The sequence below is a fragment of the Novosphingobium aeonii genome (assembly GCF_052279045.1).
Lineage (GTDB): Bacteria > Pseudomonadota > Alphaproteobacteria > Sphingomonadales > Sphingomonadaceae > Novosphingobium.
In genome coordinates, this window is sequence record NZ_CP176832.1 from 1,209,402 (window position 1) to 1,263,734 (window position 54,333).

Sequence of the window (54,333 nt, forward strand, 5' to 3'; positions counted from 1 at the left end):
ACCTTCTCGACCTTCTCGGCATCGACCAGCGCGCCGCGCTGGAATCCGGGGAAGGGCTCTACACCGTGGCGGAAGTGAACATCCGCTACCTTTCGCCCGCGCGCCTGGGCGACGGGGTGGTGATCGATACCCATGCGCTGCAGGTCGGCCGGGTGAGCTGCACCCTTCGCCAGGTGGCCCGGCGCGGAGAAATCCGCCTTGCCGAGGCCACGGTAAAGGTCGGGTTCATCAGCCCTGAAGGACGACCGCGCAGACAGCCCGCCGACTGGCAACATGCTTTCGCCTCGCTCCTGGGTGAGCATCCGAAAGGACAAGAATGACGTTTGAAATGCTCGCCGCCGCCGTAACCATCGGCAGCGATTCCGATCACCTCAACCCGGTAAAGCTGTTCCTGCACGCCGATATCGTCGTGCAGGCGATCATGGCCGGGCTGATCCTGGCGAGCGTCTGGGTCTGGGCCATCATCATCAGCTTCATGCTGCGCATCGGCAGCCTCAACCGCAAGTGCGCGGATTACGAGGAAGGCTTCTGGGAGGCCCAGAACTTCGAGGCCTACCAGAAGGAACGCCGCCGCGGCGACGTGCCGATGGGCAAGGTCGCGGGCGCCGGTCTTGCCGAATGGCGCCGCAATGCCGCGATGCCCAAGTTCGATCCCGAAGGCGCGCGCGAGCGTATTGCCTTGGCCATGACCTCTTCGGTCGGCGAGGAAAGCGACATCATCTCGAACCGTTTGAACTTCCTGGCCACGGTGGGCTCGGTCGCGCCGTTCGTGGGCCTGTTCGGCACCGTCTGGGGCATCATGAACAGCTTCTTCCAGATCGGCCAGCAGCAGAATTCCTCGCTCGCGGTGGTTGCTCCCGGCATTTCGGAAGCCCTGTTCGCCACGGCCATCGGCCTGTTCGCGGCCATCCCGGCGGTCATCGCCTACAACCGCTTCTCGCACCGCGTGAACCTGTTCGAATCGCGCCTCCAGCGCTTTGCCGACCGTCTGCACTCCGCGCTCACCCGTGAGCTGGAGCAGCGCTGATGGGCATGGGCGTTTCCGGCGGCGGCAGGCGAGGTAGCCGGCGCAGCGGCGGGGGACGTACCCCCATGGCCGAAATCAACGTGACGCCGCTGGTCGACGTCATGCTGGTGCTGCTGATCATCTTCATGGTCACCGCGCCGCTGCTCAAGGCCGCGGTGCCGATCGAGCTGCCTGACAGCCGGGCCAAGGCGATGAGCGAGGAGCAGGACCAGATCACGATCACGGTCCAGCGCGACGGCACCGTCTACTACGAGGAAGCGGCGCTGGCGCCGGGCGAACTGGCAGAGCGTCTTGCATCGGTCCCCGCAGGCGCCGACGGCCGCAAGCCGCAAGTGACGCTGCGCGCCGACAAGGCGCTGGACTACGGCCGCGTCATGGACGTCATGGGCGAACTCAATCACGCCGGGTTCACGTCGATCTCGCTGGTGACGGGTGTCAGCAGCGGTTCAGGCGGCTGAGTTAGGCTGGCACGATGGCAATGCTGGGATTGCGCAAGGACGAGGGGCTGGGCCTCACCGTGGCGGTCGCGCTGCACCTCGGGGTGCTGGCGGTGATCATGCTGCGTCCGGCGCAGAACGAGGTGGTGAAGCCGCCCGAGCGTATCGAAGTGACGATCAGCGACGAAGTGGGGCTCACCTCGACCTCGCCCGATCCGAACAGCCAGGCCGCGCCCGACATCGCGCCCGAACTGGGCGAGGCCGCTCCGCCGCCGGCACCCGAGCCGGCGCCTGCCCCGGAACCCGCCCCGATCCAGCCCGCGCCGCTGCCGCCCCGGCCCCAACCGCCGAAGCCGCAGCCTGCTCCGGTGCCGCAACCCGCTCCGAGGCCCGCTCCGAGGCCCGCGCCGCCAAAGCCGGCCGAGAGGCCGAAGCCCGCGCCGAAGCCGGCTCCCAAGCCTGCGCCCGCTCCCGCGAAGCCCAAACCCGCGCCGGCAAAGCCTGCGCCTGCAAAGTCGGCGCCGTCCAAGGGCAGCGCTATCGACCGGATTGTCAGCAAGCCGGGCGCGGCGGACAGCAAGGCCACCACCCCGCCCAAGAAGGCGGGCGGCAGCCGCGTGGGAGCGGACTTCCTCGCCGGCGTTTCCGGCGCCACGGCCACGCAGGGCAAGGGCACTCCGGCCGCGGCGCTTGGCCCCGAGGTGAAGTCTGCGCTGTCCGGTGCGATCACCCGCCAGCTCAAGCCGCACTGGCAGGCGCCGCAGGGACCGGACGCCGAGGAACTGGTGACTTACCTTGCCTTCACGCTGAACAAGGATGGCAGCCTTGCCGGCAAGCCGACCGTTGTGCGCCAGACCGGCATAACCGACACCAACCGCAACCAGGCCGCCCGCCATGCGGAGCAGGCGATCCGCGCGGTGCAGCTTGCGGCGCCGTTCAACCTTCCCGATGAATACTTCGATGCGTGGAAGCGCGTATCGTCGTTCAAGTTCGACAAGAGGCTATCACAATGACCCACCGGACCTTTTCGACACGACTGCTTCCGCTGGCTCTCGTCTTCGCGCTGGCGGGCGCACCGCTTGCCGCGCAGAATGCGACGCCGGTCGCCATTCCCGGACCGCCCGCAGGGGCCGACATGGGTGTGCAGCCCGATGACGGCGGCCTGACCGGCTCGGTTTCCGACGAGAACGAGTGGCAGGATCTCGGCATCGCCATCACCACGTTCGCCACGGACGCCGACGTGCCGACCCGCACCAATGCCGGGTCCACCGCCGCGCTCGGCCGCGCGCTGTCGCAAGTGGTCGCCGCCGATCTCAAGAACAACGGCCTGTTCAAGCCCTCCGGCCCGGACGGTCTGCCGCAGCCCGCTTTCGGCCAGATCCAGTCGCCCGACTTCCCCACCTGGTCTGCCCGCAGCGCGGACATGCTGGTGCAGGGCTTCGTGCGCGCCAATCCCGACGGCGACCTGACCGTCGGCTGCTATCTCTACGATGTCGCCCTGAAGCAGCAACTCACCAAAGGCGGCTGGAAGGTGGGCGCCGGGGACTGGCGCCGCGCCGCGCACAAGTGCGCCGACATGGTCTATTCGCGCCTCTCGGGCGAAAGCCCGTTCTTCGATTCCAAGATCGCCTATATCGCCGAGACCGGTCCGAAGGACCACCGCATGAAGCGGCTGGCGATCATGGATTCGGACGGCGCCAACCACCGCTACCTAACCAGCGGCCAGTCGACCGCGCTCACCCCGCGCTATTCGCCGGACTATTCGAAGATCCTCTACCTGTCCTATCTCAACGGACAGCCGAGCATCTATGTCTACGATCTGGCCAGCAACACCCAGAAGCTGATCGCGCGCACCGGCAACCCGACGATGGCGCCGCGCTGGTCGCCGGACGGCAAGTGGGTGCTCTACTCGATGGCCTCGGGCGGCAACACCGACATCTACCGCATCTCCTCGGCCGGCGGCGGCACCCCGCAGCGCCTGACCAACACGCCGGGCATCTCGATCGGCGGGTCCTACTCGCCTGACGGCAACCAGATCGTGTTCGAAAGCGACCGCTCGGGCAACCAGCAGATCTACGTGATGAACGCGGACGGTTCGAACCAGCGCCGCATCAGCTTCTTCGGCGGCCGCTCCGCAACGCCCGAATGGAGTCCGCGCGGAGACCAGATCGCCTTCACGCACGTTGCCGGAAACTTGCGCATCGCGGTGATGAACCCGAACGGCGGCGGCATGCGCCACCTCACGGATTCGTGGCAGGACGAAGCGCCCACCTGGTCTCCGAACGGCCGCATCATCCAGTTCTTCCGCACCGCCAAGACGGCGGGAACGGCGTCGATCTGGCAGGTCGATCTTACCGGCCGCAACGAGCGCAGGCTGCCGACCCCGGTGGGCGCCTCGGACCCGGCCTGGGGCCCCGTTCGCCCCTGAGGCCAGCGATTATTGCAGCCTGAAGGAACGTCCCTGAAAAGGGGCGTTCGTTCAGGTTGACAGCATTTGAAATTATACGGAACTTCAACAATCGCAGGCCATTCATAATTGGCTGCGCACTTTAGGAGATTGCCTCATGCCTGCCCTCATGTCCCCCCGCCATGTGAAGACCGGATCGACAATGCTCCTCCTCGCCGGCGCGCTCGCCATGTCGGCGTGCGCATCGAAGGCGCCGAAGGAACTGCCGCCCGAGCCGGGCCCGGCAACCACCACCACTGGCCCCACCCAACCGAGCGGCCCGCAGGCCGGCAGCCAGGCGGACTTCCTCGCCCGCATGATGGGTTCGGACACCATCTATTTCCAGCTGAACGAGGACACCATCGATTCGGCCGACCAGGCAGCGCTTTCGAAGCAGGCCCAGTGGCTGCTTCAGTACCCCAACAAGCGCGCCACCATCGAAGGCCATGCCGACGAACGCGGCACCCGCGAATACAACCTCGCGCTGGGTGAGCGCCGCGCCAATGCGGCCAAGAACTACCTCATCAGTCTGGGCGTCGATGCCTCGCGCCTGAATACCGTGAGCTACGGCAAGGAGCGCCCGATCGCGCTCGGTTCGGACGAAGCGTCGTGGGCGCAGAACCGCCGCGCGGTTACCGTCACGATCGACTGATCGGGCGCGCTCCGGCGCAGCAAATCGGCCCGGTTCGCGTCAGCGAGCCGGGCTTTTTTGCATGCGGGGCAAGCCATACGCACTTGCATTGGCTTCGAGTCGGCAGGTATCGGCGTTCGAATGAGTCGCGCAGGTCGATCACAGGACTGGGGTTTCCCGCGCTGGCGCGGCTATGGCAGCTCGCACGAGGCTGCCCAGGTGCGCCTGTGCGATCGCCACGGCTGCACCGATCCGGGCAACTGCCCCGCGCCCAAGAGCCCCAACAGCCCCGACCGCTGGTACTTCTGCCAGAAGCATGCCGCCGAATACAACGCCGGGTGGGACTATTTCGCCGGTCTCGACGCCGAAGAAGCCGCCCGGCGCGAGCAGGACGAGCAGGCGCAGACATCGGGCTACAAGGAATCCTCGCACTACGGCTGGGCCGGTTCGGGCGACGGTTCGCGCAGCGGCGACGAACTGCGCGCGCTCGAAGCGCTGGGTCTCGACCCGGATGCCGAGTTCGATGCCGTGCGCAGGGCCTGGCGCGCCAAGGCCAAGGAAGTCCACCCCGACGTGCGCCCCAACGATCCCGAGGCGGCCAAGGCGTTCCAGACCTATCAGCTTGCCTACGAAGTCCTGCGCGCGGCGGAAGAACGCCGCGAGTGGAAGGGATGACGGGCGCCGCCCGCCCGGATTGACCGGGGCGCGGCGGCTGTTTCGCGGATCGATGCGATATTGCGGCCATGGCAGCCGCGCGGGTGGACATGCCCGGAGAACGGCTCCAAGAAGCTGCCACCCCCCGACCGCGCCCCAGGTCGTCCACCGAGAGTCGTGATGATATCCAGCCGCCTGTTGCCTCGCCGTGTCCGCGTCGTCCTGCGCCGCCACGGTCCCGAAGCGCTGGTCTGGCGGAGAAGGGTGGCGATCGTCGGCGGCGCCGTGCTGGTCGGGCTGGTGGCCCTGGTGTTCGCCGAAATGGCCGACCGGGCGAATGCGCTGTTCCATATCCTCGCGCGGGACTGGTGGTGGGCGCCGCTGCTGGCCACGCCCGCCGGATTTGCCGCCATCGCCTGGCTGACCCAGCGCTTCGCACCGCTGGCCAGAGGTTCGGGAATTCCGCAGGTCATGGCGGCCACGAAGAATCCCGAAGCGGCGATGTCGACGCTGGTTTCCGCGCGGGCCGCCATCGCCAAGTTCTTTCTGACCGTGGGCGGGCTGCTGGTCGGCGCTTCGGTCGGCCGCGAAGGGCCCACCGTCCAGATCGCCGCCGCCATCATGGGCCGCATGCACCGCATCTTGCGGGTGCCGCTGCGTTCGTCGGTCTATATCGCGGGCGGAGCGGCCGGCGTGGCGGCGGCGTTCAACACGCCGCTGGCGGGCGTCGCCTTTGCGATCGAGGAACTGGCCGCCGCTTACGAGCAGCGCATGACGCTGCTGGTCATGGCCGCAGTGCTCATCGCCGGCATGGTCAGCCTGGGCATCGCAGGCGATTACATCTACTTCGGCGCCATGCGGCAGACCCTTGGGTTCCAGCAGGCGCTTGTCGTGACGCCGGTTGCCGGAATCCTCGGCGGGATGGCGGGCGGCGGTTTCTCGCGGTTGATGCTGGCCTCGGGCACGAGCGCGATGCGCCCGATGGTCTGGCTGCGCGCGCGTCCGGTGCTGTTCGCTGCGGGCTGCGGTATCGTCGTCGCGGTCCTTGGCGTCTCGACCGGGCTGACCTGGGGGACCGGGTACGATACCGCCCATGGAATCATCGCCGGTCAGGACGTGCCCCTCTGGTTCGGCGCGGCGAAGTTCGCGACCACTCTGGCGACGGCGGTTTCCGGCATTCCCGGCGGCATTTTCGCCCCGTCGCTGTCCATCGGCGCCGGGATCGGTGACCTGCTGCGCGGCATCTTTCCCGACTATCCCCCCGGCGCGATCGTGCTTCTGGGCATGGTGGCCTATTTCACCGGCGTGGTCCGCGCGCCGTTGACGGCGGTCATCATCATCTCGGAGACGACGGCCAGTCGCGGGCTGATGATGCCCTTGCTGGCCGCCGCGCTGATCGGAGACTTTGCCGCACAGCTCGTGAGCAAGGAGAAGCTCTACCACGGGCTGTCGCAGCGCTTCCTGCAAAAGGGCGCCTGATCGCGGACCGCCCCGCGCCGCCGCCCGTCTCGCGGGCGGCCGTCCACACCGCATGACGGCCGCACAAACACAAAGGGCGCGCCTTGCGGCGCGCCCTTTGCGGTTTGCACCGGCCGAAGCCGATGCCTGAAGCCGATGCTTACTTGGGCGAAAGCACCATGAGCATCTGGCGGCCTTCCATGCGCGGATAAGCCTCGATCTTCGCGACGTCCGCGACATCTTCCTGCACGCGGCGCAGCAGGTTCATGCCGAGCTGCTGGTGCGAAAGTTCACGGCCACGGAAACGCAGGGTCACCTTCACCTTGTCGCCATCGCCGATGAAGCGCTGGATATTGCGCATCTTCACGTCATAGTCGTGATCGTCGATGTTCGGACGCATCTTGATCTCCTTGATCTCCTGCGTCTTCTGGGTCTTGCGCGCGGCATTGGCCTTTTTCTGGGCCTCATACCGGAACTTGCCGACATCCAGGAACTTGCACACCGGCGGGTCCGCGTTGGGCGAGACTTCGACCAGGTCAAGGCCGACTTCGGCCGCCTGCTCGATCGCCTGGCGCGTGTACATCACGCCGATGTTCTCGCCGTTTTCGTCGATCACGCGGACCTTGTCCGACTGGATCATGTTATTGTAGCGCGGTCCGCTCTTGACCGGTGGCGTCATCATGCGCCGGGGTGGGGGTGCTATAAGCGTTCTCCTGAATCGTTTCTGTCGCTAGGCGAGTGCGGGGTCATTAATGCGAATCGCGTCCGCACGCAAAGCACGATTTCACGCAAATTCTACAGGACGCCCGGGCCGTGTGAAACGGCCGACCTGCAATATAGGGTGTCAGGCTGCGGATCGCCATAGGGGGTAGCGCAGAAGCTGGTCCTTCGCGGCCACCAGTGCGTCTATTTCCCGTGCCGGTTGCAGCGCTTTCAGGATAGCCGGATCGGCCGCGTCCATGCCGCCGGTGAGCGCGCCGAAAGCGGGCAGGATCAGGCGGTTGCCGCTATGCACCACGCAGGGGCGGGCGATGCGGCGGCCCCTTGCGTGAACCACCAGACGGGGGTGGAAATGGCCGGAAAGCTCGGGTTCGGTGGTTCCCGGCAGGGCTTCATGGCGCAGCATGATTCCTTCCACGGCGATCTCCTCCACCCGCGTGCCGCCGGCTTCGCTGCCGAGGTGCGGATCGTGGTTGCCGGTGATCCACACCCAGTCCAGCGCGCGGGTCAGCGCCGACAGCATCCCGGCGGCGTGCGGTTCGAGCCGCTCCGTTCCCTTGCTGTCATGAAAGTTGTCCCCAAGCGCAAAGACCCGCCGGGCGCCTGTCTGCCGCACGGCAAGGGCAAGGCGCTCCAGCGTTTCGCGGCTGTCATACGGGGGGAGCATCTGCCCGCCCCTGGCATAATAGCTGGCCTTTTCGAGGTGCAGGTCGGCAACGAGCAGGGCCTGTTCGCGCGGCCAGTAGAGCGCCGCGCCGCGTCCGGCCGCGAATCCCGCCGGCGTGGGGACCAGACGCAATTCCTGCGTGCAGAACGAAAAGGGAACCATGGCTTTCCCTTGCCGCAGGCCGCGCGATTTGGCAAGCGCCCCGGCTGAAGAGGAGATGCGATGACCGACTGGACCGCCCAAACCGAACGTGCCCGTGACTGGTTCGAAACCCTGCGCGACCGGATCTGCGCCGAGTTCGAGGCGATTGAGCGCGAGGCGGGCTCGCCGGCGTCCTTCGGCTATACCCCGTGGCAGCGCGCGGCGGTGGAAGGCGGCGAAGCCGGGGAGACCGGCGGCGGCACGCGCGGCCTGATGAAGGGCAGGGTCTTCGAGAAGGTGGGCGTCAACGTCTCCACCGTCGTCGGCTCGCTGGCGAAGGATTTCGCGGGAACCATCAACGGCGCGTCTGCCGAACAGAACGCCTTTTCCGCCACCGGCATCAGCCTGGTTGCGCACATGGCCAATCCGCATGTTCCCGCGGTGCACATGAACACCCGCTTCCTGACGACCACCAGGGCGTGGTTCGGCGGCGGCGCCGACCTCAATCCGCCGCTGCCCTACGACGAGGACACGGCCGAGTTCCACGCCGAGCTCAAGGCCGCCTGCGACGCGCACGGAGTGGACTATTACGACCGCTACAAGGCGTGGGCGGACGAATATTTCTACATCCCGCACCGCAAGGTCCATCGCGGCGTCGGCGGCATCTTCTACGATCACCTCGAATGCGCGGACGAAGCGGCATGGGAGGCGAACTTCGCCTATACCCGCGCGGTGGGCGAGGCGTTCCTCGCGGTGTTCCCGCGCCTTGTGCGGCGGCGCATGGGCATGGCGTTCACGCCAGCCGACAAGGTGCGCCAGCTCGAATGGCGCGGCCGCTATGCCGAATTCAACCTCGTCTACGACCGGGGCACCCTGTTCGGGCTCAAGACCGGCGGCAATATCGACGCGATCCTGATGAGCCTGCCGCCCGAGGCGAGCTGGAGTTGAAGCGGGCCGGAAGATCGAGCGCGCTTTTCTGGAACGGGGCGTGAGGTTTTCGTCGATGGACAGGGGGCAATTCGCTCGCGGATAGAAGGGCTTCCTTCTCCGGCCGATCCGGCCGGGACAGCTCCCGCGAGTATGGCATGAACCTGAGCAGACGTACCCTCGTGCAGGCGGCCCTCTGCGCGCCCGCGTTTTACGGATCGGGCGCGGCGCGCGCGCTGGCCGCGCCGCCTGCGCAGGACATGGCCGCCTTCATCGCCGCGATGCCCAAGGCGGAATATCACGTCCATCTCGAAGGCACGCTGGAAGCGGAGATGAAGTTCGCGCTGGCGCAGCGCAACGGCTTGAAGCTGCCCTATGCCGATGTCGCGGCGATGAAGCGCAGCTATGTCTATCACGACCTGCCGAGCTTCCTGGCGATCTACTATGACGGCATGAACGTCCTGCTGAAGGATCAGGATTTCTACGACCTCGCTTACGCCTATCTGGCCAAGGCCCATTCGCAGAACGTGCTCTATGCCGAGATGTTCTTCGATCCCCAGCAGCATATCGACCGGGGCATCCCCGTAGAGGCCGTGATCGGCGGGATCACTCGGGCGCGGGCCGATGCGCAGGCGAAGCTCGGCATCGAATCCCAGCTCATCCTCTGCTTCATGCGCGACCTGACGGCGGACAATGCGATGAAGGCGCTCGATGCGGCGCTGCCTTACCGGGACAGTCTGGTCGGCGTCGGCCTCGATTCCGACGAGAAGGATAATCCGCCGGGCAAGTTCGCGGCCCATTTCGCCAAGGCACGCGCGGCGGGGCTCCATGTCACGGCCCATTGCGACGTCAACCAGAAGGACACGCTGGACCACATCCGCGAGGCGCTGGTCGATCTCGCGGTCGACCGGATCGATCATGGCGGCAACATCCTGCAATCGCCCGAACTCATGGCCATCGCCAGGAAGCGGGACGTGACCTTCACGGTCTGCCCGACCTTCTCGGGCCAGATCATGGTGGCGGGCAAGCCGGTGGACGTGGTGCGCGGCATGCTGGACCAGGGCCTGAAAGTCACGATCAACTCTGACGATCCGGCCTACATGGGCAGCGAATACGTGAACGAAGTGCTGGTAAAGGCACAGGCGCGCAGCAACCTGACCAAAGCGGAACTCGTCCGGATAGAACGCAATGCCTTCGACACCGCGTGGATCGCGCCGGAGCGCCGCGCGCGGTTCCAGGCCCGGCTCGGCGATTTCGCGCGGGAATGGGGCGCTGCCTGACGCGGTTGTGGCAATGCCGGGCACATCGCTGTAGGTGGCGCGCGAAAGCTCAGACAGTTCAGGTAGAGGCATGGCCCGCAAATATTCGAAACACGGCCCTTACGACGACGTGCAGGACGAGGAAGAGGAAGCGCCGCCGCCGGTGCCATGCTGGCTCTGCGGCCGCCCCACCGGCAAGACCATCGTCTGGCACCACCCGGTTCCCAAGAGCCGTGGCGGGCGCGATGTCGTGCCGATGCACTCGATTTGCCAGCAGACGCTGATCGCCAACTTCACCAATTCCGAGCTTCAGCGCCACGGGATGGACGTGCAGGGGCTGCTGGACAATCCCAGCGTGCGCAAGTTCGTGGACTGGGTGGCGAACAAGGACCCGGACTTCACCGCGACCATCACCAAGAAGCGCCGCTGACCCGGTAGCCGATCCTGCAAACATGGCTTGATCTCGCCGCCGTCAGGGTGCCAGATGAAGCCATGCAGGAACACACTCGCGCGATGATCGCCGCCGCCGCCTTTGCCTTCCTTACCGGAAAGAAGGTGGGGGGCCTTTACGATCACTCGGCCGGACGCGATCGGCGGATCGCCGCCGAATCCCGCGGCGACCAGTTGCAGGGGTTCGACGGCGATCGCGGCGCGAAGTTCGGCGGCACCCTTCCTGAAATCCGCGATGCCGCAGATGGCGCTTTCATCTCGTTCGAGGTCGAAGGCGCGAAAGTGCGCGGGTTCGACCGGGGATCCTCGCAGTTCTACGAGGCGCAAGTGGCCGACGGGCTCGTGCAGGTCTACGACCATGGATCGGCCGCCTGGTTCGTCTATGACGTGCAGGACGCGGATGCCGCGCAAAGCTATCACCGCGGCGCGGAGGCCTGACGCCACCTGTGCGCCGGGCGCAAAGCTGAAACGCCCCGCAGCCTCCTAATCGACCGTAGCCGCCGCGCCTATCTTTCCGCCGAACGCAATTATCAGGAAGGATTTCCCATGGACCTCAAGATCGCCGGCAAGACCGCTCTCGTCACCGGATCGACCGCCGGCATCGGCCTTGCCATTGCCGCCCGGCTGGCGGACGAAGGGGCCGAAGTCGTGGTTACCGGCCGCAACCAGGCCAAGCTCGATGCGGCTGCCGAGGTTGTCGGCCGCCTTGGCAAGGTGCGCCCGGTGCTCGCCGATCCCGCCACTGCCGAAGGTGCGCAGGCGCTGATCGCGGCGGTTCCCGAGGTCGATATCCTCGTCAACAACCTCGGCATCTACGAGGCGCGGCCCTTCGTCGAGATCACCGACGCGGAATGGCTGAACTTCTTCGAGGTCAATGTCCTCAGCGGCATCCGTCTTTCGCGCCACTATTTCCCGGGAATGCTGGAGCGTGACTGGGGCCGCGTGATCTTCATCTCCAGCGAAAGCGGGCTGATGACGCCGGGCGAGATGGTTCACTACGGCATGACCAAGACCGCGCAGCTTGCCGTCGCGCGCGGCATGGCCGACGCCACGCGCGGCACGAAAGTCACCGTCAACAGCGTGCTGCCGGGGCCGACGCGTTCGGAAGGCATCGTCGAGTTCATCCGCTCGGTGGTGGAGAACAAGGACGCCTCCGAAGCCGAGCGCGAGGAGGAGTTCTTCTCCCGGCTGCGTCCGCTCTCGCTGATCCGCCGCCTGATCGAGGCGGACGAAGTGGCGGCGATGACCGCATTCCTCGCCAGCCCGCTCGCCGCCGTGACCAACGGCGCGGCGATCCGGGCAGAGGGCGGGATCCTGCCGACTATCGCCTGATCCATGAAGACCGGTGCAGGGCGCGGTTCAAGCCGCGTCCTGCCCTTGCAGACTATGGGCGCCGGCCATGGGGGGCCAACCTCAGGGGCCCACCACGGGAATCTTCCAGCCGCGTCTCGGTATTTGTCCCGATGGGGCTCCCGGACTGCACGGTGCATGATCCAGCCTTGCGAGTGTTGTCGCTTCGGCAGCATGACGGGAGCTGTATCATGCAGGATCAATCGTGGAAAATCTTCACCGGCGCCACTTTCCTGCTGCTGGTCTTTGCGGTGATCCCCAAGGCGTGGAGCCAGGACCCGGCGCCGCCTGCGGTGTCGTCCGGGGCCGATGCCCGCGACAAGGTCGTGGAGGTCTGCATGGCCGAAGCCAAGGCGCGCGGGGAAAAGCAGGGCGCGGTGGACGTCGCCATCCGCAAGGTCGAGGACACCGACAAGAAGAGCGACGGCCGCGCCTCGCTCCGGGCCGAGGTCGATGTGACGACCCGCGAGAAGGACGGCAAGATCAAGACCACGCAGAAGACCATCAAGTGCGATACCCGCGACGGCGTCATTACGGGGTTCAAGTATTAGCCGTCCTTGCGGATGTCTTCCGGGATAGACGCAGACCAATCGCGACAGCCTCGGCATGATGGGCTTTCCCACTGTCAGCGGCGGCTTTCCATCAGCGGCTGGATGCGGGTGCCGAAGGCTTCCACGCCTTCGATGAAGTCGTCGAAAGTGAGGAGGACGCCGCCGGTGTTGGGCACTTGCGCCATTTCGTCCAGCATCCGCGCCACGCTTTCGTAGCTGCCGACCAGCGTGCCCATGTTGATGTTCACCGCGCCTTCGGGTGCCGCGAGCTGGCGGACGTTGGTGTCGGTGTTCACGGTGTCCTTCGCGCCCTGATCCGCCAGCCAGGCGATGGCTTCAAGGTCGACGCCGTCGTTGTAGCTCTTCCACTTGGCCATGGCCTCTTCGTCGGTTTCGGCGGCGATCACCATGACGAGGACGAAGACCGAGACTGCGCGTCCGCTCTCTGCCGTGAATTTCGCGAGGCGTTCGTTGTTGAAGACGAAGGCGGTAGGCGTGTTCACCCCCTTGCCGAGGCAGAAGGCATAGTCCGCCCACTTCGCCGAGAAGGCCAGCCCCGCATCGGACGAGCCCGCGCAGATGATCTTCATCTCCGCCTCAGGCTGGGGGCGGACGAGGCAATCTTCCATCTGGTAGTACTTGCCCTTGAAGTCGGAGCGGCCGGTTTCCCAGAGTTCGCGCAGGACCTGCGCATATTCGCCCAGCACTTCGTAGCGGTTGCGGAAGTGCTCCTCGCCCGGCCAGAGCCCCATCTGGGTATATTCCGGGGGCTGCCAGCCGGTGATGAGGTTGAGCCCGAAGCGGCCGTGGCTGATGCTGTCGATCGTGTTGCACATGCGCGCGGCGAAGGCCGGCGGGATGATGAGCGTGGGGCAGGTGGCGAAGATCCTGATCTTCTCGGTCACGGCGGCGAGCCCGGCCATCAGGGTGAAGCTTTCCAGGCCATATTCCCAGAACTCGGTCTTGCCGCCGAAGCCGCGCAGCTTGATCATCGAGAGCAGGAAATCCAGCCCGTGCTTCTCGGCGCTTTGCGCAATCTGCTTGTTGAGATCGAAGCTGGGTTTGTATTGCGGCGCGTTCTCGCTGATCAGCCAGCCGTTGTTGTTGATGGGAACGAAAACGCCGACCTGCATGATTAGCTGCTCCTGAGAAAATCGAGGACGAGGCGATTGAAGTTTACGGGATCGGTGACGTTGCAGGCGTGGCCGCCCCATTCGAACAGGGCGACTTCGGCGCTCTCCACCGGCGCGGCGAGATCCAGCGCGGTGGCATGGGGCACCAGGAAATCGTCACGGGCGGCAATGACCAGCAGGTTTTCCAGCGCGGCAAGACCGGCGGGATCGGGGGCATAGGCCTGCACGGCGGCGATGCGCTTGGCCGTGGTCGCCACGCCGGGAAATGCGGCAAGGTGATGCGCGAGTTCCGCCTTCAGCGCATCGTCATGCGCGGCGATCCAGTCCGGCGGGAAGAGGAACAGCGGCTGGGCTTCGAGAAAGGCCTGCGGCCCGGCGCCGTGCAGCAGGGCGAGGCGGGCGGCGAAGCAGCGGCGGGTATGGGGAGAAAGCGCGCGCCAGCCGTTGATGACGGTCAGCCGCTCGATCCTGCCGGTGCGGATGGCGGTTTCCACGCCGATCGCACCGCCAAGCGCATGGCCGATGAAATGCGCGCGCTCGACCCCGAGAGCGTCCATCAGCAGGATCACGTCGCTCGCCATGTCTGCTACCGAAGTGGTTTCCGGCAGGGTGCGGTCGCTGCGGCCGGTGCCGCGATGGTCGTAGGCGATGACGCGGAAGTGTTCGGCAAGGGCAGGGCGGTTTGGCGCCCAGTAGCCCGCCGAGCCGCCGAGGCCGCTGGACAGGATCAGCGCGGGCGCATCGGCGCTGCCGTGGATTTCGTAATGGAGCCCGGCAACCTCAGCCAAGATGGGCGACCGAGGCGATCTCGACCAGGCAGTCCGGCTTCACCAGTTCGCACTTGATGCAGTAGCGGGCCGGTTTGTCTCCGGGAAAGTACTCGGCATAGACGGCGTTGAAGGCGGCATAGTCTGCCAGGTCCTTGAGGAAGATGTGGTTCATGGCAATGTCGGCCATGGTGCCGCCGGCCGCTTCCACGGTGATCCTGATGACGTCCAGGACATGGCGGGTCTGCGCGGCGGCATCGCCGACGTGCAGCACCGTGCCGCCTTCGCCAAGCGCGAGCACGCCCGAGACGTAGACCGTGTTTCCCGCTTTGGCGCCCGCCGAATAAGGCGCGATGGGCGCGGGGAACTGCGGCGGGTTGATCGGTTCGAATGGCATTACGGCTCCCCCAATGGTGTCTCGCGCGCCGGAAGCTGGCCGACGGCGGTGCGGAAATCGGCGACGCTGCTTACCCAGCCGAAGAATTTCTCGACATTGTAGAGGCTTGCCTCCCGGATGAAGTCCGGCCCAAGGTGATGGACCGCGTCTTCCAGCAGCACCCCGAAATATTCGAGATGGAAACCGTCGCGCAGGGTCGATTCGACGCAGACGTTGGTGGCGATGCCGGTGAACACCAGCGTGCGGATGCCGCGCGCGCGCAGCACAGAATCGAGCTGCGAGTTGAAGAACGCCGAGTAGCGCGGCTTGTGGACGCGCAGGTCCCCCGGTTGCGGGGTCAGCGCCTCGACCAGCTCATAGTCCCAACCGCCGCGGGCCAGGAAACGGCCCGCCAGTTCGGGCCGCTTGCGCATGGTCTTGAGCGCGTTGGACTTGTGCCAGTTGGGGGACTGCGGGGTGCCGGCCTCGGCATAGTCCGCATCCCAGCCGTTCTGGAGGAAGATCACCGGCATCCCGGCATGGCGGGCAATGTCGAGCACTTCGGCAACCCGGCCGATCGTTGCCGCGGCGGGGCCGACATCGAAACCCGCCTCGTCCACATAGCCGCCCTTGCTGGCATAGGCGTTCTGCATGTCGACGACGATGATCGCCGTGCTTTCGGGGTGCAGCCTGATCGGTTCGGGACGTGCCGGCAGGGTCACCGAGGGACCGGTGCCGGCGGGGACGGGATCGACGATCGCTTCGTTCACCCTTCGCACTATTGTGCAGTTGCAACAGGAGATCAAGCGGTTGCGGCCGCGCGGCGCGCCGGTTCCGGTCGGGGGTGTTTCAGTATGCGTTCTGTACCGTTTGTGTCGGTTTGTACTGCTGCTCAAGCACTTCGAGGAAATGGGCGTTCCGGCGCTGGTTTTCCGATCCCAGCGCCTCGATATCGAGGGTATGGAACAGTTCCACGCCGAAAGCGCGGTCTTCCACCCAGCGCACCTGGCCGACGTGCTCCACGTTTTCCGGCATGCGGATGCAGACGATCTCGTCATGACGAAGCGCGGATTCCTGCGGTTTCATGCCCCGCAGGGCAAGGCACATGCCCCGCTCCGAGACGTTGCGCACGATCACCGGCTGCTCGGCGGCAGTCTGCTGTGCGGGGGACTGGCGCAGAAGGCTGGCGCCGATCAGCGTCCGCATCCGCGGCGCGCGGGGCCTCAGCCGCCGGACGGGAAGGAATGCCGCATCGAGGAGTTCCGCCTCCGTCATCCCCAGGATGGCGGCGTAAACCGCCGTTTCCATAGAACTCGCCATGAACACCTCCTGCTGGGACAGATTGGGACAAGATCGGGGGTTGGGACCGTCACCAGATACGTCGGGGCTCTGCATCGCCATGGTCCCGGTCCCGCCGCCATGGTGCTGTCCGGGACCTTCCGCCGGCGTTAAGCTGCCGCATCGGAATTCTCCGCAGCAATCGATTGGAGCCAAGCAATCCCGCTCGTGGTGCGGAAGTCACAGTTTCATTGCATAATTTGCACTTCGCATATCGCCCCCTTGCCGCGCTGCGAAAAATCCTGACATGAAGCCTTGGAATGCTGCGTCAGTACGAACTTGTCGAACGCGTGAAGGAATACGCGCCCCAGGCCGATGAGGCCCTGCTCAACCGTGCCTATGTCTATACGGTGCAGAAACACGGGACGCAGAAACGCGCCAGCGGCGACCCCTATTTCAGCCACCCGGTCGAAGTCGCGGGCCTGATGACCGAGTTGAAACTCGACCAGCAGACGATCATCACCGCGCTGCTCCACGATACGGTGGAGGATACCCTCGCAACGATCGAGGAGATCGAGAAGCTGTTCGGCCCCGACGTCGCCCGGCTGGTGGACGGCGTTACCAAGCTCTCCAAGATCGACGTGATGACCGAGAACGAGCGCGCGGCCGAAAACCTGCGCAAGTTCCTGCTCGCGATGAGCGAGGATCTGCGCGTCCTGCTGGTCAAGCTGGCTGACCGGCTGCACAACATGCGCACCCTTCATTACATCAAGAAGGAGGACAAGCGCCGCCGCATCGCCCGCGAAACCATGGATATCTACGCCCCGCTCGCCGAGCGCGTGGGCATGTACGAATACATGCGCGAAATGCAGATGCTGGCGTTCGAGCAACTCGAACCGGAAGGCTATGCCACGATCACCGGCCGGCTTGAGCAGATTCGCAGCGAGGAGGGCGGCCAGGTTGATTCCATCGCCCTTTCCATCAAGCAGGCGCTGGCCGAAGCGGGAATGAACGTCGAGGTTTCGGGGCGCGAGAAACACCCCTACTCGATCTGGCGCAAGATGGCGGAACGTCACGTCACCTTCGAGCAGATCACTGACATCATGGCGTTCCGCGTCCTCACCGATACGCCGGAGGAATGCTACAAGGCGCTCGGCATTCTCCACCAGACCTGGCAGATGATCCCGGGCCGCTTCAAGGACTACATCTCCACTCCCAAGTCCAACGGCTACCAGTCGCTCCACACGGCGCTGATCTTCGAGCGCTCGATGCGCATGGAAGTGCAGATCCGCACGCGCGAGATGCATCGGACGAACGAGTTCGGCCTCGCTGCGCACTGGGCCTACAAGCAGGGCGGGGCGCGACCCGACGGGCAGGTCGGCTGGCTGCGCGACCTGATCGAGATCGTCGACGCCAGCCACGACGCCGAGGAACTGCTCGAGAACACCAAGATGGCGATCTATCAGGATCGCATCTTCGCATTCACACCCAAGGGTGCGCTGTTCCAGCTTCCCAAGGGTTCTACGGCGGTGGATTTCGCCTATGCCGTCCATACCAATCTCGGCAATGCGGCGGTCGGCGTGAAGATCAACGGCCGCCACATGCCGCTGCGTACGCAGCTTGCCAACGGCGATGTGGTGGAAATCATCAAGAGCCCGAATTCCGAGCCGCAGCTTTCGTGGCTGGGCTTCGTCGTCACTGGCAAGGCGCGCGCCTCCATTCGCCGCGCCGTTCGCGCGAAGGAACGGCAGGAAGTGGCGGAGATCGGCGCCAAGCTGCTCGACGAGATCATGGGCCGCCTGCCTGGCCGCATCGGCAAGAAGGCGATCGACGGCGCCATCCAGCGTCTCGACATGCGCGACGACGAGGACCTAATGTTTGCCGTTGGCTCGGCGCGTCTTACCGACCGTCAGGTGATGGAAGCGCTGGTGCCGGGCAGCACCGCCGAATTACCCGATGACAGCGATTGGGCGCATACCGAACGCGCAATCTCCATACGCGGCCTGACGCCGGGGATGGGTTTCGAACTGGCCGATTGCTGCCACCCGGTCCCCGGGGACCGCATCGTCGGCCTGCGGCGGCCGGATCACAAGGTGGAGGTCCATGCGATCGACTGTATGACGCTCGCCAGCGGTACCGATTTCGACTGGCTCGACTTGTCCTGGGGCGAGCGCACGACCGGCGCGGTGGGGCGCCTTAGTCTGGTGCTCTACAATCGGCCGGGCACGCTTGCCGAGGTCACGCAGATTCTCGCGACCAACCGCGCCAATGTGACCAACCTCCAGATGGTTCATCGCGACGAGCCTTTCGGTACGTACGAAGTCGATCTGGAGGTGAGCGACCTTGCGCATCTCACGCGGATCGTCGGAGCTCTGCGGGCGAGCGAGGCCGTTGCCGAGGCCGAGCGCATCTGACGGCGCGGTTCAGGGGTCAGTATTCCAGGCTGACCCCGACCTCGTCGCCTTCCGCCAGTCCTTCGGCGCGCCGCACGCTGGCCTTTACCGGGAGCAGCCAGCCACCGTCGGACTTGCTGGGAAATACCGAAGTGGCAAAACAGGTGTCGCCGATTCGTGCCTGGACCTTGAGCGAGCCGAAGCCGCGCGCCGTTCCTTCCAGCTTGCGCATCACGGCCGTGCCGGAGAGCGCCTCTCCTGCCTCGCCGTCGATAGTGACGAAGTGCCAGGTCCCATTGCCGGATCCCTCCGTCCAGCGCCAAAGTCGCCCGGTGTGGGAGAGCTGCTCGAGCAGCGTCACGGCCTGACCTCGCGGATCGGCACGGGAACGTTGCACACGTCCACGCCTCCGGCGGGCTGAATGTAGAAGTCGTCCTTCCGGTTTGCGCGCTTCTCGAGATAGGCTGCGAAACTGCGGCTGTCGGTGGAGAGGTATTCGTAGGTGGGCAATCCGGGCACCTCGCTGCCCATGCGGACGGAGCGAATCGCCACGCGCTCGGCAGCTGTCTTGTAGAAGCCGATCTCGCCGGTGCCGCGCGGCAGGGCGGAAAGGTTTTCCATTCCCGAGATCACCCGTCCTACGACGGCGATATTCCGGTCCAGTTGGCGCGGAGCCTGCCCGATCACGGCGTAGAGTTCTGCGCCGGTGCCGGTATCGGGCGAATTGTTCCGGCCCACGCCGACCCCGCCATAGCAATGGAGAGGCCAGGCCGCCGTGCCGCTCGCTCCAGGCCCCACACCCACGCCCACGGGCCAGCCATCGACGAACATCGTGCTGGCAGCGTAGGAATCCTTGCTCGAAATGCCGGCGCCTGCCTTGCCGATCGACGCTACGTATTCGTCCTCAGGCACGGCCGTGAGCCCTTTCGGCAGCGGCTTGGCCTTCGCCGGATTCTCGCCTTCCGGGTCGCCCCACTGCACCACATAATTGTCCTGAACGCGAACCACCGCGATCCCGTCGTACCAGCGTGCGGCAACGAGCTTGCGGATGTTGCCGGTCCAGCCTTGCGAGAACGGGGCCGGCATCAACTGGATCACCACGCGCCGGCCTTTCCCCGAACCGTCGGGCGCGAGGTCCATGACCAGGAGATTCGATGGTGCGATCCGCACCCAGTCCTTTGCCGGTGCCGCTGCGACGACATCGTTCGGAGTGCGCGCAGAAGGCCCTTCGTCCGCGAGCAAAGGGGTGGCAAGAAAGGTGCAAATCGCGAGCGCGGAAAAGAATTTGTGCATCAAGTGCGTGTGGCACGACCAGACGGCTTGCGAAACCCTTCGTCGCAGGCTAGGGCGCCCGCCTTACCAGTGCAATGCGGAGCGGTGGCCGAGTGGTCGAAGGCGCTCGCCTGGAAAGTGAGTATACGCCAAAAGCGTATCGAGGGTTCGAATCCCTCCCGCTCCGCCATCGCGCTTTGATTTTGCTGGATAATTTCCCGCCAAGGCACTCCGCTCCCATAAACGCTCCCCAATAGCGTGTTCGCTCGAAGCTGGACGGGACAGGACGAGATGAGCGCTAGGCGCTATCGAATAAATGGCGGGAACGGCTCGCCTGCCCAATCATCGCGATTCCTGAATGGCCAGACGTTCCAATCACCATGAGCGTCCATGGCTGCATCGAGCTTCGCGTTCCGGGCCTTAATCCATCGATCGACCGGCCGCAGAATGCCTAGCGTCAACGGCACGAGAGCGCCTAGCCCCGCGATGCGAATGAAGTTGGCCGTGGGCCACTCATAGGGCTGATCAGCATCAAGGAAGGCTGCATACCGTTTAAGCAGCGCCATTTCCTCTGGCGCAGCGGCATCTCTGCCGATCATTCGGCGCGGCTTGTGATCATCGTAAAAAAGCCACACCATCGAACCCACCGCCTCAAGCGCCTGATCCGCCTTGTTCGTTGGCCAGTCCGATTCCAGATCGTCGCTCGTAATCTCCCCATGGAGAAATTGCCGGATCAACGTCGCGGCCTGGTCTCGCTTTAGGCGATCGATCATCCATGCAAGTTGCCGGATAGGTCGCGACGCATCAACAGCGGACAGGCCGCCGTGGCGCTAACGCGCGTATCCCGCCGGTAAGATCACCGTATGCAGCCGGGCATTTTAGACGAGCTGTCTGGAACGCCGCCAAAAGCGAAAATCTAAGCACACCCTACGCGACCAATCGCAGGCAAAAGGCCAGCATTTCTGCGGCTTTCCAGAGATGGCAGCTTCCCAGTCAGATTCAATTGGGCGCCGATCGGCAAGTCGGATTCAAATCAGCATGCGGCTAAGGCGCAGAAATGCGCCGTTTCGTCACGATGGAAGCCAAGGCGCGCACCAATTGAATTTGACTTGCTGTTGAGCAAGTCGGCGGCACCCGGTCGTGATTAGCTGCCGTTCCGCGCAGCCAACAATCTAACCTTTTTCCGCGTTCCGCTCGTTTTGTAACTCGCCAACCCAAGACGCGATGGGCGCTCTCGATGAATCACGACATCCGCACCACGCTCTCGCAAGAAACGCCGGAATCTTTGGCAGTTCTTCCGTCCCCACACACCAACATATCGTTTCATCCAAGGTGCTTGGCGATAGGAGGCATGCCCGCTGAATGCTTCATCTAGTTCCGTGAGGGTCATGTAGCGGTCGAGCATCGACAGCGGCACGACGCATACTATCGGGTCGCTTCCTACAACAAACGCAGTGTCTGGGAATTCATAGGCAGGGATTTGAAGGTGCATACCGCAAGTATCGCCGCAAACCAGACCGTCTGCAATGGGGCGTTAGCGGACCAGCCGCGCCATAGCTTTCACGTATCGCGCCGCCGCCAACGCTTCCGCTGATCGCGCGCCGTGCTTGAGAGCATTTCGATTACCTTTCGGCGCTCCGCTGCCCTTCCCGCCGTGCATTCGACAGCGCCGGCTCCCTTTCACCGCCGGAGATTGGCACGCCGTCCCCGAGCGGGTCCGGGCTAGGCAGCGCGGCGCATTCGCCAGATTGGCCGGCTCCGGCTGCATGGGGTTGATCGGCTGATTGTCCATTTTGCTGGCCCCCGGTGTGATGGTGGAATTGATCGGCGATGACGGCCTGGCCGCCCTCGTTGACGTGGACATGGCGCACCGTCTGTTCGCGCGGCTGGTGCAACTTCGCCAGGGCTTCAAGGGCGGCCCGGCTCTGGGCCTGAGCCTTCATGGCGATACGGCCATAGGTCTCCGTCGCGCCAAGATATTCCCCCATGTTCAGCGCCATGCGCCGAGCCATCTCGGTAAAGATTGTGTCCAGCGTCACGGCTTGGGCGGCCAGCATTCGGCTGGCGAACGCTAGGTCGCCCTCGGCCGCTCTGTTCGCGCGTTCCTGCACGGCATCGGCATAGTCGCCGGCACCGGGCGCAAAATCGGACGCCCCCATCTGCGGCTTCATGATTTGGGAGACAGTCACGCCATGCCGAAAGTCCGGAGCGACTATCGCTTTGGCCGTCGCCAGGTGCTCTCGTTCATCTGCCTTTTGGTTCACTTGCAAGGCGTCGTTCCGGCTGGACTTCGCCGGGGCTGTCACGCCAGCCGCCTTCGGCTTTCGCGCAGATCGAGTGGCCTTCGCTCCAATAGCTTCACTCATTTTACCACACCTCCAAATTGATCTTCGCCAGCCGTCAACCGCACCACACCACCACCGCACTCTCTAAAGAGAGGTGCGGGTGGTGCGGCAGGGTTTCAGAGCGGGTCCGCGCCCGCACTTTCCGCACCTTCCGCACCACACGTTTGAAGGTGTGGACGTGGACCTATTTCGCTGGGGTCCACCGCCTTGCCGACAACGACAAAAGGCACGTCCCGCCCGTTGATCGTCCGATGCTCGACTGCCAGCGCATCATTCCGCCGCCATGTGCGGACGATGGCCTTGATCCGTCCCTTGTCGGTTTCAGCGGACAGGCCCGCCACCTTGGCGACTAGATGGCCGACCCAATCCTTGGCCTGCACGCTCTCGCGCCAGTCGCCGGCCGCAAGCCCCTGCTGGACCATGTAGAGGTGCCAGGTAGTCAGGCCGTGGAACACGTCGGGCTTTTCCCAGAGCGTGGCGACGCCAACGAAGTCGGACGGCTCCAGCCCATCGCCGTTGTCGAGACTCTGGCTTTCCAGCTTGATCCAGGTGGCGGAGTCGGGCGGCGCACGATTGGCCTTGCCTGTATCGATGCGCACCAGCGAACGGCGCAGCGCGGGATCGGCGATGCCCAATTCCTCGGCTTCCTTGTCACCCATGGGATTGAGGGGCAGCACGACGCGGGCGGCATCGCGCAAGGCAACCGCGCCGCGCCCGTCCTCGGCCGTCACCTCGCGCCCGCCCAGCTTGCGGGTGTGGTGGACCAGCACGACCGCGCAGCCGGTTTCCTGCGCCAGCCGCTTCCACCGCTTGGCGATGGCGTCGATGGCCTCATTGGAGCTTTCCCGCACGGCATGGCTGGAAACGAACGGATCAACGATCACCGTGGCAATACGCCGGTCCCGGATCGTGACCGCGAGCTGCGCAAAGACTTCCTCCGCCAGCGCGAAACCGTCGCGGTCCTCGCTAGCCGTGCAGAGCGGCTGGACCAGCCCACTATCAAGGTGCAACCGATCTCCGCAATCGACAGGACCAATCCCATGATAGGCACAGGCAGCGGACAATTGCCGCTCCAGTTCGTCGGTTCCGTCCTCAAGGTTGAAGATCCACACGGCTTGCGCCCCGCGATGCAGCGGCTTGCCCAAGAGCGGCTGCCCGCTGGCGAGGCAAAGCGCGATCGTGTTGCCGATCGTGCTCTTGCCGGTGCCGCCCGGCGCGATGATGGCGGTTACCTCACCGCGCAGCAGCCAATGACCCATGAGCCATTGCCGGCGAGGCAGCGACGCGGGGTCGGGCCAACGGTACGGCGTTGCCCGCAACGCGCCGTGGCCGTTGATGCGCGCCGCCGCTTCACCCGGCCGGAGCGCTGAAAAATCGAGCGGTTCGGAGGTCAACATTGGTCAACACCCCGCGCCGCTTCAATGCGCCCGGCCACGTCGCCGCGCGGAATGTCCGCAAAATCCGCGCTGGAGTCCGCTGAGCGCGTTTCCGGCCTCGGAGTGGCCACAGACCCGCCAATAGCCTGAGCGGCCTTCCTGGCGGCTTTCAGCCCAAGATTGTCGGGCAGGTGGCAATCATCGTCGGCAGCTATGATGGGCGCGCGCGTCGGGAACAGCTTGCGCATGGCGCGCGCGACCGGTTCCAGGTTGCGCGCGGACATGGAAGCGACGACGCCAAAGCCCGTTGCCGAATAGATGGCGGCCATGGTTGCGAAGCCCTCTCCGATCACCAGCGGCCCCGTCGATGGCCTGCCGTCGCTCATATGCACGCCGTGAGGCCAGAACAGGTCAGCCGTGCGGGCATCCTTCCCGAACAGCTTGAAGCCATCAGGCCGGATGCGCTGGACGTTCCAGAGGCGGAAGCCGGGATCGACCATTGGCACCAGCAAGTCACGCCCCGCCTGGCGAATGCCGAACGGCTCCAGCGCCTTGGCGACCAAATAGGGGTGCGCAGGATCGGCGCGGCTGGCATTGGCCCACAGTTCCGCCGCGCATCGTGACGCCGTTTCCTCGGCGGCCAGCCGCTCGCGTCTGCGGGCAAGCTCGGCCTCACGGATCGAACGGCGTTCCGCCGCTGTCAGCTCACGCCCGGTATCGGCCGGTAGAAACCCGTCCGCGCGGAGCATCTCCTTGACCGCCAGCGCATCTGCACTGGTGCCGTTGTAGCAGGCGACCAGGCATCCATCCGGTGCGAGCGCACTGGCTTTGATCGCCGTGCCGCGATCCCGCTTGGAATGCCCCGGCGTGGGGATCAGCGCATTGCCCTTGCAGACTTTGCCGCCGTAGTGACGCGCGATGGCGTGAATATCGACGATCACAGCGCGGACTCCTTCACCCGATGGCCGGGCCGCTTGTGTTTCTGACAGCGCCGGTTCGGCTCGAATTTGGCCGAGGCGGCTGGCGTCGTGATCGTGAACGGCTCGCCGCAATCCGCGCACTGCGAAGTCCATTCCAGGATCGTCGCCACCGTGCCGTCCCGGCGCTCACGCTGAAATGTGCCGGTTACTGCGTAGCGCTGGCCTCGATATGTCCGCTCGGTCATGACAGCGCCTCCCGGCTTTCGGAGCCAAGATCGGGCACGATCCAGACGATCGCCTGCCGGCCGCTGGGATTGGTCCGCGTGCGGCCGGAATCGATCACGCGCTTGGCGGAAACCAATTCGGAGATACGCGGCTGGATGCCCCAGCGGTCACGGCCCGACGCGTCCACGACCTCCAGAGCGGTCATGCCGCGCGCGCCGGCCTCGTGGATCAGACGATAGGAGATCGCCCGCAAGGTATCGGCTTCGCTGCCCATAGACGCCAAAGCGGCGCGGCTGGTGTGGGTGGAGCGCCTAGACATGGGCACCTCCATCGAAAGCGAGCACGGCGATCGTCGCGGCCATTTCCGGGCGGATGCCGTAGCTGCCGATCAGGTGTTGAGCGCGGAGGGTGGAGAGCGTAAGAGCGTCTTGGAAACAGCCGCCACAGCTATTCCGCGACGCCCCGCTGCCCACCAGCGGGGTTTCGCATTTCCGGGGCATGGCTCACACCTCCCCCGCGATCAGGGCGTGGAGCGCCTCGGCCGGAATGATCGTGCGACCACCGACACGGGTAGCGCGAAGGCGACCAGCCGAAATGTGATTGTAGAGCGTGGAGCGACCAAGGCTCGATGCCTGACACGCTTCCCGAATGCTGTAACCGATCTTCGGGGGATCGGACTTGATGGACTGCATTGGTTTACCTCGGTTTGGTTTGAACCGAGGCGATCAAGGCGCATCACAAAATCCGCAGCAAAATGCCCATGTGCGGCGAGATATGCGGAATTTTCACGCGGCTTTTTTCGGCCGCCCCGCAGGCTTCCATCGACCCTTTATCAGCGCTCGAACCGTAGTCGTCGCCACGTGTTCGAACCCCTGCTCAAGCCGCATGGACTTGGCGATCGTGCGTCCATCCAGGCCGCGAGCCTTCATTTCGTCGGCCTTGGCCAGTATCTCATCATCGCTTGGTGGGCGTCCTCCCTTCACAGACGGCGCACGGTCAATGCTCGCAATAGGGATAGCGGCGATTGCCGCGCGCCATTGATCAAAGGCCAGCCGTGAGAACAGCACAGGGCATCCCGCGCCATTATCGCCCGGCGACATACCGCGATAGGTGTGGTGCAGGCTCTCGGGGTTCACCCCGTTCCAGTAGAATCGAGGCACTTGCAGCGGCTGGCCGTTATCGGGTGCGACATAGCTCAGCAGGCTCCCATCCCTGAGCGCAGAATGCATCGCACGGCTGGCTTGCAGAAACGCATCCAAGAATTGCGGGTGAGAACCGTCCGGTTGTTTCCGTAGCTCGACGCCATTGTGGTCTCGGAATGACAGCTCGCCGGCTCGGTTTTCCCAAACCTGCAAGTCAGCCGATGGACGCCCAACTGCAAGCCATGACAATGCCTCGTCCAACGGCATCACTAGGCCAATATCGGGCAGTGACGCCGGGATCGGAGCAAAGAACGCCTTTGCTTCCCCATCCTGCGTGGGAAATGCTTTCAGCAGCTCCCCGCGATCGACTGTAACGTTCGAGTACAGGTCACTTCGGTCACTATCGTGCAGGCGAGAGTTGTTCGGCGCCTCATACCAACGCTTTAAACCGTCACCGTAATAAAGGTGATCGTGCCCGGTAATGAGAACTTGGCGGTAGTCGTCGAGAGTCAGAGCGTCGATTTTCTCGGTTTTCTTACCCTTGTCGTCATAGGCATCAATGTGCCGACCGTAGAACGAAATTCGATTGTCCGATCCCGCTTTCAAAATCTCCGCTGCGGCATTGCCCAAGCGTCGCTGAGCTTCCTGCAATTCGCCACCGCATAGCCGATTCCAGGTTATCGCCTGCATGAGACGATCCGCATTCAAAGCCATGCCGAATGCGACCCATGAGACTGCCTCTGCCAATGACACACGGCCAGCGTCGGACGGCTCACGAGACGAAATTTCGAAATTTACAGGCGAATCTGGCGCAGAAAGGTCGGGCGGAAGCCCATCCATGCGCATAGCTTCGGGAGACCCAAGCCAAGCTTCAAACTGCTCCTTCGAGATAGCCCAACCCTGCCCGTTCCATAGTTGCCATTCGTCGGCCCACAGTGGGTCTATCTCGAACGTTCCGTGCAACAGCGCATTATGAAAGGCACCCGTATTGCAGAATGCGAGGGCGGGAATCTCTCGGAAGTTGGAGCCATCGAACCACAAGGGGGTGACCTGTCCAGAAAGCGCTGCCCGCTGCATCGTCGCAACGATGCGGACGGACAACTTTTGCTTTGCCGCGTAGTCCTCTGGGGGGTCACCGAAGTATGGCCCCCAATAATCGGCGTTAATCACCTCATGCCACGGTGCCGGATCGCCGTCGCCATATTCGGCCTTGAGACGGCGAGAGAGACGACGCGCGCAAATGAACCCGTCAATCCAGCCGGCAGGAAGACCTTTCAGCCAACCGGCGTCGTTCAAGTCGTCGTCGTTGGCTCCGGCCGCCTCAGTCTGATTAACGTAGCGGTGCTTCACCGCATCAGCCTTTTCCGATTGCACTTCTGCAACAAACCGCACCCAATCGTCCCATTTAACAAATAGCGGGCGTTCCCAAAGCCAAGGCCGATCATCTTCTGATTTGTACTCTTCGGACAGCGGACAGAAGACGCCTCCTTTGATCGAGCGCTGGTCGATTGTCGCCAATGCCCCCGTTGCTACCAGCTGTTCCGGCTCGCCTTGCGGCGCAACCCAAATCGGCAGATCGCCCGATCGGATGGCGTATGAAATGCGCCGGTCAACGTCTTCCAGATTCGCTTGCCGACGCAACCAATCGGCTCGCTGTTCCTCGGGAATGGATTGCGAAAATTCGACCATCCCAGCGGGCAGATCATCGGGGCATGGCCATTTTGCTGAGTGCTCAGCCAGATCGATCCAACAATGCCACAGCTCATAGGAACCGATCACCGCTGGACCGCGATGCTTGTCGCCATACCGTTTGCCAGCAAGAGCGGCAGCGCTGCCTTGGAGCGGTGCGGGGATGATTACGCCCCGTTCGTCATATTTCGCCAAGCCCGCCTCCCTAGCGGCTCCCAAGAGTGAGGCGGGGAAGCACGTGGGATGCGCGCTTATCGGCTGGCCGGCCTATCCCCGCCAAGATTATGCCCCTTCGGTCGATTGCTCGCCACTGAGGATCGGCGGCAATCCCCAGCAGGGGCTAGTTTTGCTCAGCGAGCGCTCGCAGCTTCTCTATCGCCCTGGCCCGCTGGATTGGAGGCAGTCGCGAAAGCATCGCTTCAACCTGTTCGGCAAAAGCCAGACGCTCGAAGGCTTCCCGCTGCCATCCAGCGATGACAAGGGCGTCCGCTCGGCTCGCACACCAATGCCGGCGCTCATCATGCCCCACCCGCCTCGCCACCACATACCACCGGGTGCGATGACGAACCTTCACCAATTGGCGCTGGCTCTCGACTGTTACAATCCATCGATCGGCAAGTGCGAAGGGCAGTATCGTCGCTAGACCTTCGCTCATAGCCGGACGTGACCGGCCCCCACCGAGTGGTCCGGGTTGTTTGTTAGTGTAAGATTGCCTCCGGCGCCATGGCTGGCCGTAGGTGCAGCGTAGCGGAACCGGAGGGCAGCCATGGCGCCGTCGCCGTCTCCGGGGCCGGCGGTCGATACCCCAGCGAACTATGAGGCCTGACGGTGTTGTAGTGCCGCCGCCAGGCCTCGATCAGGATCTTCGCCTCGGCCAAGGTGTAGAAGATCTCCCCGTTCAAGAGCTCATCACGCATCGAGCCGTTGAAGGACTCACAGTAGCCATTTTCCCATGGGCTGCCGGGTGTAATGTAGAGCGTTTTCACGCCGATCTTCGCCAGCCATTGCTGCACGGCATTGGCGATAAATTCAGGGCCATTGTCTGACCGTATGTGCGCCGGCGGCCCCCGTGTGACGAACAACTCGGCGAGAGTCGCCAGCACGTCCTCGCTGCGCAGCCGTCGCGCGATGGGTAAGGCGAGGCACTCGCGGCTGGCCTCGTCGATGATCGACAGGATGCGGAACTTGCGGCCATCATGTGTGCGTCCCTCGACGAAGTCGTAAGACCACACATGGCCCGGATATTCCGGTCGCAGGCGGATACATGATCCGTCGTTGAGCCAGAGCCTTCCACGCTTCGGTTGCTTCTGCGGCACCTTGAGCCCTTCACGGCGCCAGATGCGCTCCACCCGTTTGCGGTTCACATGCCAACCGGCATCGCGCAGCAAGGCCGTCACCCGGCGATAGCCATAGCGGCCATACTGCCGGGCAAGCGCGATGATATCCTCGGTCAGGGCTGCTTCGTCATCCGCCCCACGCGGCGTTTTGCGCTGCGTCGATCGATGTTGCCCGAGCACGCGGCAGACCCGCCGCTCGGACACCGGCATCATGCCCCGGATATGATCGATACAGCGCCTGCGGCGCGCGGGGCTCAGAAGTTTCCCCGCGAGGCCTCCTGTAGGATCAACTTGTCCAGCGTCAGATCTGACACCGCCCGCCGCAACCGAGCGTTTTCCTTCTCAAGCTCTTTCATGCGCCGAGCCTGGTCCATCTTCAGGCCGCCATACTCCTTGCGCCAGCGGTAGTAGCTCTGCTCGGTGACGCCGATCCGGCGACACGCATCCGCCACCGTTCCGCCCTGCGCCAGCACGATCTCCGCTTCACGCAGCTTGCCGATGATCTCTTCCGGCTTGTGCTTCCTCGCCATTCAAGTCCTCCTTCGTGGCCAAATCTAAAACAGATTTTGGGCCACTCAGAAGGGGGCAGATCAGCAGTATGGCTACCAGTCAGTACGCGACAGCTTCCGGCTCTTGCCGGATTTTGTCAGCATCCGAAGCGTGCGGTCGGCCACCCTTACCAGCTTCATTTCGGCTTCAGTTTGTGCCGAGCGATCACCATGTTTCCATGCGTTGCGATTTCCCTTCGGCGCACCACAGCTATTCCCACCGTGCATCCTGCATCGCTGCTTTCCTCTGACAGCCGGGGACCGGCATTCGGCCCCAGACCGTGTTCGGGCACCGCAACGAGGAGCACTGGCCAGATTTGCCGGTTGCATGGGGTTGTCCGTGAGAATGTTCAACTTCTTGGCTCCCGCGCCCCCTTTGGGGCTATTTGGAGAGTGGCCAAGGCAACTTCTCGGCCACTCTCCCGGATTGCCGCCACACGCGACACATTGGCAACTTGACCGGATACCAACGGTTTTCAGGCCTCGTCGCCCGTGACTCAGCCGCTGTTGCCGCCACACGCCGCAGGCATGTCATGCTCCGACACAGTGCCATCCCCGGTTAGACTGGGGTTGGCATGATCGGTGTCGGATGTGGCGCCTGTTGTGCGTGCTGGTGACGCAGGCAGGTAGCGCTTCCATGCATCATGAAATGCTTCGCGCTTATAGCCCTTGGGCGTCTGACCATTGGATACACGGATCGTGGACGAGCGGATGCCATATTCGCGCAGCATCTCGGCCAGCTTGCGGGCATCGATCTTCCTGCCTCGCAGGTCGCCCCAAGGCGCTTCGTCGTCGGCCAGCAACCTGTCCAGCAGGTCGGCTGTGGTGATACGATCAGAATCGCCGAAGCAGGCATGAATATCCGCCAACAGTTGAGCGCCCAAAGAAGGACGCTCACTGGCCTTCGCTGACATCACGGCATCCGTCGCAGCCATCCTCGCCGCTTCGGGCCATGCACCGCCTGCCAAATCGGCCACCGTGAACAGTGGTCCCCATACATCGGCGTTCCGGTCGGCAATACAGTCCGGCATGGCCGGTTGTGCCATTTCCGCGAGATCGGCGACGTTAGCGGCCCACTCCGCCAGTTCGCTCCGCAGGGCGTCAGCCTGACCCTCATGAACACGCGGTTGGAATGGCTCAACTTTTTCCCCAGCCGCTCGTTTCCGCATACGGAAGATGAGCGAGCGGCTCATGATAGTATCCGGCAGATTGCCAAGGCCGCCTAAAGCAACAGCCGCGTATGTGGCCAACTGCTCCGTCAAAACCTTGCCCTTTTCCATATAGCAGCGCCCAATCATCGCCCCACGGCGATAGCCTGCGTTAATCATCGCCCGCAGATCTTCATTGCCCCTAGCATTGGGGCCGAAAATGGCGTCGATCTCATCGTAGAGTACGGTAGGCCTATTCTCCTGATCGGCCATGGTCCGCAGGATGAACGACGCCGATGAGTTGACCGACAGCAGCGGGTTTGGAACCAGAAGAGCGGTAATCTCCAACACCCGCGACTTCCCGCTTCCTGGCTCCGGCGACAGCACAGCAAGGCGCGGCGTCGAAAACCATGCTTCCATCAGATGCGTGTGGGCGATCCACAGGACATGTGAAGTGCTGGCATGGTCCGAGGGGTAGCAGATGAAACGGCGTGTAAAAGCGTGAATGCGGTTCAGCAGTCCCGCACCATCGACGCTCGCCGCATCTGCCTGCATCTCATCTGGCGTCACCGGCTCTTCCGGGTTAAACGCGGATGCTGGGCTGACCGCTTGGGCATCTTCCGGGCCGGTTGCTGTTGGCGCAGCACCGGCCTTTCCATTGTGGCTGGCATTGTTCATGCGGCACCCCCAGTCAGGCGCTCGATTAGTGCCTGAATGCTGGCGACCTTAACCAGCCGCCTTGTGCCGATTTGCATGGACAGTATTTCGCCCTTGGCGATCATGTCATACAGTTTGGTTCGTCCGACCCCCAACATCCTTGCGGCGTCGGAGACGGAACATAGGTATGGCTCGTTCATCAGTTTCGTTCCAAGCCCGCCAGTCAGAGCACCTCCACTGACTTTCAGCGGGCATGGACGCATCACTACGGATGATGAGCAGGCTTGTCGGATGAGTAGGATGACAATTAATTATCATCCTCTGGATCGCGATTAAACTCCTGCCAAATCGGCCGAGCATATGGTCGAGTATTTGAAGATTCTAACTTGCCGTCATCGCCTTTAAGTATGGCGACGAAAGCCTCTTCAATGTCTCTTTGGCTTTTCGGGATAAGTTCCCCCCGAAAAATCCTTCCCCACACTATGTTGGTGGCATGAGGCCAATCATACTTTCCCTTTGGCCCACGCCTAGCACTGTCAGCGACAGGATTTGATACTCCTGAAACGACAACGCTCTCTTGGGCATTCTGAGGGCGGTGGTTCTCAACCTGTCGAATTAGACGCGAGCGGACGGCATCGAACCGTTCAACAGCTACCTTGAGCATGGCGGGATGCAGAGGCATTCCGCGCCCAAGTTTCACCGTGCCTTCCAAGGCGGAAAGGTGTGCTGCCATCGCTTCATCAATTATAGCGAAGGCTGCTGGCCCCCCGGCCACCGCACCTACTTGCGATACGGCGTCGGCAAGCCACTGCTGGGCATTGCTTTCAGCCGCCCCCACCATGTCATTGATCATGAACTCTGGGATGAAGTCGCGATAATCTTCGGCGGCATATATTCCAAGTAACTGCCGTTTGAATGCGCTCAACGCCTTCGCTGAGAGCGCTTCCAAATGCAGTTTCATCGTGTCCGTCGCGTTCGCATCCATGGATCACAGTTGGCCGTGCTCCTGAAATATGTCGAATCTTTCTTCAATGGAACAGTCGCAGACGGCACCGCATGAAAGCCCGCAAGACTGCCCACCCGCTACAGCGCTATATGAGAAGCGCGCGAGCGGGCAGTCTTGCTACCGTTACGCATTAGGGCGGCGTTCGGACCTCCCCAAAATCCATCACTTGAAACCGACACTTCCGTGAAGTGTGGGGAATAGTGTGGGCATGATTTTTTCACCATCCAGTTTATCACGTAAAAACAAAGGATTAATTACATGATTCTACTCCCTCCCGCCCGCCATTTCCCTCGAACAAATGTATTCCAGCCCGCAAGGGCCTGATCGCTGTGCTCGGGGCTCGGTGATTTCCGAGGTGCGCTTTGCGTGTGGCCTGGGTGATGCGATGAAGGGCGCTGCTGCTTCCGCCTGGAATTACTCGTTCAGAGTTTTCCGGTGGAATTTGCATTTTACCCACCCGGCATTTTTTCCGCGCTGCTTGGGATTTCCGAAGACCATGAAGAGGGCGCTACCCCCGGACGGGAGCGCTAAATAAATCCGAGGTGGGCTTCGGGGATATGCCGCGCAAAACTGGCGGAAACAGCCACTTTATCCGGCGCCATTAGGCGCCTTTGGAAAGGCTGTAGATGGAGGCCCGAGCCGGAATCGAACCGGCGTGCAAGGATTTGCAGTCCTCTGCGTCACCACTCCGCCATCGGGCCATCCGTGTGGAGAGAGGCGCCCCTAACAACGGATCGTGCGATGTGCAACGCAGATTCTCCATCAAGGTGAAATTAGTCGACAGGTTCGAACGTGAGGCTCCCGTTTATCGTGTCGGCGTGAGTCAGGCGGATGCGAACCAGATCGCCGGGGAAGGCCCCCGGTACACGGGCGCTGGCCATAACGGGGAGGTCCTGGAGTTGGAGTTGGACCTTCTCTTCACGAACGTCCGTCACTCTTGCGGTGAAGCAGGTGCCTTCCATATGCGCGAGCATGGTCGCCTCGGCGAGGTCGACTACGGCTTTTTCGATTCGGGAATCGCGTGAGGCGGCGCGGGCCATGATCCGGGGAAGGGTAGTGAAAGCTTCCGCCACTTCCCGAGGCACCGTCCGGCCTTGCGTGAGAGCGAGGACGGTGCGTAGGACGTAGCGGTCGGCGAGGCGCCGCAGCGGGGCTGTCGCGTGCGCATAGGGGGCAGCTATGGCGGCGTGCCATGGCAGTTCCTCGGGAACGAAAGGACGGTAACTGGCGCCTTGGCCGGAACGGCGGATCGCCAGCATGAACGCAGCCTCTGCGGGCCGCGAAGGGTTCAGGCGGCGTTGGAACTGGGCGAGGGGCATGGCGCCGGGCCAGTCCAAGTGAAGTGCCAGTGCCGTTGTGCGCAGCTTTTCCTCGCCCTTGGTGTCCGGCATGGCCATGATGCGGAAGAGGCCGGTCTTCGCATCCAGCATCGTTTGGGCGACCGCGAGATTGGCGGCAAGTGACAGCGCGGCGTTACGGCGCTCCGAGGGTAACTGGGGCCGAAATGCCAGGGTGAAGGCGCCCGATCCGTCAACTTCGACGACCTGCTCCGGCGGGTCCACCCTTTCGGCGCCGCGCCTGTCCTCGGCGCGATCGATCCGTCTGGCGATGTCGAGGAAACCGTCCGGCAGTTCGTCGTCGCGGACGGTTTCATAGGCCAGCTTGGCGCGGCTGCGGATCATGGCCCGTTCGGCGCCGTCCAGCTTCGCTTCGCCGGTGGGATCGATCCGCACGGTCAGTATCACGGCAGGGCGGTCTACCTGAGGTAGAAGGCTGGCCGCTCCTTCGCTGAGAATCGGTGGATAGAGGCTGGCCTTTCCATCGGGAAGGTAGGTCGTCGTGCCGCGATTCCAGGCTTCACGGTCGATCGGGTCACCATCGTTCACGAACCAGGCTACATCGGCGATGGCATAATGGAGCAGCCAGTCGGCGCCCGATGCCTCGATTGCGAATGCCTGGTCCAGATCCGTGGAGCTTGCCGGGTCGAGCGTGACGAAAGGGAGAGAAGTCCGGTCCGCATGATCTTGCGGCGTGCGAGCGGCTGCCGCTTGTGCGGCTTCCAGCGTTTCGGGTGGGAATGACTCCGGGACGGAGAACTGGGTCCGAATTCGCTCCAGCCCTGCACGAAGCAGGCAACCGGGATCGCGCAATGTCTTCATGGCGGTATTGGAGCGCAATATCGGGGGTGTGGCAAGCAGAGGCGGGCGCCTTGGGGGCAAGAGGATGCGGAACCAAACCGCCTGAGGGCACTTCCTGAACTGTTCACTCAGGCGCTAGGGTGCAGTCCCGGCATTCCCATTTCTTCACGGAGTTCGACCATGATCCTCGGTGCAGTCCTTGCGGGCGGCAAGTCCAGTCGCTTCGGTAGCGACAAGGCACTGGCCGAATTCGGCGGCCATACATTGATCGCACTTGCCGTAGATGCGCTTTCGGGCTGGTGCGAGCATGTTGTGGTGGTCGGCCGCGAAACCGCGCCGGCGCCCACGCTTCCGGATTGGCCGAGGAGCGGCATGGGGCCGTTGGGCGGCCTGGCCGCAGCGCTCCACCATGCGCGCGACGAAGGCTACGAGGCGGTTTTGAGCTGCGGGGTGGATGCTGCCGTCCTGCCGGACAACCTGCTCGAGCTATTGGGAAGAGGTCCTGCCTGCCTCGCAGGGCAGCCGGTCATCGGCCTATGGCCTGCCGCTACCTTGGAAGTGCTGGAAGCTCTGCTCCATAGCGAGGAGCGTCATTCCATGCGGCGGTTTGCCGAACTGGTCGGTGCGCGGCCGATCGAAACGGCGGTTCCGGTATCGAATATCAACACACCGCAGGATCTTGCGAGGCTGGCTCGAAAGGCCTGACGCATGTCCGGCGTCAGGCCTTTTCGGCATCAGTGCGCGACTGCGCGAACCTTCACGGACGTCGGCGCCCCTTCGGTTTGCGCCGACGCTTCGTCGACGGGGCAACCATCTGGAACCCTCAGGCGGTAACCGCCGGAAGGCGAGGTTTCGATAACTCCGGCCAGCCCCACGAAAGCGAGCTTGCGGCGCAGGCGCGACATGTGGACAGCCACGCTGTTGGTTTCGGGCACGAAGCCCATGCGCCACACATCGTAGATGAGTTCCTGCTTGCTGACGAACTGGTCGAGCGAATCGGCCAGGCGCCAGATCAGAGCAAACTCACGTGGATTGAGATTGAGCGGCTTGCCGTCCCCGAATGCTTCGCGAGCGAGCAGGTCAAGGGTCAGTCGGCCGATCCGCCGGCTGCGGGGCAGCCATTGGGTGAACTGCACGAGTCGGTTGGCGCGGGCGCCAAGCTCTTCGATGCAGATGCGATCGGTCACCACATCGCCAAAGCCGATTTCGAGCAGTGACGTGCGTTCCCGCGCTTCCTGGACGCCCACGATCAGGACGCATCTGCGAACTTCCTGATGAAGCGACGATAGCAGGCGCATCCACTCGACACTGTCGAGTTCGGCGGCGTCTATCAGCCCGACGCAGTCGGACGATGGTTGCCCGTCTGGATCGAGTATCCAGCCGCAGCGTTGCAGGTCGAGTCTTTCAGGCATTGTCTCAGGCGCCAGCCATCGAAATCTTGGCGCGTGGCATTCGCTCTTTCCCAGATAGGTCATTCCCCCCCCAATCTGATCAGCCCCAGTGGTGTTAAAAGAAGTCTATATACTGGGCTATGTGCCCTAGGGAACAACACCTAAATTCTTACAGGCAGGCCATTGAACGTCTGTCATGGCCTGCCTGTAGTCCAAATCAGCCTGCCGGTGTGTTCACGCCCTTCGAGGCGAGGAAGCGCTTGATGTTGCGCGCGGCCTGACGGAGGCGCTGTTCGTTCTCGACCATGGCGATGCGGACGAAGCCTTCGCCGTCCTCGCCGTAACCGACGCCCGGCGCGACTGCGACCTCGGCCTCGGTGAGAAGCTGCTTCGAGAATTCCAGGCTCCCCATTTCCTTCAGCGCAGGCGGGAGGGGCGCCCAGGCGAACATCGAAGCCTTGGGGCTCGGGATGTCCCAGCCGGCACGGCCAAACGCCTCGACCATCACGTCGCGGCGCTTCTGGTAGAGCGCGCGGTTCTTTTCCACGATGTCCTGCGGGCCATTGAGCGCGGCGCAGGCGGCAGCCTGGATCGGCGTGAATGCGCCATAGTCGAGATAGGACTTCACCCGCTTGAGCGCGGCGATCAGCTTGGCGTTACCCACCGCGAATCCGACGCGCCAGCCTGCCATCGAGAACGTTTTCGACATCGAGGTGAATTCCACCGCGACGTCCTTGGCGCCGGGCACCTCGAGGATCGAGCGGGTCGGGTTGCCGTCGAAATAGAGTTCCGAATAGGCAAGGTCGGACAGGATCCAGACCTTGTTCTCCTTGGCCCAGGCGACCAGGCGTTCGTAGAAGGCGAGGTCCACCGTCTCGGCCGTCGGGTTCGACGGGTAGTTCACGATCAGGATCGAGGGACGCGGCACCGTAAAGGCCATCGCGCGGTCAAGCGATTCCCAGTAGCGTTCGTCCGGCGTGGTCGGCACCGAGCGGATCGTCGCCCCGGCGATGATGAAGCCGAACGTGTGAATCGGGTAGCTGGGGTTGGGCGCCAGCACGACGTCGCCCGGGGCGGTGATCGCCGTGGCGAGGCTGGCGAGGCCTTCCTTCGAACCCATCGTCATTACCACTTCGGTCTCGGGGTCGAGATCGACGTTGAAGCGGCGGCCGTAGTAGTTCGCCTGGGCGCGGCGAATGCCCGGAATGCCCGAGGATGCCGAATAGCCGTGCGCGTCTTCCTTGCGGGCGACTTCGCAGAGCTTGTCGATCACGTGGGCGGGCGGGGGCAGGTCGGGGTTGCCCATGCCGAGGTCGATGATGTCCTTACCCGCCTGGCGTGCCGCATGACGCATCGCGTTGACTTCGGCGATAACGTAGGGTGGCAGGCGCTTGATGCGGTAGAACTCGTCTTCCATGACCTCGGTGAATCCATAAAACACGCGGCGAGAAGTGCCGCGCGGGTTCCTGTAGGGGAATAAGGCCCCGGCGCAAATGGCCGATACGCAATTGTGCGACGTGCAAATGATGTCCCGCGCAACTTTTGTCCGGTTGGCGGCGGGCGGTGCAGTCGATAGGTATCGGAGGGAGGAGATTCGCCCGGGATCGCCCGCTGCAAATGGAGTTCGACCGCATATGGCGACCGACGCCACCGACCTGTTCACCGAGATGTTCCGGGGCCAGGCCCAGCAGGTCACTGGCCTGTTCGGGCAGCTTGTCCCGGCCGAAGGTACGCCCGAGGCCGAGACTGCCGTTCAGTGGGCCGAGATCGCCAGCCGCATGCATTCGATCTGGACCGAGTTCCAGGTGGAGCAACTCGGCAAGGCGAAGGGCACGCCGCATTATGCCGATCCCATGAAGTGGATTGCCACGGCCGAGGCGGTCGTGCGCCAGTTGCCGTTTTCCGATCCGCAGATCCAGCAGCGGCTGTGGGGCGAAGCCGTGGATCTCGTCAACGGGGTGCTCGGTCAGTACGGCCTTGGCCCGCGAGCCGGGTTGAAGCAGGACAACGGAGAGGCGCAGCCCGAACTGCCTCGCAGCGATCGCCGTTTTGCCGATCCGGAATGGCGCCGCCAGCCGTTCTTCGCGGTGCTTCACCAACTCTATCTGCTGTTCGCGGACGAGGTGACGCGCATGGCCGGGGCGGTCGAGGGGCTGGAGCCGGCGAAGAAGGCGCAGCTCATGTTCGCGGCGCGTGCGGTCGTCGATGCGCTGAGCCCGGCGAACTTCCCTCTGACCAATCCGGTCGCTCTGGAAGCCGCGAGCCGGACCAAGGGTGAAAGCCTGGTCCGCGGCTTCGAGAACATGCTCGATGATATGCGCAAGGGACAACTCACCCACACTCGGCCCGGTGCCTTCGTGTTGGGGGAGAACATCGCGGTAACGCCGGGCAAGGTCGTGTTCGAGACTCCGCTCTACCAGCTGATCCAGTATACGCCGACAACGGACAAGGTGCTCAAGACCCCGCTGCTGATCTTCCCGCCCTGGATCAACCGGTTCTACATCCTCGACCTCAACGCGAAGAAAAGCTTCGTGCGCTGGGCCGTTGAGCAGGGCGTGACCGTGTTCATGGTTTCGTGGAAGTCGGCGGATGCGGGCATGGCCGGTGTCGTGTGGGACGACTATATCGCCGCGCAGGTCGAAGCGATCGACCATGTGCGCGAAAGGCTCGGCGTACCTTCCGTTCATACCATCGGATACTGCGTCGCCGGAACCACGCTTGCTGCAACCTTGGCCGTGCTGGCGCGCAAGGGCGAGGCTGACAAGGTTGCCAGTGCCACCTTCTTCACCGCACAAGTCGATTTCGAGGAAGCGGGAGACCTGAAGAACTTCGTGGACGACCAGCAGATCGAGACGCTCGGCAAGCTTTCGCCCGAAGGTTATCTCGATGGGCGCTACCTTGCCGCCACGTTCAACATCCTGCGCGGCAACGACTTGATCTGGAGCTACGTCGAGAAGAACTACCTCAAGGGCGAGGAATATCCGGCGTTCGACCTGCTCCACTGGAACGGCGATGTGACGAACCTGCCGGCGGGATGGCACCGGGACTATCTGCGGGACCTCTATCGCGATAACCGGCTGGTCGTTGCCGATTCGATGCAGGCTTGCGGTGTCCCGATCGACCTTCACCGGATCGCTACGCCGGTCTATATTCAGGCGGGAAGCGAAGATCACATCGCGCCCCCGCAGAGCGTGTGGAAGCTCACCCACTATCTGGCAGGTCCCTGGACCTTCCTGCTTGCAGGGTCAGGTCATATTGCCGGCGTGGTCAATCCGCCCAGTTCGAACAAGTACCAGTACTGGGTCAACGATGCGCGGCCGGACACTCTCGGTGCTTTCATCGAAGGGGCTCATGAGCATCCCGGAAGTTGGTGGCCGCACTGGGCAGAGTGGCTGCGGGCGCTGGATTCGGCTGAGATTCCCGCCCGTGGAAAGCGGCGCCCCGGCGGCCGGGGGGATAAGGTGATCGAGGATGCGCCGGGCCGTTACGTGGCCACGCGCTGATTTTGCCCCATTGCGGAGACGGTCCGGAACTTTCGCATCCGGACCGGCGGTATCAATAGTGCCAGTCCGGCGCAGGAGTAGTCCCTTCGCCTCAGATTGCCGTGATAGAGCGCTTCGCAATTGCCGCGCGAAAATGGTGGCATCCAAGGATTTGTCCGTATTTTACTGAAACTTCGTTGCCGTTAAGCCGTTGCTTGCGGGACGATGCGTCGCCCATTCGCCGTTCGAAAACCCCGCGGGAGCCACAGTTCGCCGCGGATGCTGCGTTGCAACGTTTACGCTGCAGTGCAGCATGAGGGCATTGACTTCGCTCCTGCGAAATCATATTGTGCATTGCAACAAAGATATTTCCGAATCGCAATCTTTCAGCTTCGGGGCCCCATGGCGGAAAATTATCCGCCGCCTCATGATTGATCGCGATCCGCCCGAGACCCGTTTGCCAGCAGGAACGCAGGAACAGTCATATGGCCGGCCAGGAAGAGACGAAGGATGAGGTACTTGCTGAAAAGGCCTATGAGGCTGCCGCTGCAAAAGCGCCGGTAGAGGTGCCCAAGCCAGTGCCTCCTGCTCCGAAGAGGGAATCGGCAAAGCCCATCTCCGACATCGCGGAAGCGGCCGTTGAGCCGAAATCGGTTGTTGCCGCTCCTGCTCCCAAGGCCGAGCCGGCTCCAGCTGTTTCCAAGGCCAGCCCGCCTGCTGCTCCGAAAACTGCCAAGGCGAAGGTTGTAAAGGCAAAGCCTGCGAAGGCGCCGAAACCGGCTGTGAAGGTCCTGGCTGCGGCGAACCCGGCAAAGGCGCCCGTGGCCAAGGTCAAGGCTGCGCCTGCGGCAAAGATCGCTGCGGTGGCCAAGCCCGCCGCGCCGAAGAAAGTTGTTCCGGCCAAGCCCGTAGCGGCAAAGCCGGTCATCAAGGCCGCCAAGGCGAAGCCGGTCCTCGTGGCCGTGACGAAGCCTTTGGCGCCAAAAGCCAACGCGGCAAAAAAGACCGCTGAGACCAAGACAGTCAAGTTCGCAGGACTTTTCACACCATTCATGCTCGAGGAAAAAACGATGGACATGAGCGCTAACTTCGCCGGCTTCCAGGATGCCATTACCGAAGCTCAGACCAAGGCGAAGGCCGCATTCGAAAAGAGCGCTGTCGCGTTCGGCGAAGTGGGCGATTTCACCAAGGGCAATGTCGAAGCCGTGCTGGAATCGGGCAAGATCTTCGCTGAAGGCCTCCAGGGCTTCGGTTCCGAGTTCGTCGCTGAAGGTCGCAGTGCTTTCGAGACGCTGACCGGCGACATCAAGGAACTTGCCGCTGCCAAGTCTCCCAACGACTTCTTCAAGCTCCAGGGTGATCTGGCCCGCAAGAACTTCGACAGCGCCGTTGCCTACGGTTCGAAGAACAGCGAAGCCGTTCTCAAGCTGATGAGCGACGTGTTCGCGCCGCTTTCGGGCCGCGTTAGCCTCGCAGTGGAAAAGGCCCGCCAGACGGCTGCCTAAGCCGCTTTGGGTTATTTCGCAGCCATCATTTGACGGTCGGACGAGGCAACTCGTCCGACCGTTCTGCCGTCAATCGACGCAATCTTGGCGGGACATCTTGTTTCCCGGCGCTCCGATACGATATTCTGCCATCATGCTTTCCCCTGTCGTCGATTCCCAGCTGCCCCTTTCCGTGCCTGCGCACATCATGTCCGCGCGCGCCGAACGTGTGCTTTCCGCACCGGTGGGAGCGGGAGACGATCAGGATCCCGATCGGGGGGGCGGTGACGACGATCAGCTCGGCGTCGCGACCAAGACGCGGGCCAAGCCGAAAAAGCCGAGCCAGTTCAAAGTGCTGATGCTCAATGACGATTACACCCCGATGGAATTCGTGGTGCTGGTCCTCAAGCGTTTCTTTCACATGGACCTGGAGCAGGCGACGCGGGTCATGCTTCATGTCCATCAGAAGGGCGTCGGCGTATGCGGGATTTTTCCTTACGAGATCGCCGAAACCAAGGTGAACCAGGTGATGGATTTTGCCAGGCAGAACCAGCATCCTCTCCAGTGCACGCTGGAAAAGGCCTGAACGGCTGATTCGCCTGATCCGGTCAGGGCGTGGTGGCCTTGCCGGGCGGGACCTCATACTTTTCGGCCAGAGCGCGGAAGAGAGCGGCGATGATCGCTGCTGCGGATGATTGTGCCGTGGCTTCTGCGGACGGTCCGCTATTCGGTAACGTCACTTCCGCCCAGTCGTGCAACGGGTTGAGCGATTCGATGCGCAAGAGCGCGCCGACAGGCAGCAACGCTATCGCAGCGCCGGCACAGTCGTTCCTGCCCAGAAGCCTCGCGGCTTCCCGTTCCTGAACATTCCAGCTTTCCGGGTTCGCAGGCCGCCGCCAGCGACCCAGGACCAGCATCGCTTCGCGGACGATTATCGGAGTGTCCGATCGTGTTGCGGCTTGCGCTCTGGCGGCAAAGTGCCGAAACCCGTCGGTAAGGCCTGGTATGGCGGCTTCAGGCGGGCTTTGGGGAATGGGGGGCTGGGGGATGGCTTCAGGATTGTCGGACGGCATGGCGGCTTTCGTCGGGGGGCGATGCGAGTGCGGGTGAGGCCGCTCGCGGGGATCGCCCCATTCGGCGGAAGGTTGACGCTGGCAACGTGAAACGGGCTGATTTAACCGTGAAATGGCGCAAGGTCGGGCGCGCCCGGGCGGCGAAGCTTTTGGGGGCTCCGTCCGCCGCATCCGAATGCCCGTTTGTCGCTCTACAACGGCCTGCGCGAATGTTCCCTCCGCTTGCAAAGACAATTCGCTTTGCCCACTCGCGCCAAGCCGTTAAGGGCTGGGAGCACGATTTTCTCACGACGCCCCGGTGAACCTCTCAGCGTGAAATTCTTCAGCGCCATCGATCGCTATATCTTCCGCCTCGTGCTGATGCCGATGCTCGGCATTTTTCTGCTCGCGGCATCCTTGCTCGTGCTCGACAAGATGCTGCGGCTGTTCGACTTCGTGGCGACCGAAGGCGGGCCGATCGGCGTCGTTTTCAAGATGCTGGCAAACCTGCTGCCGGAATATGCGAGCCTTGCAATTCCGCTGGGGCTCATGCTCGGTATCCTGCTCGCATTCCGCAAGCTCGCCACGTCGAGCGAACTCGACGTCATGCGTGCCGTGGGCCTCAGCTACACCCGCCTTCTGCGCGTGCCCTATATCATCGCTCTGGTTCTGGCAGCGTTGAACTTCGCGATCGTCGGATATCTGCAGCCGCTGGCGCGATATTACTACGAAGAGCTGAACTACGAGCTGAAATCGGGTGCGCTGGGAGCCTCGATCAAGGTCGGTGAATTCACTTCGCTCAAGGACCGGATCGCGCTGCGCATCGACGAAAGCCGTGACAACGGGCGTCGTCTCATCGGTATTTTCGCCCGCGTCGCGAACGAGAAGGGCCAGGTGCTTTCGATTTCTGCGCGGGAGGGGCAATTCCTGGCACTCAAGGGGGCACCTGATACGATCATCCTGCGGCTCGATCAGGGGCAGATCATTCAGGACATGCCCGGCAAGGAGCCGCGCGTCCTGTCGTTCACGCGTCATGACCTGCCGATCGAACTTCCCCAGATCGAGAAATTCCGCCAGCGCGGCGGGCAGGACCGTGAATATCTGCTGCCCGAACTTGCCAAGCTCGGCTGGAATGACAGCCTTCCCAAGGAGGAGCGGGTCTCGAGCCAGGCGAATTTCAACTATCGCATGGTTGAGGTCGTGATGATGTTGCTGCTTCCGCTTCTGGCGGTGGCTCTGGCGATTCCGCCGAAACGCTCTACGTCCGCGCTGGGCCTGTTCGTCTCTATCGTCATGGTCGTCGCCTATCACAAGGTGAACCAGTACGCGGCCGACGTTGCCTCCCTGGGCAAGATCAATCCGATTTTCGGGCTTTGGGGACCGTTCCTCATGCTCTCCGCGCTGATCCTCTGGATGTACTGGCGGGTTGCCTACGTCCCCGGCGGTCAGGCCATCGGTTGGCTGGAGAAGGGCGTCGAGATTGTCGTCAAACGCCTCAAGTCCCTGTTGAAGCGCCGCCAGAGCGGACCGCTCCTGCCTGAACCCGCGGACCCTTCCTGAGATGCAGTTCGAATTCTTTCCCTCGCGCACCCTGACCTGGTATCTCGCGCGGCTGTTCATCACCCGCATCCTGGCGGTGCTGCTGATGCTGGTTCTCGTGCTTCAGGTCCTCGACCTGCTGGGCGAAAGCGGAGACATCCTGGCTTATCCCGGTAACGGCGAAGCCCAGCTGTTCTACTATGTGACCTTGCGGATACCGCAGCTCGTCGCGCGGTTCCTGCCGTACTCGGTGCTGCTGGCGACGATCATCACGCTCGCCACGCTGAACCAGAACAGCGAGGTCATCTCGATGAAGGCGGCGGGTCTTTCGGCGCATCAGGTGCTGGCACCCCTGATTCTCGCCGCGATGGTGATTTCCGTGGGTAGCCTTGCCTTCAACGAGCGCGTGGTCACACGTGCCTCGGCGGCGCTCGATGCCTGGCAGGCCGTGAAGTACGGGCCTGTTCCCAAGGACACCAAGGCGAAGGTGAATCTCTATCTGGCCGACGGGCAGGACTTGCTGATGGCGGCGAGTCTATCCGGGAACGGCAGCCAGATGACGCTCAACGGCGTGACGTTCTATCGCCGCGATGCGAACGACATGGTTGTCGAGCAGCTGCGTGCGGACCGCGCGACATACCAGAACCCGGGCTGGCGTTTCGAGAAACCCACCCGTTTCGAAGTGGCGACGACCACGACGACGAAGCTCGCCTCCGCCACTGTCGCCCCGGGCATCACGCCGGCGAAGATCATGATCACCAATGTCGATGCCGATTCGGAAAACCTGTTCGAACTCTCCGCTTCGATCGAAGCCATGAAGGTCGCCGGACGGCGGACGAGCGAGCTTGAAGCCGCGTGGTGGCACAAGCTTTCCGGGCCGTTCTCCTCGGTGCTGATGCCGCTGCTCGGCGCAGTTGCCGCGTTCGGTCTGGCGCGGTCGGGCCAGCTTCTGATCCGCGCGGTCATCGGCATGGCTCTGGGCTTTGCCTATTTCGTGCTCGACAATGCAGCGCTGGCGATGGGTAACTTCGGCGGCTATCCGCCGTTGATCGCGGCCTGGGCGCCGTTCGTGCTCTTCGCCCTCATCGGTGAGACGGTGCTGATCCGAACCGAGGAATAGCCCGTCTTCTTCCAACATCACCGGATATGAAAAAGGGGCCTCGCGCGGATTGCGCGAGGCCCCTTTTTCTTTCTTGTCCCAACGGACGATCAGCGCGTTCGCATGGTGCTTTGGATCAGGCGTCCGACCAGCGGCATCAGGCCGGGGTAGTTCGCCTTCGCGTAAGTGGAATCGGTTCCCAGTTGCCGGGCAAGGCGGCGATGGGCTTCGGCCAGCGAGTGATATGGCATCGAGGGCAGGAGATGATGCAGCGCATGATAGCGCAGGCCCACCGGCGCCCAAAGTTCGGAGAACTTCGCGGGGGGCGGAACGTTCACCGAATCGAGGTACTGCGCGGTCACCGTCATGGCGTCGCCGTCGTTCTCCCAGAGGTGAGCGACAAGGGTGCGGACCTGGTTGAGGAATGCGGTGAGTGAAACCACGCAGAGCGCGATCAGCAGCGGGCGCCAGCCATATGCGGCGCTTGCGGCAAGCACGGCGATGGCCCAGGCCGAACAGCCAACTTCCTGCCAGAAGACCATGCGAGCGAACTTGCCCTCAGCGGGCCGCCGGCGGAACTGCGGGTTGATGGCGAGCGCGGACGCACGCTCCCACACGAGCTTGCGCAGCGGCGGGATCACGGCGCCCAGCGGCACCAGCACAGCCGAGCGGATCAGCAGCGCCACCGGCAGCAGGATCGCGGTCAGCGCGAAGACCGGCAGGCTCCAGGGCTTCATCAGCGCCAGCGGCAGGTACTCAGGGTCCTCCACCGTGCCATAGCGCGTGCGGGTATGGTGGATGGTGTGCACGTTCTCGTACATCAGAGACGGCGTGAGCAGCGGTATGCCGACCAGCAGGTTCCAGCCGAAGCGGAAGCCGGGCAGGGCATCGCGGTGAATATGGCTCAGTTCGTGAATGAACAGCAGCGCCCGGTAGAGTCCCAGCGCCGCCAGCAGGCCACAGCCGAGCGCCGCCCAGGTGTTGTCCACCAGGATTGCACCGGCCAGCGCACCATAGCCGACCGCGGCCGAGGCCAGCATGTCGGGCCAGTAGATTTCGGGCCGCGCGGCCGAGATGTCGCGGGTCAGTTCGACTGCCGCGCGCAGCATCGCCTTGTCGTCGGGAATCTCCGACGAACGCGGGCGAGCAGCAGCTTCGCGCGGTGCGGTGGGTGACAGGTCGATGGCTTCCTGGGCAATCATACAATCGGGTCCAAAGTTCAGGGCGGGCCCGAAAGATCGGTGCAAGCCCAAAGTCTCGGGGCAAAATTGGCCCCGGTGCGTGTTTTGCAGCGGCACTGCCGTGCGGTCCTGCTTGACAAGGTGACGGGACCGACCGCAGGTCGCGATCCAAGCATTCCCCATATAGCGGAACAAAGGCAGGATCGTGGCCAACGCCGAACTAGTCATCACACCCGTTTCCAGCAAGGCCGACCGCATCGCCTTTGTCGATTACGCTTATCGGCACAATGCGGCAGATCAAAACTGGGTACCCAACCTGCGCTCGGAAGAGATTTCCAAGTTCACGCCGGGCAAGAACCCCTTTTGGGACCATGCGCGCGGCCAGCTTTTCCTGGCAAAGCGCGGTGGTGCCGTCGTCGGGCGCATTTCGGCGCATATCGATGAACTGGCGCTGAAACAGCCGCCTGAGCAGGGCATGGGGCCGGGAACCGGCAACTGGGGCGCCATCGAGGCGGACGATGAGGCGGTTGCGAGACTGCTTATCGAAACGGCCGAGAACTGGCTGCGCGAGCAGGGCATGACCCGGGTTCTGGCGCCGATGAACCTTTCGGTCTGGGAAGAGCCCGGCCTTCAGGTGCGCGGGTTCGATCATCCGCCGATGGTGATGATGGCGCACCACGATTCGGCCTATCAGCCATGGATCGAGGGTGCGGGCTATGACCGGGTGAAGACCCTGTTCACCTACGATCTGGACGTGACGAAGAATTTCCCCCCGCTGATCCAGCGCATCGTCTCCTCGGGCGAGAAGAACGCCAAGATCCGCATCCGCGAAGTGGATCCCAGTCGATTCGACGAGGAAGCGGCGCTGATCTGCGACATCCTCAACGATGCCTGGTCGGACAACTGGGGCTTCGTGCCCTTCACTGACCGCGAGATCGCCTACACCGGAAAGGCGCTCAAGCCGCTGGTTCATCCCGAACTGATTCGGATCGCCGAATACGAAGGTGAGCCTGTGGCATTCATGATGACCTGGCCCGATCTCAACCAGGCACAGAAGCGGCTGAACGGCACCAAGGGCAAGCCGTCGATCCTCGGGCTCATCAAGTTGCTGCTCTGGCTGCGCAAGCCGAAGCCGGCCGACATGCGCGTGCCGCTGATGGGCGTGCGCAAGAAGCTGCAATCCTCGCGTCTGGCCAGCCAGCTCGCCTTCATGATGATCGAGTACATCCGCCGGTCGGCCACGGCGAAGTTCGGCGCCAGGCGCGGCGAGATCGGCTGGGTTCTCGAAGACAACCAGGGGATGGTCGCCATTGCAGGGGCCATCGACAGCAAGGTGAACCGCGAATACGCGATCTACGAAAAGGCACTCTGAAACGGGCGGCGCGGTTGCCGGGCCGTGCGCCGGGGCTTATTGCTGCGGCGCAGGCTCGGCGGCGGCGGCTTCCACTTCGGCGGCGGCAGCGGCTGCGGCATTGGCCGTGTCGTCCTCGGGCAGGGCTGCTTCCGTGGCGCTGCTGCGCGGGAATGCCGAGCCGGAGCCCGAGTAGGTCGGCGCCGCCAGCGGCGATTGCGAACGCACGGTATCGTAAGGCAGCATGTCGTCGCTGACGGAGCGGGGCAGGAGCTTCGCGCCGCTGGCGGCCTTTTCGCTTGGCGCGTCCTGCTGGTTGCAGCCGCCCAGGGCGGTGCCAGCGGTCAGGGCGAGTGTCAGTGCGGCCTTGGGCAGCATCCGGGAAAGACGGGTCATGCTGGCTGCTCCGGTGGGCATGGGCGGTCTAGCGCGGCGAGGAAGGCGGGCGCGCGGGCGATCAGGGCTTCGTCCCAGGTCGCGAACTCCACCGTGCGTCCAAGGCGCGCAAGGCTGGTGACGCCGAACTCGTCGATCCCGCAAGGAACGATGCCGGTGAAATGCGACAGGTCGGGTCGGATGTTCACCGCGAAGCCGTGCATCGTCACCCATTTGCGGATGCGCACGCCGATCGCGCCGATCTTGGCCTCGCGCCCGTCCACGTCCTGGGTCCAGATGCCGATCCGGCCTTCGCTGCGGAAGCTTTCGACTCCGAAATCCTTCAGCGTTTCGATCACCCAGCCTTCGAGCCCATGGACGAAGCCGCGTGCGTCGCGGGCGCGTTTGCGCAGGTCCAGCAGGACATAGGCCACGCGCTGGCCCGGCCCATGATAGGTATAGCGCCCGCCGCGACCGGCCTCCACGACCTCGAAGCGCGGATCGAGCAGTTCGGTCAGGTCGGCGCTGGTGCCGGCCGTGTAGACGGGAGGGTGTTCGAGCAGCCATACCAGTTCGCGCGCCTCTCCGGCGGCGATCCGGGCGTTGCGCTCGGTCATTTCGTCAAGCGCGGCGCGGTAGGGCACGGGTTCGGCGCTGATCCGCAGTTCGATATCACCGGGAAGCGTGTCGGGAAAAGTCATGCCGCGTTGCGTGGCGTCATTCCCTGCGGTTATCAAGTCACTTTGAGGCGCCGCGCTAACATGGCGCCCTCGAACGGCGTATCAGGAGCATCTATGAGGTTCGACAGCAACAAGGCCTGGAGCCAGGCGTCCCTGGCGGTTTCCGCCAATCGGGAGGTGGTTCTGGCACTGGCGGGCGTCTTCTTCCTGCTGCCGCAACTCGTTTTCGCGATCTTCTTCCCGCAGCCGGAAATGGGCTCGGGGCTGAGCGAGACGCAGGTCGTCGAAGCGGTGAGGGCCTATTGGAACTCGGTGCTGCCGGTGATGATCCCGGTCGCCCTGCTTCAGGCGCTGGGCACGCTTTCGCTGCTCTGCCTGCTCGACACCGATCGCCGCCCGACGGTGGGAGAGGCGATTCGCTCCGGCCTGAAGGGCCTGCTGCCCTACCTGCTGGCGCAGATCGTGGCCGGACTGGCGCTGGCCATGGTCGCCATGGTCGTCGGCGGCGTTCTGGGCGTGGCGGGCGGGAAGGCCGGTGCGGCCATCGGCCTCGGCCTTGCGCTGATTCTCGCCATCGCGATCGGCGTGCGCCTGTCGGTGACGGCGCCGGTCGTCGCCGTCGAAAAGACGCTCAACCCGATCGCGGCGCTGGCTCGATCCTGGGCCCTGACCAAGGGGAACACGGGCAGATTGCTCGGCTTCTACGCCCTGCTGATGCTGGCGATGATGGTGCTGATGATCTTCGCCAATGTCCTGACGCTGCCGATCGCCTTGCTGGCTCCGGCCGAAGTGGCGCGCGTTGCGGGAGCAGTGCTCGAATCGATCCTGGCAACGATCATGGCGCTCTATTTCGTTGCGGTGATCGGGCAGGTGCATCGCCAGCTTGCCGGCCCTTCGCCCGAGCGGATAGCGGGCACGTTCGAATAAGCCGAAAACGAAAAAGGCCGGCGCCATGGCGCCGGCCTTTTTGTGTGAGGAGGCAGGAAGCGCGCCGCAGGGCGCTGCCTCAATCCTCGTCCTTCCAGCCCCAGAACAGGAAGCAGGGGGGGACGTTGATCGGCTCCATGCCGTTGTCGATCCGCGTGAAGTGGCGGGCCATGAATTCGCGCGCCTTGGGCGTGAACTGATAGACCAGGAACGCGCCGCCCTTGCGGATGACGCGGTAGGTTGCCGAAGCGATCGCCGGACCGACACCGTCGGGCAGGGTCGAGAACGGCAGGCCCGACAGCACGTAGTCCGCCTTTTCGTGGCCATGGGCGCGCACGATATCTTCCACGTCGGCGGCCGATCCGAGCACCGCGATGAAGCGGCTGTCCGTGATCGTGCGGCGCAGATAGTCGATGAACAGCGGGTTCGTGTCGATCACGATCAGCTGCCCGTCGCGACCGAGGCGGTCCAGCACCGGGCGGCAGAACGTGCCGACGCCGGGGCCGTATTCGACGAAGAGCTTGCAGTTGGCCCAGTCGACTGGACCCAGCATGCGGTTGATCGTGAAACGCGAGGACGGGACGATCGAGCCGACCATCACGGGATTGCGCAGGAAGCCTTCAATGAACACGCCCCATGGTCCGAGGCTGTGTTTGATCTTCCGCTTGATCCGCTGGGGCAGCGCCTCTCGGGCAAGCTCGGTACTGGTCATGCTGGCGGAAGCTCTCGCTTAGTTGTCGTCCGGCGAAGGGCGATTCGGTGACAGATCGGGGCCGATATTGCAAGCAAGCGTCGGCCCAATGTTACGGGGGAGTTACAGAATCTCGTGGACCTTTTCCTGCGGACGGCACAGCCGCACGCCCTTGTCGGTCTCCACCAAAGGACGCTCGATCAGGACGGGCTCCGCAGCCATGGCGGCCAGAACGGTGCCGTCGTCGGCATCGGGGAGGCCGCGCTCCGCTGCATCGGTGCCGCGCATGCGCAGGCCCTGCTGCGGCGAAATCCCGGCGTCCCTGTAGAGCTGGCCAAGCTTTTCCGCCGAGGGCGGGTTCTTCAGATACTCGATCACTTCCACTTCGGCGCCGGGCGTTTCCTGAAGGATCGCCAGCGTCTTGCGCGAGGTGCCGCAATTGGGGTTGTGCCAGATGGTCGCCTTCACGGGCGTGTCTCCTGTTGTCCTTGGGAAGTCGTTTGCAGCGGCGCCATGGCCGGGACCGCGCGTGCGGCATCCTGCGGCGAGATGCCGGGCGCGGGCGCGGCGCTCAGCGTTTCCTCGCGGCGCATGGCCCGGCCGGCGCGCTGAACGGCGGCGATCAGGCGCGGATAGACGCCGCAGCGGCAGAGGTTGGGGATCGCTTCGCGGATTTCGGCATCGCTGGGATCGGCATTGCGGGCGAGCAGCGCCGCACCGCCGATGACGATGCCGGGCGTGCAGAAGCCGCACTGGATCGCCTGTTCGGCGACCATCGCCTGCTGCATCGGGTGCGAGCGATCGGCGGACAAACCTTCGATGGTGGTAACGAAGCGCCCTTCGCATTCGCCCAGCGAGACGAGGCAGGAACGCAGCGCCGCGCCGTCGACCAGGACCGTGCAGGCGCCGCAATCTCCCACGCCGCAGCCGTACTTGGTGCCGGTGAGGTTCGCGCCGTCACGCAGGCCCCAAAGCAGGGGCGTCTGCGGGTCCATGGCGATTTCGACCGGGTGATCGTTGACGGTCAGGCGCGGCATCGGCCCTCCTTATGCGCGCACGCGGCAATGCGCCAGTGCGGCATGTGCGGCGGAACGGTGCTCATGCACGGCCTGTCGCCAGTGCCCGCGCCCAATCGCCGCGCCCGGCCGCCAGCGCATCCTCCGCTGCCGACTGCCAGTCGTAGGCCACGGCAACCAGCTCGGCGCGCCATTCCCCCTCCGCGCGCTCGATCACGGCATAGCGCGCATGGGGCGATCCGCTTTCCATCACGTGCGGATAGGGGTGGTCATCGTCGTAGGCGGGCAGGCCCACGGAGCCGGGATTGACGACCTGACGTCCGTCGGCAAGGCGGACGCTGCGCGGCAGGTGCGTGTGCCCGCAAAGGATCATGGCGGCATCGAGGCCGGCAACGCGGGCTTCCACTTCCGCCATCGTGGCCTGACGGCAGCCGCCCGGCTCCACGGTTTCCAGCAGATATTGCAGGTCGCTGCCGGGCGATCCGTGGCAGGCGTAGAGGTCTTCCTCCAGCCAGAGCGTATCCGGCAGCGCAGCCAGCCATGCACGGTGGTGGTCTTCCAGCCTTGCATCGGCGTGCGCGTCCGACAGGCCCATGCGTTCGCGCGGCAGTTCGAGCAATTGCCGTTCGTGATTGCCGCGAATCGTCTCGAGGCCGAGCGCCATCAGGCGTTCGGCGGTCCGGGCGGGCTGGAGCGGGCCGCTCAGGATGTCGCCCAGATTGACGATGCGCGTGATGCCGCGTGCCGTCACGTCCTCCAGCACGGCATCGAGCGCGCGCAGGTTGCCGTGGATGTCCGAGAGGACCGCCAGGCGCATCAGCGCAGGGCTACCCGCACGCCTGCCCAGAATGTGCGCGGCGTGCCAAGGTCGATGGAGCCGTCCTGATTGCGGGTCACGATGTCCTCGTCGGTCAGGTTTTCGGCGCGCAGCACCAGCGAGACCGGGCCTGTGACAGGTACTTGCACATAACCGTCAAGCGTGGTCGCGGCGGGGAGGACGTAGCTCTGGAGGTCGTCCTCGTATTGCGCGCCGACATGACGCAGCGTGGCCGCGAAGCGCCAGCCATCGGCCGGCAGCCAGGCCAGCGTCGCGCTGGCGGCGAACCTGGGGACTTGCGCCGGGCGTTTTCCGTCAAGGTCGGGATCCTGCGCCCTGACCTTGGCGTCGGTCCATGCCAGCGAACCGTCGAACCTGACCTTGCCGAGATCGAGTGCGGCCGCCGCTTCCAGTCCGCGTGCATGGACGGAATCGACATTTTGCCGCTCGCGCTGGTTGGTGGCCACGGTGACGTTGGCGATGGCATCCTTCACCTTGTTGTCGAAGGCCGTGAGCGAAAGCGTCAGCGCTTCGAACGGATGGATGTCCACGCCCGCCTCGTAACCGCGCAGGCGTTCGGGCTTGAGGTCGGGGTTGGCCTGGGTCGTTACCGGGAAGACCACGAAGGGGCGGTAGAGTTCGTTGAGCGTGGGCAGGCGCATGCCGGTATAGGCCGCGGCGCGCAGGCTGACGGCCTTGCCCGCGTTCCAGACGAGCCCGCCCCGCGCATTGCCCATCCAGCCGGAGCGATCGGCATAGGCGCTGTCCTGCGTCACCGCGCCTGCGGGGCTGACCGAACGGTAGAAGCCGTTCCGGATCGTCCAGCGGTCCGCCCGTCCCCCGGCGGTGATGACGAGGTCGCCCAGCGTCCAGTCATCCTCGATGTAGAACCCGAGGTCGGACTGGTTGCCGCCCGCACGGCGCACGGCCGTGAAGGCGCCGGTTGCGTTGTACGGCAGTTCGAGCAGGTGGCCTTCGGTCAGCCTCAGGTCGGTGCCGATGCGCAGGACATGATCCTTGCCCACCGGCGGGCGCAGTTCGGCCTTGCCGCCTATCGCCGTGGTCGGCGTGCGGCGCTGGTCGAGCGTTTTCCTGAAGGTGCTGGAACTGATGACGACGTTCGAGAAATCCTGCGCCTGGACGTAGCCCAGCACATCGAACTGCCAGTCTCCCCGGCCGACCAGACGGAGCGAGGCCTGCTGCCCGTCGGAGGTGGAATCGGCGCCCTTGAAGCGCAGGCTGCGGGTATCGCCATACGCGAGGGCGGATGCCTGAAGTTCCACGTCCGCGTTCAGCGGTGCCACGGCCCGCAGCGATGCCGACCAGCTGTCATAGGCGGCGCGCGACGATGCGGGCACGCGCTGGCTGGCGGGGGTCGTCCAGAAACCTTCGCCCCGGTCCCACTGCACGCTGGCCACGAGGTAGCCCGCGCCGAGTTTGGGTGCGGCACTGGCCGACGCCTGTGTCTCGCCCCGGTCGTTGACGAGCGCGATGCCCTGAAGCGCGCCGATCTGGTCCGGCCCGGCGCTGGTCATCTCGATGGTTCCGGCGACGGCGCCGGCTCCGAATGCTCCGGAACCGCCGCCGCGCGTCACCCGGATCGAGGAGAGTCGTTCGGGGGCGATGGCGCTGAAGGGGATGTAGCCGAAGAACGGGTTCGCCACGGGCACGCCGTCAAGCAATACCAGCGTCCGGCTCGACGCATTGCCGCCGAGCGCGCGCAAGGTTGCGCCTTGCGACGAGGGGTTGGCCGAGCGGCTGTCCGAGCGGCGGAATTGCGCGAAGCCCGCCACCGAGTTGAGTACGTCCTCAATCCGTCCCGAGGCGCTGGCGATCACCGCGTCGCGCTCGATCGTTTCCACGTCGTAGGCAGGTGTCGCCGGGCCGGATTCCAGGCCGTGGCCGGTGACGATGATCGGCCCGGCAGGCTCCGCGTTTTCATCGGCAAGAGCAGGCGCGGCAAGCAGCAGCAGCGGACAGCCGGCAAGCAGGCCGCCCACGAGCCGGAAGGAGCGTTGATACGTCATCTATCGGTCAGGCCGGTTCGATCGCCAGAACGACGGGCTCCAGCCCTTCCACGCGGCCTTCGAGCCGATCTCCCGGCGCCACCGGACCGACGCCGGCGGGTGTGCCGGTGTAGATGAGGTCGCCGGGCGCGAGGTGATAGAGGCGTGAAAGGTCGGCGATGAGTTCCGGCAGGCTCCAGATCATTTCGGAGAGCGGCGCATCCTGCTTCGTCTCGCCGTTCCGGGCGAGGGTGATGCGTTGTTCGCCGGGGGCGCCGAATGCCGCAGCCGGGGTGATCGGGGCAATCACCGCACCGTTTTCGAAGTCCTTGCCGGTGTCCCAGGGGTAGCCCTTGGCCTTGGCGGCGTTCTGAAGGTCGCGCCGGGTCATGTCGAGGCCGCAGGCATAGCCGTAGACGAGCGCCATGGCCTGTTCGGCGGGAATCTCGAAGCCGTGGCCGCCGATGGCGACGACGAGTTCCATCTCGTAGTGGCAGTCCTGCGTTCCCGGCGGATAGGCGATCGCGCTGCCCGAGGCGCAGATGGCGGCGGGCGCCTTGGTGAACCAGATCGGCGCTTCGCGGTCCACCGCGTTGCCCAGTTCGCGCGCATGGGCGGCGTAGTTGCGGCCGACGCAGAACACGCGGCGCACCGGATAACGCGCTTCCTCACCGACGACGGGGACGCTGGGCACTTCGGGCAGTTCGAACAGCAGGCTCACTCGCGATTTCCTCCCTGGTTGCGGCGGAGGCATAGAGCGCGATGGCGTGCGGG

Annotated in this window: 59 protein-coding genes and 2 tRNA genes (1 of these 61 cut by a window edge); 24 read left to right on the forward strand and 37 right to left on the reverse strand. The window is 64.0% G+C overall.

The window, feature by feature from the left end:
* The 8 genes from ACLIMP_RS06105 to ACLIMP_RS06140 all read left to right on the forward strand — a co-directional run.
* Positions 1-320: the 3' portion of a YbgC/FadM family acyl-CoA thioesterase gene (locus ACLIMP_RS06105; RefSeq protein ID WP_185997997.1), read on the forward strand. Its footprint begins 145 nt before the window's first position; only the last 320 of its 465 coding nucleotides appear in the window; the start codon falls outside the window, past its left edge; its stop codon occupies positions 318-320.
* Complete coding sequence (tolQ, locus tag ACLIMP_RS06110; protein WP_132469911.1) at positions 317-1,027, forward strand: protein TolQ; 711 nt, start codon at positions 317-319, stop codon at positions 1,025-1,027. Before ACLIMP_RS06105 ends, tolQ begins: the two co-directional genes overlap by 4 nt.
* A complete protein-coding gene (locus ACLIMP_RS06115; RefSeq protein ID WP_054436464.1) occupies positions 1,027-1,485 on the forward strand; it encodes an ExbD/TolR family protein in 459 nt (152 codons plus the stop codon). Before tolQ ends, ACLIMP_RS06115 begins: the two co-directional genes overlap by 1 nt.
* A gap of 14 nt (positions 1,486-1,499) precedes the next feature.
* The gene (locus tag ACLIMP_RS06120; RefSeq protein WP_324698200.1) at positions 1,500-2,477 is read left to right on the forward strand and encodes a UCP034077 family protein; all 978 of its coding nucleotides are present in this window, start codon (positions 1,500-1,502) and stop codon (positions 2,475-2,477) included.
* On the forward strand, positions 2,474-3,892 hold the full coding sequence (tolB, locus tag ACLIMP_RS06125; protein WP_185997995.1) for a Tol-Pal system beta propeller repeat protein TolB: 1,419 nt from the start codon (positions 2,474-2,476) through the stop codon (positions 3,890-3,892). Before ACLIMP_RS06120 ends, tolB begins: the two co-directional genes overlap by 4 nt.
* 136 nt (positions 3,893-4,028) lie before the next feature.
* Positions 4,029-4,562 (forward strand): peptidoglycan-associated lipoprotein Pal, encoded by a 534-nt coding sequence (pal, locus tag ACLIMP_RS06130; protein WP_231635780.1) that lies wholly within the window; start codon positions 4,029-4,031, stop codon positions 4,560-4,562.
* A gap of 120 nt (positions 4,563-4,682) precedes the next feature.
* The gene (locus ACLIMP_RS06135) at positions 4,683-5,216 is read left to right on the forward strand and encodes a J domain-containing protein (protein ID WP_132469909.1); all 534 of its coding nucleotides are present in this window, start codon (positions 4,683-4,685) and stop codon (positions 5,214-5,216) included.
* Between the two features lie 159 nt (positions 5,217-5,375).
* Entirely contained in the window at positions 5,376-6,674 is a 1,299-nt protein-coding gene (locus tag ACLIMP_RS06140; protein ID WP_324698203.1) for a chloride channel protein, read from the forward strand.
* Positions 6,675-6,813: 139 nt separating this feature from the next.
* Here ACLIMP_RS06140 and infC read toward each other — a convergent pair whose 3' ends face one another.
* Positions 6,814-7,335 (reverse strand): translation initiation factor IF-3, encoded by a 522-nt coding sequence (gene infC, locus ACLIMP_RS06145; protein WP_054436461.1) that lies wholly within the window; start codon positions 7,333-7,335, stop codon positions 6,814-6,816.
* Positions 7,336-7,497: 162 nt separating this feature from the next.
* Positions 7,498-8,202: a ligase-associated DNA damage response endonuclease PdeM gene (gene pdeM / locus ACLIMP_RS06150; RefSeq protein ID WP_185997993.1), complete on the reverse strand. Its 705-nt coding sequence runs from the start codon at positions 8,200-8,202 to the stop codon at positions 7,498-7,500.
* Between the two features lie 60 nt (positions 8,203-8,262).
* Here pdeM and hemF point away from each other — a divergent pair, with 60 nt between their 5' ends.
* The 6 genes from hemF (at position 8,263) to ACLIMP_RS06180 (ending at position 12,718) form a co-directional block, all read left to right on the forward strand.
* On the forward strand, positions 8,263-9,129 hold the full coding sequence (gene hemF / locus ACLIMP_RS06155) for an oxygen-dependent coproporphyrinogen oxidase (RefSeq protein ID WP_324698206.1): 867 nt from the start codon (positions 8,263-8,265) through the stop codon (positions 9,127-9,129).
* 137 nt (positions 9,130-9,266) lie between these two features.
* Positions 9,267-10,388 (forward strand): adenosine deaminase, encoded by a 1,122-nt coding sequence (gene add, locus ACLIMP_RS06160; RefSeq protein ID WP_324698208.1) that lies wholly within the window; start codon positions 9,267-9,269, stop codon positions 10,386-10,388.
* A 70-nt stretch (positions 10,389-10,458) separates the two neighbouring features.
* The gene (locus ACLIMP_RS06165) at positions 10,459-10,797 is read left to right on the forward strand and encodes a hypothetical protein (RefSeq protein ID WP_054436458.1); all 339 of its coding nucleotides are present in this window, start codon (positions 10,459-10,461) and stop codon (positions 10,795-10,797) included.
* A 62-nt stretch (positions 10,798-10,859) separates the two neighbouring features.
* A complete protein-coding gene (locus ACLIMP_RS06170; RefSeq protein WP_324698211.1) occupies positions 10,860-11,255 on the forward strand; it encodes a hypothetical protein in 396 nt (131 codons plus the stop codon).
* A 108-nt stretch (positions 11,256-11,363) separates the two neighbouring features.
* Entirely contained in the window at positions 11,364-12,149 is a 786-nt protein-coding gene (locus tag ACLIMP_RS06175) for an SDR family NAD(P)-dependent oxidoreductase (RefSeq protein ID WP_132469908.1), read from the forward strand.
* Between the two features lie 209 nt (positions 12,150-12,358).
* Positions 12,359-12,718: a hypothetical protein gene (locus ACLIMP_RS06180; RefSeq protein WP_054436456.1), complete on the forward strand. Its 360-nt coding sequence runs from the start codon at positions 12,359-12,361 to the stop codon at positions 12,716-12,718.
* A gap of 74 nt (positions 12,719-12,792) precedes the next feature.
* Here ACLIMP_RS06180 and rutA read toward each other — a convergent pair whose 3' ends face one another.
* The 5 genes from rutA to ACLIMP_RS06205 all read right to left on the reverse strand — a co-directional run bounded on the left by rutA (position 12,793) and on the right by ACLIMP_RS06205 (position 16,314).
* Positions 12,793-13,851 (reverse strand): pyrimidine utilization protein A, encoded by a 1,059-nt coding sequence (gene rutA / locus ACLIMP_RS06185; RefSeq protein ID WP_324698214.1) that lies wholly within the window; start codon positions 13,849-13,851, stop codon positions 12,793-12,795.
* Positions 13,852-13,853: 2 nt separating this feature from the next.
* Entirely contained in the window at positions 13,854-14,639 is a 786-nt protein-coding gene (rutD, locus tag ACLIMP_RS06190; protein WP_324698216.1) for a pyrimidine utilization protein D, read from the reverse strand.
* Positions 14,632-15,015 (reverse strand): pyrimidine utilization protein C, encoded by a 384-nt coding sequence (gene rutC / locus ACLIMP_RS06195; RefSeq protein WP_054436454.1) that lies wholly within the window; start codon positions 15,013-15,015, stop codon positions 14,632-14,634. Before rutC ends, rutD begins: the two co-directional genes overlap by 8 nt.
* Entirely contained in the window at positions 15,015-15,764 is a 750-nt protein-coding gene (gene rutB, locus ACLIMP_RS06200; RefSeq protein WP_324698219.1) for a pyrimidine utilization protein B, read from the reverse strand. Before rutB ends, rutC begins: the two co-directional genes overlap by 1 nt.
* Positions 15,765-15,843: 79 nt before the next feature.
* A complete protein-coding gene (locus tag ACLIMP_RS06205; protein ID WP_132469906.1) occupies positions 15,844-16,314 on the reverse strand; it encodes a PilZ domain-containing protein in 471 nt (156 codons plus the stop codon).
* A 278-nt stretch (positions 16,315-16,592) separates the two neighbouring features.
* On the opposite strand from ACLIMP_RS06205, the gene ACLIMP_RS06210 reads away from it, so the two are divergent.
* Complete coding sequence (locus ACLIMP_RS06210; RefSeq protein ID WP_185997986.1) at positions 16,593-18,686, forward strand: RelA/SpoT family protein; 2,094 nt, start codon at positions 16,593-16,595, stop codon at positions 18,684-18,686.
* A gap of 16 nt (positions 18,687-18,702) precedes the next feature.
* Here ACLIMP_RS06210 and ACLIMP_RS06215 read toward each other — a convergent pair whose 3' ends face one another.
* Both ACLIMP_RS06215 and ACLIMP_RS06220 read right to left on the reverse strand, forming a co-directional pair.
* Complete coding sequence (locus ACLIMP_RS06215; RefSeq protein ID WP_420719861.1) at positions 18,703-19,026, reverse strand: DUF1905 domain-containing protein; 324 nt, start codon at positions 19,024-19,026, stop codon at positions 18,703-18,705.
* The gene (locus tag ACLIMP_RS06220) at positions 19,023-19,958 is read right to left on the reverse strand and encodes a peptidylprolyl isomerase (protein WP_324698225.1); all 936 of its coding nucleotides are present in this window, start codon (positions 19,956-19,958) and stop codon (positions 19,023-19,025) included. Before ACLIMP_RS06220 ends, ACLIMP_RS06215 begins: the two co-directional genes overlap by 4 nt.
* Before the next feature lie 78 nt (positions 19,959-20,036).
* Between ACLIMP_RS06220 and ACLIMP_RS06225 the strand changes: the two genes are divergently transcribed.
* Positions 20,037-20,127 (forward strand) — tRNA-Ser (locus ACLIMP_RS06225).
* Positions 20,128-20,242: 115 nt separating this feature from the next.
* Here ACLIMP_RS06225 and ACLIMP_RS06230 read toward each other — a convergent pair.
* The 16 genes from ACLIMP_RS06230 to ACLIMP_RS06305 all read right to left on the reverse strand — a co-directional run bounded on the left by ACLIMP_RS06230 (position 20,243) and on the right by ACLIMP_RS06305 (position 34,489).
* Positions 20,243-20,710 carry a hypothetical protein gene (locus ACLIMP_RS06230; RefSeq protein ID WP_443478108.1) on the reverse strand — a complete coding sequence of 156 codons (468 nt, stop codon included), beginning with the start codon at positions 20,708-20,710 and terminating at the stop codon, positions 20,243-20,245.
* A 761-nt stretch (positions 20,711-21,471) separates the two neighbouring features.
* Complete coding sequence (locus ACLIMP_RS06235; RefSeq protein WP_443478109.1) at positions 21,472-21,621, reverse strand: hypothetical protein; 150 nt, start codon at positions 21,619-21,621, stop codon at positions 21,472-21,474.
* Complete coding sequence (locus ACLIMP_RS06240; RefSeq protein WP_443478158.1) at positions 21,560-22,243, reverse strand: hypothetical protein; 684 nt, start codon at positions 22,241-22,243, stop codon at positions 21,560-21,562. Before ACLIMP_RS06240 ends, ACLIMP_RS06235 begins: the two co-directional genes overlap by 62 nt.
* A 155-nt stretch (positions 22,244-22,398) precedes the next feature.
* Positions 22,399-23,679, reverse strand: a complete 1,281-nt coding sequence (locus ACLIMP_RS06245; RefSeq protein WP_443478110.1) for an AAA family ATPase — start codon at positions 23,677-23,679, stop codon at positions 22,399-22,401.
* On the reverse strand, positions 23,673-24,599 hold the full coding sequence (locus tag ACLIMP_RS06250; RefSeq protein ID WP_443478111.1) for a toprim domain-containing protein: 927 nt from the start codon (positions 24,597-24,599) through the stop codon (positions 23,673-23,675). Before ACLIMP_RS06250 ends, ACLIMP_RS06245 begins: the two co-directional genes overlap by 7 nt.
* Positions 24,596-24,823 (reverse strand): hypothetical protein, encoded by a 228-nt coding sequence (locus ACLIMP_RS06255; protein ID WP_443478112.1) that lies wholly within the window; start codon positions 24,821-24,823, stop codon positions 24,596-24,598. The genes ACLIMP_RS06250 and ACLIMP_RS06255 overlap by 4 nt, the downstream gene beginning before the upstream one ends.
* Positions 24,820-25,122: a hypothetical protein gene (locus ACLIMP_RS06260; RefSeq protein WP_443478113.1), complete on the reverse strand. Its 303-nt coding sequence runs from the start codon at positions 25,120-25,122 to the stop codon at positions 24,820-24,822. The genes ACLIMP_RS06255 and ACLIMP_RS06260 overlap by 4 nt, the downstream gene beginning before the upstream one ends.
* A gap of 184 nt (positions 25,123-25,306) precedes the next feature.
* Positions 25,307-25,495, reverse strand: a complete 189-nt coding sequence (locus tag ACLIMP_RS06265) for a helix-turn-helix domain-containing protein (protein WP_443478114.1) — start codon at positions 25,493-25,495, stop codon at positions 25,307-25,309.
* A gap of 93 nt (positions 25,496-25,588) precedes the next feature.
* On the reverse strand, positions 25,589-27,829 hold the full coding sequence (locus ACLIMP_RS06270) for a hypothetical protein (protein WP_443478115.1): 2,241 nt from the start codon (positions 27,827-27,829) through the stop codon (positions 25,589-25,591).
* A 503-nt stretch (positions 27,830-28,332) separates the two neighbouring features.
* Positions 28,333-29,501 (reverse strand): IS3 family transposase gene (locus ACLIMP_RS06275; protein WP_443478072.1). Its coding sequence is split into 2 segments (ribosomal slippage): positions 28,333-29,240 and positions 29,240-29,501, totalling 1,170 coding nucleotides; the frame shifts between segments, so codons are not numbered across the junction.
* Positions 29,502-29,573: 72 nt separating this feature from the next.
* A complete protein-coding gene (locus ACLIMP_RS06280; protein WP_443478159.1) occupies positions 29,574-29,849 on the reverse strand; it encodes an HGGxSTG domain-containing protein in 276 nt (91 codons plus the stop codon).
* A 167-nt stretch (positions 29,850-30,016) separates the two neighbouring features.
* The gene (locus tag ACLIMP_RS06285) at positions 30,017-31,345 is read right to left on the reverse strand and encodes a DUF3631 domain-containing protein (protein ID WP_443478116.1); all 1,329 of its coding nucleotides are present in this window, start codon (positions 31,343-31,345) and stop codon (positions 30,017-30,019) included.
* On the reverse strand, positions 31,342-31,587 hold the full coding sequence (locus ACLIMP_RS06290) for a helix-turn-helix domain-containing protein (protein WP_443478160.1): 246 nt from the start codon (positions 31,585-31,587) through the stop codon (positions 31,342-31,344). The genes ACLIMP_RS06285 and ACLIMP_RS06290 overlap by 4 nt, the downstream gene beginning before the upstream one ends.
* 44 nt (positions 31,588-31,631) lie before the next feature.
* Entirely contained in the window at positions 31,632-32,285 is a 654-nt protein-coding gene (locus ACLIMP_RS06295) for a hypothetical protein (RefSeq protein ID WP_443478117.1), read from the reverse strand.
* 672 nt (positions 32,286-32,957) lie between these two features.
* Positions 32,958-33,031: transfer RNA gene (locus ACLIMP_RS06300), tRNA-Cys, on the reverse strand.
* Positions 33,032-33,103: 72 nt separating this feature from the next.
* Positions 33,104-34,489 (reverse strand): RNB domain-containing ribonuclease, encoded by a 1,386-nt coding sequence (locus ACLIMP_RS06305; RefSeq protein ID WP_324698227.1) that lies wholly within the window; start codon positions 34,487-34,489, stop codon positions 33,104-33,106.
* Between the two features lie 159 nt (positions 34,490-34,648).
* Between ACLIMP_RS06305 and mobA the strand changes: the two genes are divergently transcribed.
* Positions 34,649-35,173: a molybdenum cofactor guanylyltransferase gene (gene mobA / locus ACLIMP_RS06310; RefSeq protein ID WP_185997983.1), complete on the forward strand. Its 525-nt coding sequence runs from the start codon at positions 34,649-34,651 to the stop codon at positions 35,171-35,173.
* Positions 35,174-35,202: 29 nt separating this feature from the next.
* Here mobA and ACLIMP_RS06315 read toward each other — a convergent pair whose 3' ends face one another.
* On the reverse strand, positions 35,203-35,880 hold the full coding sequence (locus tag ACLIMP_RS06315; protein WP_324698230.1) for a winged helix family transcriptional regulator: 678 nt from the start codon (positions 35,878-35,880) through the stop codon (positions 35,203-35,205).
* 196 nt (positions 35,881-36,076) lie between these two features.
* Positions 36,077-37,276, reverse strand: a complete 1,200-nt coding sequence (locus ACLIMP_RS06320; protein WP_054440116.1) for an LL-diaminopimelate aminotransferase — start codon at positions 37,274-37,276, stop codon at positions 36,077-36,079.
* 217 nt (positions 37,277-37,493) lie between these two features.
* Here ACLIMP_RS06320 and ACLIMP_RS06325 point away from each other — a divergent pair, with 217 nt between their 5' ends.
* The 3 genes from ACLIMP_RS06325 (at position 37,494) to clpS (ending at position 41,411) form a co-directional block, all read left to right on the forward strand.
* The gene (locus ACLIMP_RS06325) at positions 37,494-39,362 is read left to right on the forward strand and encodes a PHA/PHB synthase family protein (protein ID WP_324698232.1); all 1,869 of its coding nucleotides are present in this window, start codon (positions 37,494-37,496) and stop codon (positions 39,360-39,362) included.
* Positions 39,363-39,772: 410 nt separating this feature from the next.
* Positions 39,773-40,846 (forward strand): phasin family protein, encoded by a 1,074-nt coding sequence (locus ACLIMP_RS06330; RefSeq protein ID WP_324698234.1) that lies wholly within the window; start codon positions 39,773-39,775, stop codon positions 40,844-40,846.
* Positions 40,847-41,033: 187 nt separating this feature from the next.
* Positions 41,034-41,411 (forward strand): ATP-dependent Clp protease adapter ClpS, encoded by a 378-nt coding sequence (clpS, locus tag ACLIMP_RS06335; RefSeq protein WP_324698236.1) that lies wholly within the window; start codon positions 41,034-41,036, stop codon positions 41,409-41,411.
* Between the two features lie 22 nt (positions 41,412-41,433).
* On the opposite strand, the gene ACLIMP_RS06340 is transcribed toward clpS, so the two are convergent.
* Positions 41,434-41,742: a hypothetical protein gene (locus ACLIMP_RS06340; protein ID WP_324698238.1), complete on the reverse strand. Its 309-nt coding sequence runs from the start codon at positions 41,740-41,742 to the stop codon at positions 41,434-41,436.
* 468 nt (positions 41,743-42,210) lie between these two features.
* Between ACLIMP_RS06340 and lptF the strand changes: the two genes are divergently transcribed.
* Positions 42,211-43,437, forward strand: coding sequence for an LPS export ABC transporter permease LptF (lptF, locus tag ACLIMP_RS06345; RefSeq protein ID WP_054439920.1), 1,227 nt, complete (start codon positions 42,211-42,213; stop codon positions 43,435-43,437).
* 1 nt (position 43,438) lies between these two features.
* Positions 43,439-44,536 (forward strand): LPS export ABC transporter permease LptG, encoded by a 1,098-nt coding sequence (gene lptG, locus ACLIMP_RS06350; RefSeq protein WP_185997981.1) that lies wholly within the window; start codon positions 43,439-43,441, stop codon positions 44,534-44,536.
* Positions 44,537-44,625: 89 nt separating this feature from the next.
* On the opposite strand, the gene ACLIMP_RS06355 is transcribed toward lptG, so the two are convergent.
* Positions 44,626-45,717, reverse strand: coding sequence for a fatty acid desaturase family protein (locus ACLIMP_RS06355; RefSeq protein ID WP_185997980.1), 1,092 nt, complete (start codon positions 45,715-45,717; stop codon positions 44,626-44,628).
* A gap of 184 nt (positions 45,718-45,901) precedes the next feature.
* On the opposite strand from ACLIMP_RS06355, the gene ACLIMP_RS06360 reads away from it, so the two are divergent.
* Positions 45,902-47,068, forward strand: a complete 1,167-nt coding sequence (locus ACLIMP_RS06360; protein ID WP_132469499.1) for an N-acetyltransferase — start codon at positions 45,902-45,904, stop codon at positions 47,066-47,068.
* Positions 47,069-47,104: 36 nt separating this feature from the next.
* Here the strand turns inward: ACLIMP_RS06360 and ACLIMP_RS06365 are convergent, their stop codons facing one another.
* Together ACLIMP_RS06365 and lipB are read right to left on the reverse strand one after the other, a co-directional pair.
* Positions 47,105-47,443 carry a hypothetical protein gene (locus ACLIMP_RS06365; protein WP_292636172.1) on the reverse strand — a complete coding sequence of 113 codons (339 nt, stop codon included), beginning with the start codon at positions 47,441-47,443 and terminating at the stop codon, positions 47,105-47,107.
* Positions 47,440-48,123: a lipoyl(octanoyl) transferase LipB gene (gene lipB, locus ACLIMP_RS06370; protein WP_185997979.1), complete on the reverse strand. Its 684-nt coding sequence runs from the start codon at positions 48,121-48,123 to the stop codon at positions 47,440-47,442. Before lipB ends, ACLIMP_RS06365 begins: the two co-directional genes overlap by 4 nt.
* A 93-nt stretch (positions 48,124-48,216) precedes the next feature.
* Between lipB and ACLIMP_RS06375 the strand changes: the two genes are divergently transcribed.
* Positions 48,217-49,029, forward strand: coding sequence for a hypothetical protein (locus tag ACLIMP_RS06375; RefSeq protein WP_054439929.1), 813 nt, complete (start codon positions 48,217-48,219; stop codon positions 49,027-49,029).
* Between the two features lie 79 nt (positions 49,030-49,108).
* On the opposite strand, the gene ACLIMP_RS06380 is transcribed toward ACLIMP_RS06375, so the two are convergent.
* The 6 genes from ACLIMP_RS06380 to ACLIMP_RS06405 all read right to left on the reverse strand — a co-directional run bounded on the left by ACLIMP_RS06380 (position 49,109) and on the right by ACLIMP_RS06405 (position 54,280).
* Positions 49,109-49,741: a class I SAM-dependent methyltransferase gene (locus tag ACLIMP_RS06380; RefSeq protein WP_054439932.1), complete on the reverse strand. Its 633-nt coding sequence runs from the start codon at positions 49,739-49,741 to the stop codon at positions 49,109-49,111.
* Between the two features lie 102 nt (positions 49,742-49,843).
* Positions 49,844-50,188: an arsenate reductase family protein gene (locus ACLIMP_RS06385; RefSeq protein WP_054439934.1), complete on the reverse strand. Its 345-nt coding sequence runs from the start codon at positions 50,186-50,188 to the stop codon at positions 49,844-49,846.
* On the reverse strand, positions 50,185-50,757 hold the full coding sequence (locus ACLIMP_RS06390) for a (2Fe-2S)-binding protein (RefSeq protein ID WP_054439936.1): 573 nt from the start codon (positions 50,755-50,757) through the stop codon (positions 50,185-50,187). Before ACLIMP_RS06390 ends, ACLIMP_RS06385 begins: the two co-directional genes overlap by 4 nt.
* Before the next feature lie 61 nt (positions 50,758-50,818).
* Positions 50,819-51,553: a metallophosphoesterase family protein gene (locus ACLIMP_RS06395; protein ID WP_324698248.1), complete on the reverse strand. Its 735-nt coding sequence runs from the start codon at positions 51,551-51,553 to the stop codon at positions 50,819-50,821.
* On the reverse strand, positions 51,553-53,580 hold the full coding sequence (locus ACLIMP_RS06400; RefSeq protein WP_132469498.1) for a TonB-dependent receptor: 2,028 nt from the start codon (positions 53,578-53,580) through the stop codon (positions 51,553-51,555). Before ACLIMP_RS06400 ends, ACLIMP_RS06395 begins: the two co-directional genes overlap by 1 nt.
* A 7-nt stretch (positions 53,581-53,587) precedes the next feature.
* Complete coding sequence (locus ACLIMP_RS06405; protein ID WP_324698250.1) at positions 53,588-54,280, reverse strand: fumarylacetoacetate hydrolase family protein; 693 nt, start codon at positions 54,278-54,280, stop codon at positions 53,588-53,590.
* Positions 54,281-54,333: the final 53 nt, after the last annotated feature.

What these genes read in the sequence shown, in the direction of transcription:
- tolQ (WP_132469911.1), top strand. Translation starts at nt 317, where the DNA reads ATGACGTTTGAAATGCTCGCCGCCGCCGTAACCATCGGCAGCGATTCC.
- ACLIMP_RS06115 (WP_054436464.1), top strand. Translation starts at nt 1,027, where the DNA reads ATGGGCATGGGCGTTTCCGGCGGCGGCAGGCGAGGTAGCCGGCGCAGC.
- ACLIMP_RS06120 (WP_324698200.1), top strand. Translation starts at nt 1,500, where the DNA reads ATGGCAATGCTGGGATTGCGCAAGGACGAGGGGCTGGGCCTCACCGTG.
- tolB (WP_185997995.1), top strand. Translation starts at nt 2,474, where the DNA reads ATGACCCACCGGACCTTTTCGACACGACTGCTTCCGCTGGCTCTCGTC.
- pal (WP_231635780.1), top strand. Translation starts at nt 4,029, where the DNA reads ATGCCTGCCCTCATGTCCCCCCGCCATGTGAAGACCGGATCGACAATG.
- ACLIMP_RS06135 (WP_132469909.1), top strand. Translation starts at nt 4,683, where the DNA reads ATGAGTCGCGCAGGTCGATCACAGGACTGGGGTTTCCCGCGCTGGCGC.
- ACLIMP_RS06140 (WP_324698203.1), top strand. Translation starts at nt 5,376, where the DNA reads ATGATATCCAGCCGCCTGTTGCCTCGCCGTGTCCGCGTCGTCCTGCGC.
- infC (WP_054436461.1), bottom strand. Translation starts at nt 7,335, where the DNA reads ATGATGACGCCACCGGTCAAGAGCGGACCGCGCTACAATAACATGATC.
- pdeM (WP_185997993.1), bottom strand. Translation starts at nt 8,202, where the DNA reads ATGGTTCCCTTTTCGTTCTGCACGCAGGAATTGCGTCTGGTCCCCACG.
- hemF (WP_324698206.1), top strand. Translation starts at nt 8,263, where the DNA reads ATGACCGACTGGACCGCCCAAACCGAACGTGCCCGTGACTGGTTCGAA.
- add (WP_324698208.1), top strand. Translation starts at nt 9,267, where the DNA reads ATGAACCTGAGCAGACGTACCCTCGTGCAGGCGGCCCTCTGCGCGCCC.
- ACLIMP_RS06165 (WP_054436458.1), top strand. Translation starts at nt 10,459, where the DNA reads ATGGCCCGCAAATATTCGAAACACGGCCCTTACGACGACGTGCAGGAC.
- ACLIMP_RS06170 (WP_324698211.1), top strand. Translation starts at nt 10,860, where the DNA reads ATGCAGGAACACACTCGCGCGATGATCGCCGCCGCCGCCTTTGCCTTC.
- ACLIMP_RS06175 (WP_132469908.1), top strand. Translation starts at nt 11,364, where the DNA reads ATGGACCTCAAGATCGCCGGCAAGACCGCTCTCGTCACCGGATCGACC.
- ACLIMP_RS06180 (WP_054436456.1), top strand. Translation starts at nt 12,359, where the DNA reads ATGCAGGATCAATCGTGGAAAATCTTCACCGGCGCCACTTTCCTGCTG.
- rutA (WP_324698214.1), bottom strand. Translation starts at nt 13,851, where the DNA reads ATGCAGGTCGGCGTTTTCGTTCCCATCAACAACAACGGCTGGCTGATC.
- rutC (WP_054436454.1), bottom strand. Translation starts at nt 15,015, where the DNA reads ATGCCATTCGAACCGATCAACCCGCCGCAGTTCCCCGCGCCCATCGCG.
- ACLIMP_RS06205 (WP_132469906.1), bottom strand. Translation starts at nt 16,314, where the DNA reads ATGGCGAGTTCTATGGAAACGGCGGTTTACGCCGCCATCCTGGGGATG.
- ACLIMP_RS06210 (WP_185997986.1), top strand. Translation starts at nt 16,593, where the DNA reads ATGCTGCGTCAGTACGAACTTGTCGAACGCGTGAAGGAATACGCGCCC.
- ACLIMP_RS06220 (WP_324698225.1), bottom strand. Translation starts at nt 19,958, where the DNA reads ATGCACAAATTCTTTTCCGCGCTCGCGATTTGCACCTTTCTTGCCACC.
- ACLIMP_RS06230 (WP_443478108.1), bottom strand. Translation starts at nt 20,710, where the DNA reads ATGATCGATCGCCTAAAGCGAGACCAGGCCGCGACGTTGATCCGGCAA.
- ACLIMP_RS06245 (WP_443478110.1), bottom strand. Translation starts at nt 23,679, where the DNA reads ATGTTGACCTCCGAACCGCTCGATTTTTCAGCGCTCCGGCCGGGTGAA.
- ACLIMP_RS06255 (WP_443478112.1), bottom strand. Translation starts at nt 24,823, where the DNA reads ATGACCGAGCGGACATATCGAGGCCAGCGCTACGCAGTAACCGGCACA.
- ACLIMP_RS06260 (WP_443478113.1), bottom strand. Translation starts at nt 25,122, where the DNA reads ATGTCTAGGCGCTCCACCCACACCAGCCGCGCCGCTTTGGCGTCTATG.
- ACLIMP_RS06265 (WP_443478114.1), bottom strand. Translation starts at nt 25,495, where the DNA reads ATGCAGTCCATCAAGTCCGATCCCCCGAAGATCGGTTACAGCATTCGG.
- ACLIMP_RS06280 (WP_443478159.1), bottom strand. Translation starts at nt 29,849, where the DNA reads ATGCAACCGGCAAATCTGGCCAGTGCTCCTCGTTGCGGTGCCCGAACA.
- ACLIMP_RS06285 (WP_443478116.1), bottom strand. Translation starts at nt 31,345, where the DNA reads ATGAACAATGCCAGCCACAATGGAAAGGCCGGTGCTGCGCCAACAGCA.
- ACLIMP_RS06290 (WP_443478160.1), bottom strand. Translation starts at nt 31,587, where the DNA reads ATGCGTCCATGCCCGCTGAAAGTCAGTGGAGGTGCTCTGACTGGCGGG.
- ACLIMP_RS06295 (WP_443478117.1), bottom strand. Translation starts at nt 32,285, where the DNA reads ATGAAACTGCATTTGGAAGCGCTCTCAGCGAAGGCGTTGAGCGCATTC.
- ACLIMP_RS06305 (WP_324698227.1), bottom strand. Translation starts at nt 34,489, where the DNA reads ATGAAGACATTGCGCGATCCCGGTTGCCTGCTTCGTGCAGGGCTGGAG.
- mobA (WP_185997983.1), top strand. Translation starts at nt 34,649, where the DNA reads ATGATCCTCGGTGCAGTCCTTGCGGGCGGCAAGTCCAGTCGCTTCGGT.
- ACLIMP_RS06315 (WP_324698230.1), bottom strand. Translation starts at nt 35,880, where the DNA reads ATGCCTGAAAGACTCGACCTGCAACGCTGCGGCTGGATACTCGATCCA.
- ACLIMP_RS06320 (WP_054440116.1), bottom strand. Translation starts at nt 37,276, where the DNA reads ATGGAAGACGAGTTCTACCGCATCAAGCGCCTGCCACCCTACGTTATC.
- ACLIMP_RS06325 (WP_324698232.1), top strand. Translation starts at nt 37,494, where the DNA reads ATGGCGACCGACGCCACCGACCTGTTCACCGAGATGTTCCGGGGCCAG.
- clpS (WP_324698236.1), top strand. Translation starts at nt 41,034, where the DNA reads ATGTCCGCGCGCGCCGAACGTGTGCTTTCCGCACCGGTGGGAGCGGGA.
- ACLIMP_RS06340 (WP_324698238.1), bottom strand. Translation starts at nt 41,742, where the DNA reads ATGCTGGTCCTGGGTCGCTGGCGGCGGCCTGCGAACCCGGAAAGCTGG.
- lptG (WP_185997981.1), top strand. Translation starts at nt 43,439, where the DNA reads ATGCAGTTCGAATTCTTTCCCTCGCGCACCCTGACCTGGTATCTCGCG.
- ACLIMP_RS06355 (WP_185997980.1), bottom strand. Translation starts at nt 45,717, where the DNA reads ATGATTGCCCAGGAAGCCATCGACCTGTCACCCACCGCACCGCGCGAA.
- ACLIMP_RS06365 (WP_292636172.1), bottom strand. Translation starts at nt 47,443, where the DNA reads ATGACCCGTCTTTCCCGGATGCTGCCCAAGGCCGCACTGACACTCGCC.
- lipB (WP_185997979.1), bottom strand. Translation starts at nt 48,123, where the DNA reads ATGACTTTTCCCGACACGCTTCCCGGTGATATCGAACTGCGGATCAGC.
- ACLIMP_RS06375 (WP_054439929.1), top strand. Translation starts at nt 48,217, where the DNA reads ATGAGGTTCGACAGCAACAAGGCCTGGAGCCAGGCGTCCCTGGCGGTT.
- ACLIMP_RS06380 (WP_054439932.1), bottom strand. Translation starts at nt 49,741, where the DNA reads ATGACCAGTACCGAGCTTGCCCGAGAGGCGCTGCCCCAGCGGATCAAG.
- ACLIMP_RS06390 (WP_054439936.1), bottom strand. Translation starts at nt 50,757, where the DNA reads ATGCCGCGCCTGACCGTCAACGATCACCCGGTCGAAATCGCCATGGAC.
- ACLIMP_RS06395 (WP_324698248.1), bottom strand. Translation starts at nt 51,553, where the DNA reads ATGCGCCTGGCGGTCCTCTCGGACATCCACGGCAACCTGCGCGCGCTC.
- ACLIMP_RS06400 (WP_132469498.1), bottom strand. Translation starts at nt 53,580, where the DNA reads ATGACGTATCAACGCTCCTTCCGGCTCGTGGGCGGCCTGCTTGCCGGC.